Here is a 54,976-nt window from a genome sequence, read left to right on the forward strand (position 1 = left end):
TGATCGCCACGCTGCCCGCGCTGGAGATGCCTCGTCCGGACTGGCCGGACGAGGCCGTGGTGGTCGGCCCGTTGCACTTCGAGCCGACCGACCGGGTGCTCGAGGTCCCGCCGGGCCGCGGGCCGGTGGTGGTGGTCGCGCCGTCGACCGCTGCGACCGGGACCGCCGGATTGGACGACGTCGCGCTGCGGCACCTGACGCCGGGCGACACGCTGCCGGCGGGATCGCGGTTGGTGGTGTCGCGGCTGGACGGACCGGATCTGGCCGTGCCGCGGTGGGCGGTGGTGGGGCTGGGGCGCCAGGCCGAGCTGTTGACGCATGCCGACGTGGTGATCTGCGGCGGCGGTCACGGGATGGTGACCAAGACGCTGCTCGCCGGCGTGCCCCTGGTGGTGGTTCCCGGCGGGGGAGATCAGTGGGAGATGGCCAATCGAGTGGTGCGTCAGGGCAGTGCGCGGCTGGTCCGGCCGCTGACCGCCGACGCGCTGGTGGCCGCGACCAACGAGGTGCTGTCCACGCCCCGCTACCGCGAGGCCGCCCGCGAAGCGGCCGCCGGCATCGACGGGGTCGCCGACCCGGTGCGGGTGTGCCACGAAGCGCTGGCTCTCGCGGGGTGAGGCGCCGGCCGCCCAGTATCTTGGCTGGCGTGCGGCTGACGGAGTTCAACGAGCGGGTGGTGTTGCGCTTCGGCGCCGCTTATGGCGCATCGGTGCTGGTGGATCACGTGCTGACCGGGTTCGACGGCCGGACTGCGGCCCAGGCCATCGAGGATGGCGTCGAGCCGCGCGACGTCTGGCGGGCGTTGTGCCTCGACTTCGACGTGCCCCGCGATCAGTGGTGAAGCCGCGCGCTTAGGCGTGAGCGACTACGCACACTCATCTGTTGCTACGGCGTACCCGGCGAAAGACGCAATCGGCGCAGACGGACTTCCCGGGGATGCGATAGAAGAGGCAGCAGCTGCGACGCCTGAAACCCAGGTGTGCGCTGGTGATCACACCGCATCCGGCCAACATGCCGGTGTCCAGCAGTGAGTCGGTGATGTCGAGGATGGGGCCGCGCAGATCGGGCCGGGCCGAGAGCAGGGCTCGCGACGCTCCCATGAGTGCGGACGCGATGTTGCCCGCGAGCAGGGCGGGGGCCAGTTTGACCCGCAGGCCGGCGGCGAACGGCTTCATGTGTTGTTTCACGACGATGCGGTACAGCAAATTCGCGGAGGGCGAGTCGATGGCTTGTCCGACGGGCTCGGGCATTCGAAGTTGGGCCGCGTCATCGGCGCGCTGCAGGCCTTTAAGATCCGGAACGACCCCGTGCCCCAGCGCGCACGCGAGCACGGGTGACCACAGGCGGGTGGCGTGGCCGAGATGAACCAGCGAGGCGGCGATCCGCAGGTCCGACGTGCGATAGCGCCGGGCGGTGGCGTCGATCAGATCACTGAAACCGTCGGCGTAGGACTGCCCGACCGGATGCCATCCGACTGCGTCGCCCCCGACAGTGAAGGTGAAAAACCGTTTGTAAGAAGATATTTCGGCCAGCTCGGCAGAAATGTCCATGCGCGACCAAACCTCTCTGGGGAAATCCGCCCCAGTTGTCGTGAGGAAGCGCTGACGGTGAGTATCTGGCTCTCGGGTCAGGACGTGTCCGTCCCCGATCACAGTGGCGGGACCGCACCGGATTCACACCGGTTTCCTCGGCTTTAGCAGGCTGCTTTGGCCCCGTCAGCGCCTTTCGGTAGCAAATGTTGCCATACGCCGTTACCGTGCCCGGCGTGTCCTCTTGAATCGAACACGTGTTCGGCTACTGTGGTGAGCGTTCGGAGACTTGTCGGACCCCGCGCCTAGGGTCACGGCCAACCGACCGATACCGGTCACCGAACACACCGACGATAGGAAGAGGCACCATGACGCAAGCCCCCGACCGCGAGAAGGCTCTCGACCTGGCGATGGCCCAGATCGAAAAGAGCTACGGCAAAGGCTCGGTGATGCGTCTCGGCGACGAGACGCGTCAGCCGATCTCGATCATCCCGACCGGATCCATCGCACTGGACGTGGCCCTGGGCATCGGCGGCCTGCCGCGCGGCAGGGTCGTGGAGATCTACGGTCCGGAGTCCTCGGGTAAGACCACCGTCGCACTGCACGCGGTGGCCAACGCCCAGGCCGCCGGCGGCGTCGCGGCGTTCATCGACGCCGAGCACGCCCTGGACCCCGACTACGCAAAGAAGCTCGGCGTCGACACCGATTCGCTGCTGGTCAGCCAGCCCGACACCGGTGAGCAGGCGCTGGAGATCGCCGACATGCTGATCCGCTCCGGCGCGCTGGACATCCTGGTCATCGACTCGGTCGCGGCCCTGGTGCCGCGAGCGGAACTCGAGGGCGAGATGGGGGACAGCCACGTCGGGCTGCAGGCCCGGCTGATGAGCCAGGCGCTGCGGAAAATGACTGGCGCGCTGAACAATTCGGGAACCACGGCGATCTTCATCAACCAGCTCCGCGAGAAGATCGGGGTGATGTTCGGCAGTCCCGAAACCACCACGGGTGGAAAGGCTTTGAAGTTCTACGCGTCGGTGCGCATGGACGTGCGCCGGATTGAGACGCTCAAGGACGGCACCAACGCGGTCGGCAACCGCACCCGGGTCAAGGTCGTCAAGAACAAGGTGGCGCCGCCGTTCAAGCAGGCCGAGTTCGACATCCTCTACGGCCGGGGAATCAGCCGGGAGGGTTCGCTGATCGACATGGGTGTGGATCAGGGCTTCATCCGCAAGTCCGGTTCCTGGTTCACCTACGAGGGCGAGCAGCTCGGCCAGGGCAAGGAGAACGTCCGCACTTTCCTGATGGAGAACGCCGACATTGCCAACGAGATCGAGAAGAAGATCAAGGAAAAGCTTGGCATTGGCGCGGTCGTGACCGATGACCCCTCAGCCGATGGTGTCCTGCCCGCCCCCGTCGACTTCTGAGCCCTCTCGCGAGGAGCAGGCGCGGGCGTTGTGCCTGCGCCTGCTCACCGCGAGATCGCGCACGCGGGCCGAGCTGTCCGGTCAGCTGGCCAGACGCGGATATCCCGACGACGTCAGCGCCCGGGTGTTGGATCGACTGGCGTCCGTGGGCTTGGTCGACGACGCCGAGTTCGCCCAACAATGGGTGGCGTCCCGGCGGGCGAGGGCCGGAAAGAGCCGGCGCGCCCTGGCCGCCGAGTTGCATACCAAGGGCGTCGACAACGACGCGATCACCGCGGCATTGGCCGGGATCGACGCCGGCGCCGAGCGCGATCGGGCCGAGCAGCTGGTGCGTGCCAAGCTGCGGCGCGAGACGCTGGCTGGCGACGACGCAAAGGTGAGCCGCAGGCTGGTCGGGATGCTGGCGCGGCGTGGCTACGGCCAGAGCCTGGCCTGCGAGGTCGTCTTCGCCGAGCTGGCGGCCGAGCGGGAGCGCCGGCGGGTGTAGCTGCGGATTAATCCGGTGGGAGCCGGTCGCCGTACCATGGCCCCGTGACTTCGACGGTGGCCCGAGACGTTTCGGGGGCGCGTACCTACCAGGTGCGCACCTATGGCTGCCAGATGAACGTCCACGATTCCGAACGCCTGGCCGGGCTGCTCGAGGCGGCCGGCTACCAACGGGCCGCCGACGGGACCGATGCCGACGTGGTGGTGTTCAACACCTGCGCCGTGCGCGAGAACGCGGACAACAAGCTGTACGGCAACCTCAGCCATCTGGCTCCGCGCAAGCGGGGCAATCCCGATATGCAGATCGCGGTCGGTGGCTGCCTGGCCCAAAAAGATCGAGACGCAGTGCTGCGCAAGGCGCCGTGGGTCGACGTCGTCTTCGGCACGCACAACATCGGATCGCTGCCCACGCTGCTCGACCGCGCCCGGCACAACAAGGTCGCCCAGGTAGAGATCGCCGAGGCGTTGCAGCAGTTTCCGTCGTCGCTGCCCAGCGCACGCGAATCCGCGTACGCCGCTTGGGTTTCCATCTCCGTCGGGTGCAACAACAGCTGCACCTTCTGCATCGTCCCGTCGCTGCGCGGCAAGGAGGTCGACCGCAGTCCGGACGACATTCTGGCCGAGGTGAGGTCCCTGGTGGACGACGGCGTGCTCGAGGTGACGCTGCTCGGCCAGAACGTCAACGCCTATGGGGTTTCCTTCGCCGACCCCGAGCTGCCGCGGAATCGCGGCGCCTTCGCCGAGCTGCTGCGCGCCTGCGGAGAAATCGACAAGCTGGAACGCGTCCGGTTCACCTCCCCGCATCCGGCCGAGTTCACCGACGACGTCATCGAGGCGATGGCGCAGACGCCGAACGTGTGCCCGGCCCTGCACATGCCGCTGCAGTCCGGATCCGACCGGGTGCTGCGCGCGATGCGGCGGTCGTACCGCGCCGATCGTTATCTGGGCATCATCGACCGGGTTCGGGCGGCGATGCCGCACGCGGCCATCACCACGGACCTGATCGTCGGATTTCCCGGCGAGACCGAAGAGGATTTCGCGGCCACGCTCGACGTGGTGCGGCAGGCTCGGTTCGCGGCCGCGTTCACCTTCCAGTACTCCAAGCGGCCCGGCACCCCGGCTGCCGAACTCGACGGCCAGATCCCGAAAGCTGTTGTGCAGGAACGCTACGAGCGCCTGATCGAGCTGCAGGAGCAGATCTCGCTGGAGGGCAACCGCGCGCTGATCGGGCAGACCGTCGAGTTGCTCGTGGCCACTGGCGAAGGACGCAAGGACAGCCGGACATCGCGCATGACCGGACGCGCCCGCGACGGCCGGCTGGTGCACTTTTCCGCCGACACGGCGGTGCGGCCCGGCGACATCATCACCACGGCCGTCACCGGGGCCGCGCCGCACCACCTCGTCGCGGACGCCGGGGTGCTGACCCACCGCCGCACGCGGGCCGGTGACTCCGCAGGACAACGCCCGCGCGGCGTCGGCCTCGGCATGCCCGGTGTGGGGCCGTCCGCCGCCACCGCCCAACCGCTTGGATGCGCGCTATGAATGAACAGAAAAAGGAACACGCCGACATCGACGCCCTGCGTGCCGAAATCGAGGCCGCGGAGCGCCGCGTCGCGCGTGAGATCGACCCCGGCCCAAGGGCATTCGTGGTCGCCATTCTGGTGTTCGTGCTGCTGGGTTCGTTCATCCTGCCGCACACCGGCGCCGTGCGGGGATGGGATGTCCTGTTTTCCAGCCACGGTGCGGGTGCGGCCGCGCTGGGCCTGCCGTTGCGGGTGTTCGCCTGGCTGGCGCTGGTGTTCGGCGTCGGATTCTCGATGCTGGCATTGCTGACCCGGCGGTGGGCGCTGGCATGGATCGCGCTGGCGGGCACGGCGATCGCCAGCGGCGCCGGGCTGCTGGCGGTGTGGTCGCGCCAAACCGTGGCCGCCGGTCATCCCGGCCCGGGTGTGGGCCTGATCGTGGCATGGATCACGGTGATTCTGTTGACGTTTCACTGGGCCCGGGTGGTGTGGGCCCGCACCATCGTGCAACTCGCGGCCGAGGAGCAAAGGCGCCGGATCGTGGCGCAGCAGCAGTCGAAGACGCTGCTGGACAGCCTCGACAAAAACGAAACCCCCGAAAAACCCGACGGTCCGGAAAAACCCGAAGCCTAGGTCCGCCGCGTCAGCGCCTCGGCCGCCGCGTCGGCCCACTGCCGCCACTGCGCGGCGTTGGCTTTGGCCTCCTCGGCTTCTTTGGTGCGGCCGGCCGCCTCGGCCTTGCGCGCCTGCTGTTCGTATTGCTCGGCCCGGGTCGCGAACTGCTCGGCGCGGGCCTGCGCCTGGGGATCGGACCAATCCGACTCGCCGGCGTCGCGCACTTTTTTCTCGACCGCCCGCAGCCGCCGCTCCAACTCGGCGGAGCGCTCCCGGGGGACTCGGCCGATCGCGTCCCACTTCTCCGCGATCGATCGCAGCGCCGCGCGGGCCGCGTCGTGATTGCTCGTGTCGAGCTTCTCCGCTTCGGCCAGCAGCGCCTCCTTGGCGGTGGCATTGGCCCGCAACTCCGAATCCTTTTCCGCCGCAGCGGCATTGCGTGCGGTGAAAAACGTGTCCTGGGCGGCCTTGAAGCGGCGCCACAAGGCGTCGTCGACGTCCCTGCTGGCCCGGCCCGCCGCCTTCCATTCGGAGAGCAGCTTGCGGAATTCCGCGCTGGTCGCGGTCCAGTCCGTCGAATCGGACAGCTCTTCGGCCCGTTCGCAGAGCCGCCCCTTGGATTCCCGAACCCCCGATCGCTCGCGGTCCAGCTCGGCGAAGTGGGCGCCCCGGCGCCGGTTGAAGGCTTCGCGGGCGGCCGAGTAGCGCTTCCACAACGCGTCGTCGACCTTGCGGTCCAGGCCGCTGATCGTCTTCCACTCGTCGAGGATCGCTCGCAGCCGGTCGCCGGCGATTTTCCATTGGGTCGAGTTCGCGGCCAGCTGCTCGGCCTCGGCCGCCAGCGCCTCCTTGCGGGCGGTCTGAGCGGCGCGATGCTCCTCGCGGCGGGACTTGTCGGCGGCCGCCGCCGCCCCGGCGTGCTCGAGCAGCGTCGTCAGCCGGCCCGCGAGGGCATCGATGTCGCCCAGTACGCACGCGGTCGGCAGCGCCTCGGCCAGTTCGGATGCGTGGGCTTTGATCTTGCGGGCATCGCCGGTACCCGACGCCAGCCGTTCTTCCATCAGCGTGATCTCGGTGGCGAGGTCATCGAACCGGCGGCCGAAGTGTGCGAACGCGGCCTCGCGGTCGCCGGCCTGCCAGGATCCGACGATGCGTTCGCCCGCCGCGCTGATCAGCCAGACGGTGCCGTCGTCGTCGACGCGCCCGAACTGGTGCGGATCGCTCGACGGGGGCACGGCGACCGGGTGGATTGCGGGCCGCGAAGTCGGTCGCGGCCCGGGTCGCGGTCCCGGACGCGGCGGCGGCGTAGGTGAATCGTTGCCGCGGGGCTCGTCAGCGGTCATCGCTCGTCACCTGCCCTTTGCCACCTTCGCGCGGTTGGTGTTCCGCGCGCCTGCCGCGCGTAGCGGCACCGATACTTCCCTAAGCGCTTCCCACAGTATTCAAGCAGCTTGGCGGACTGTGCGCGGCCACCTTAGCAGCCCTCTATGGTGAGGGCCGGCGATAAGTATTGATGCGCTCGCCGCGCCGCGATTGTGGCCGGGATGGCACCCCGGTCGAACTACAGTCGAACTACAGTAGTCGAGAACCCGTATGAAACTGCACGTGTACGGAAAGCTTTGGGGGGAGCGCTGGTGAGGGGGTTCCCATGTCCAAAGTGGACGTCGCGGCACTGATTGCCTTGTGCGCGGCGCTGGCCTCCGCGATGGGCGACGTCATCCGGCAGCGATCCGCACACGAAATCACCGACAAACACGTCGGGCATCTCGAGTTGTTCCGTATGTCGTTGCGCGACAAGCGGTGGTGGTTGGGCGGCCTGGCGGCGATCGTCAACTACAGCCTGCAGGCCGGGGCCCTGGCGTGGGGGTCGGTGGTCTTGGTGACCTCGCTACAGGTGACCGCGCTTCTGTTTGCCCTGCCGATCTATGCGCGGCTGACCGGGCACCGGGTCACCCGCTGGGAGTGGATCTGGGCGATCGTGCTGGCCGGTTCTTTGGCGGTGGTCATCATCGTGGGCGACCCGACGGTCGGTCAGCAGCGGGGAGCGCTGTCCCAGTGGATCATCGTGGCCCTGGTCATGGGTCCCATCCTGGTGTTGTGTTTGCTGGGGGCGCGCATCTGGTCCGGTCGCCCGGTCGCGGCCGTGCTGCTGGCCCTGGTGGCGGGTTCGTCGTTGGCGTTGTTCGCGGTGCTGACTAAGGGCCTCGTCGAACTGCTCGAAGAAGGCTTGGGCGCCGCCCTGACTTCGCCGGAGTTCTTTCCGTGGCTAGTGCTGATGCTGGCCGGGATGATTTTCCAGCAGTCGGCCTTTCGTGCCGGGGCGCTGACCGCGTCGTTGCCGACGATGACCGTGGCCAAGCCGCTAGTCGGCGGGGTACTCGGGGTGTTTCTTCTCGGCGAGACGTTCGACGCCCACGGGCCTCAGGCGTTCGTGCTGGTCGCGGCGGTGGCCATGGTGATTGTCGCGACGGTAGCGCTGGCCCGTGGGGAGGCCGCGTCGATCGCGGCGGAGACGGGGCGCGACCTCAAGCGCACCGTGGCTCCCGCGGCGCAGGACGAACCGCCGCAGAGCGATGCGGCCCCGTCGGAGGAAAGCCGCACGATCACCTGACGCGGTCGATCCGTCCGTTAGTTTGGTGGCGTGCTGAGCGCCATCGCGATCATTCCCTCGGCGCCGGTGCTCGTCCCGCAGCTCGCCGGAACGGCCGCCGCCGAATTGGCCGACGCGTCCGCCGCGGTCCTGGCCGCGGCCGCCCTGCTGCCGCCGCGCTGGATCGTCGTCGGGACTGGCCGAGCGGACGACGTCCTCGGTCCCGACGGCGTGGGCACCTTCGCGGGCTTCGGCGCCGACGTGCGGGTCCGGCTGTCGCCCCAGACCTCGGCCGAGCCACCAGCCGAGCGACCGGCCGAGATGCCCCTGTGCGCGCTGCTTGCCGCCTGGGTTCGCGGCCAGGTCCGGCCCGAGGCCAGCGCGCGGGTCCACGTCTACCGCGATGACCACGACGCCGACACCGCGCTGACGCATGGCCGGCAACTACGCGCCGCGATCGACCGGGCGCCCGACCCTGTCGGAGTGTTGGTCATCGCCGACGGCGCCAACACCCTGACACCGAGCGCGCCCGGCGGCTACCACCCCGGCAACGCCGACGCCCAGCTGGCCCTCGACGACGCGTTGGCAACCGGCGATGCCGCCGCATTGACCCGGCTGGCGCCGGAGATCCGGGGCCGGGTCGCCTTCCACGTGCTGGCGGGGCTGGCCGAACCGGGGCCGCGATCGGCCAAGGAGCTCTACCGCGGAGCGCCCTACGGGGTGGGCTACTTCGTCGGCGCCTGGCAGCCGTGAGCCAAGCCGTGCGACCGCTCGCGATCATCGGCCCGACCGGTACCGGCAAGTCGCAGCTGGCGCTCGACGTCGCCGAGCGTCTCAGCGGCGAACTCGCGGTAGAGATCGTCAACGCCGACGCGATGCAGCTCTATCGCGGCATGGACATCGGAACCGCCAAGCTGCCCGTCGAGGCCCGCCGCGGCATCCCGCACCACCAGCTCGACGTGCTCGACGTCACCGAGACCGCGACCGTCGCCCGCTACCAGCGGGCCGCCGCCGCTGACATCGACGCGATCGCCGTCCGGGGCGCGCTGCCGGTGGTGGTCGGCGGCTCGATGCTCTACATCCAGTCGCTGCTCGACGACTGGTCGTTCCCCGCGACCGATCCCGCGGTGCGCGCGCGCTGGGAGCGACGGCTCGCCGAGGAGGGAGTGGGGCCGCTGCACGCGGAGCTGGCCCGGCGCGACCCCGCGGCGGCCGCCGCGATCCTGCCCACCGACGGCCGGCGCACGGTACGGGCGCTCGAAGTGGTGGAGCTCACCGGCCAGCCGTTCGCCGCGTCCGCGCCGCGCATCGGCACTCCGCGCTGGGGCACCGTCATCATCGGATTAGATTGTGACACAACGCTTCTCGACGAGAGATTGGCGCGCCGCACAGATACGATGTTCGAACAAGGCCTGGTCGACGAGGTACGCGCACTCCTCAAACAGGGCCTGCGCGACGGGGTCACCGCCTCGCGTGCGCTGGGCTACGCCCAGGTGCTCGCGGCGCTGGACGCCGGCGGCGCGTCCGACCTGCTGCGCGCGGCGCGCGAACAAACCTACGTCGGCACCCGCCGGTACGTGCGGCGGCAGCGCTCCTGGTTTCGCCGGGACCACCGGGTGCACTGGCTCGAGTCTGAAAAAGGCGAAGCCGACCGCACCCGCGTCGTCGACGAAGCGGTGCGGGCGTGGCGGCACGTATCCTGAGCTGGTGATCTTCGCTAAGGGGCACGGCACGCAAAACGATTTCGTGCTGCTGCCCGACGTCGGCGCCGAACTGGCGCTCACCCCGGAGTCGGTGGCCGCGTTGTGCGACCGGCGCCGCGGATTGGGCGCCGACGGCGTGCTGCGGATCACCACGGCCGAGGCGGCCGTGGCCACTGGGGTGCTCGAGCGCCTGCCCGACGGCGTCGGGACGAGCGACTGGTACATGGATTACCGCAACGCCGATGGATCGATCGCACAGATGTGCGGCAACGGTGTGCGGGTCTTCGCACACTACTTGCGGGTCAGCGGTCTGGAGTCGCGCGATGAGTTCGTCGTGGGATCGCTGGCCGGCCCGCGGCCGGTCACCCTGCACCACGCGGACGCGACCGACGCCGACGTCACCGTTGACATGGGCAAGGCCAACCGGCTGGGCAGCGGCGGCGACGCGTTTGCGGCCGTCGTCGGCGGCCGGCGATTCACCGGGCTGGCTGTCGACGTGGGCAACCCGCACCTGGCGTGCGTGGATCCGCGGCTGACCCCCGACGAGCTCGCCGCGCTGGACGTGGCCGCCCCGGTGCAGTTCGATCGCGCGCAATTCCCCGACGGCGTCAATGTCGAAGTCCTCACCCCGGCCGTCGGCGGGGTGACTCACATGCGGGTCCACGAGCGCGGTGTGGGCGAAACCCGATCCTGCGGCACGGGAACGGTCGCCGCCGCGGTCGCCGCGCTGGCCGATGCCGGCGCGGACACCGGGACGCTGACCGTACGGGTGCCGGGCGGCGACGTCACGGTCACCATCACCGACGCCACCAGCTACCTGCGCGGCCCGTCGGTGCTGGTGGCCCGTGGCGAGATCAGCGAGGAATGGTGGCGCGCACAGCAGCGTTAAATCGGGTGCGCGCAACCGATTTAGCGTGCACTATTGCTAATTGCCTATGACTCATCCAGAAACTCCCTTTCACGATCAGCCGGATCTAGAACCCAGCGCGGGCGAGCTCGCCCTCGAAGACCGATCGGCGCTGCGCCGCGTCGCCGGGCTGTCGACCGAACTCGCCGACATCTCCGAGGTCGAGTACCGCCAGCTCCGGCTGGAGCGCGTGGTGCTGGTCGGCGTCTGGACGCAGGGCAGCGCCGCCGACAACCAGGCGAGCCTGGCCGAGCTGGCCGCCCTGGCCGAGACCGCCGGCTCGCTGGTGCTCGAAGGCCTCATCCAGCGCCGCGACAAGCCCGATCCGTCCACCTACATCGGCTCGGGCAAGGCGCAGGAATTGCGCGAGGTCGTCCTGGCGACGGGCGCCGACACCGTCATCTGCGACGGTGAATTGTCACCGGCGCAGCTGACCGCGCTGGAGAAGGCCGTCAAGGTCAAGGTCATCGACCGCACCGCGCTGATCCTCGACATCTTCGCCCAGCACGCCACCAGCCGGGAAGGCAAGGCGCAGGTGTCGCTGGCCCAGATGGAGTACATGCTGCCGCGGCTGCGCGGCTGGGGTGAGTCGATGTCCCGGCAGGCCGGTGGACGCGCCGGCGGCAGCGGCGGCGGCGTGGGCCTGCGCGGTCCCGGTGAGACCAAAATCGAGACGGACCGGCGCCGCATCCGCGAGCGAATGTCCAAGCTGCGCCGCGAGATCAAGGACATGAAGCAGGCTCGCGACACCCAGCGCAGCCGTCGGCTCGGCAGCGACATCCCGTCGATCGCCATCGTCGGATACACCAATGCGGGCAAGTCCAGCCTGCTCAACGCGCTGACCGGGGCCGGGGTGCTGGTGGAGGACGCGTTGTTCGCGACGCTGGAGCCCACCACCCGGCGCGCGGAGTTCGACCCCGGAACCAAATGGGCTCGGCCGTTCGTGCTGACCGACACGGTCGGGTTCGTCAGGCACCTGCCCACCCAGCTGGTCGAGGCGTTTCGCTCCACGCTGGAGGAAGTCGTCGACGCCGACCTGCTGGTGCACGTCGTCGACGGCTCCGACGTCAACCCCTTTGCCCAGATCGATGCGGTACGGCAGGTGATTTCGGAAGTCTTCACCGACTACACGGCCGACCGCGACGGTGCCCCGCCGCCGGAGCTGTTGGTGGTGAACAAGGTCGATGCCGCAAGCGATCTGACGCTGGCCAAGCTTCGCCACGGGCTGCCCGGGGCGCTGTTCGTGTCCGCGCGCACCGGCGACGGCATCGACGCGCTGCGCCGCCGGATCGCCGAACTCGCGGCGCCCACCGACACCGCCGTCGACGTGGTGATCCCCTACGACCGCGGTGACCTGGTGGCCCGCGTGCACGCCGACGGCCGGGTACAGCAGGCCGAGCACAACTCGCAGGGCACTCGCCTGGTGGCCCGCGTTCCGGTCGCGCTGGCCGCGAGCCTGCGCGAGTTCTCCGCGAAGTAAGCCTCAGCCGGGCCCGGCCGCCCAGCCGCCGACCAACCGTCTGGTTGGTATATCTTGGGCGGCAGAGTCCCCGTCGCCCGGAGGTCAGTTATGAGCAGTGCCATCAAGTACCAGCGCACTCTTTTCGAGCCCGAGCACGATTTGTTCCGCGAGTCCTACCGCGCCTTCCTCGATCGTCACGTCGCGCCGTATCACGACGAATGGGAGAAGGCCAAGATCGTCGACCGCGAAGTGTGGCTCGAGGCCGGCAAACAGGGCTTCCTCGGCATGGCCGTGCCCGAGGAGTACGGCGGCGGCGGCAACCCCGATTTCCGGTACAACACGATCGTCACCGAGGAGACCACGGCCGGGCGCTACAGCGGCATCGGATTCGGCCTGCAAAACGACGTGGTGGCGCCCTACCTGTTGCGCCTGGCCACCGAAGAGCAGAAGCAGCGCTGGCTGCCCAAGTTCTGCAGCGGGGAGTTGATCACGGCGATCGCGATGACCGAGCCGGGCACCGGCAGTGACCTACAGGGCATCAAGACCCGTGCCGTCAAGCACGGCGATCACTACGTGCTCAACGGCTCAAAGACGTTCATCACCAACGGGATCAACTCGGACCTGGTGATCGTGGTGGCGCAGACGGATCCCGAGATGGGCGCGCAGGGCTTTTCGCTGCTCGTCGTCGAGCGCGGCATGAAGGGCTTCGAACGCGGCCGCCACCTGGACAAGATCGGACTGGACGCGCAGGACACCGCCGAGTTGTCGTTCACCGACGTCCATGTTCCTGCCGAAAACCTGCTCGGCGAGGAGGGCAAGGGGTTCATCTACCTCATGCAGAACCTGCCGCAGGAGCGAATCTCGATCGCGATCATGGCGGCCGCCGCGATGGAAGCCGTGCTGAACGACACGGTGCAATACACCAAGGAGCGCAAGGCTTTTGGCAAACCGATCGGCAGCTTCCAGAACAGTCGCTTCGTGCTCGCCGAGCTGGCGACCGAGGCCACCGTGGTGCGCGTCATGGTCGACGAGTTCATCCGGCTGCACCTCGAGGAGAAGCTGACGGCCGAACAGGCCGCGATGGCCAAGTGGTACTCCACCGAGAAGCAGGTGCAGCTGATCGACCGCTGCCTGCAGCTGCACGGCGGATACGGCTACATGCGCGAATACCCGGTCGCGCGTGCCTATCTCGATGCCCGGGTTCAGACGATCTACGGCGGCACGACCGAGATCATGAAGGAGATCATCGGCCGCGGCCTCGGTGTCTAGGCCGGAGGCGGCCGCCGTCGGCGCATCGCGCGGGACGCAATCGCGTTGGCGGCCAACGAAATGTGACCGTGCGGCAAATTGATCTATTTCGCGTATCGCCGTTTTGGCCGGGTAGATTCCGGGTCAATTGACGGCCTCGCGTACCGTCGGCACATGCGTTTGGATGCTGGCCGGTCGCGACATGGGTGCGGTCGCGCATCATTTCGACATCGGAGCGATATCCGTTTTCCCAAAATTCGTGATTTGGCTTCGCATTTTCTGCTCGCTGGAGCAAAGTTATGCGAGCCCGGCGATAATGCGTACCCACGCGGGTTAGTCACTCGCGGTGGGGGTATCACCCGCTCGCAGGGTCTGCAGGATGCGGGAATGGCCACAAACCGGGGCCTATCCGTCGGCTGGGAGGCTTGGTGAACGGGCAGGGAGGTCGATTGCGCAGGCTATTCGGGCGCGCGCTGATCAGCATGGCGGCCGCCGTGGCGGCCGCGGCATTCCTGGCACCCGGAGCCTCGGCATCCCCGATCGGCGACGCCGAGGCGGCCATGATGGCCGCGTGGGAGAAGGCCGGCGGCGACGGTTCACCGCTGGGCGCCCGGAAGGGCGACGTCTACCCGGCCGGTGACGGATTCGTCCTGGACTTCGACGGCGGCAAGATGTTCTACACCACCGACACGGGCGCCAAGTTCGTGTACGGGCCGATCCTGGACAAGTACGAGGCGCTCGGCGGCCCGGTCAACAGCGATCTCGGATTCCCGACCATCAACGAAGTTCCCGGCCTCGCCGGACCCGACAGCCGCGTGGCGACCTTCTCCGCCAGCGACAAGCCCGTGATTTTTTGGACGGCCGAGCACGGCGCGTTCGTCGTGCGCGGCGCGATGAACGCGGCGTGGGACAAACTCGGCAGCTCCGGCGGCGTGCTCGGCGCACCGGCCGGCGATGAAACCTACGACGGCGAGGTCATTTCGCAGAAGTTCAACGGCGGTCAAATCTCCTGGAACCGCAAGACCAAGGACTTCACCACCACCCCGCCGGCATTGGCCGACCAGCTCAAGGGTCTGCAGGTGGCGACCGATCCCACCGCGGCCATCAACATGGCCTGGCGTGCCGCGGGTGGCGCCTCGGGCCCGCTGGGCGCCAAGCAGGGCGGGCAATATCCCATCGGCGGTGACGGAATCGCCCAGAATTTTGCCGGCGGCAAGGTGTTTTTCAGCCCGGCCACCGGCGCAAGCGCTATCGAGAGCGACATTCTGGCCAAGTACGAGTCGGCGGGCGGGCCAGTAGGAAGCGACCTGGGGTTCCCGATCGCCAACGAGTCCGACGGCGGCATTCCCTCCAGCCGGAGTTGCACGTTCGCCGCTGCCGACAAGCCGGTGATCTTCTGGACACGCGAGCACGGCGCGTTCATCGTCCGTGGTGCCATGAAGGCCGCATGGGACAAGCTTCGCGGTGCCGGCGGCAAGCTGGGCGCGCCGGTCGGCGATCAAGCCGTGGACGGCGACGTGATCTCGCAGAAGTTCACCGGCGGCAAGATCTCGTGGAACCGCGCGAAGAACACGTTCACCACCGAGCCGTCCAACCTGGCGCCGTTGCTCTCCGGCCTGCAGGTGTCGGGGCAGAATCAGCCCAGCGGCGCGGCGATGCCGCCCCACGCCAAGAAGTTCGCCTGGCATTCGTGGTATCTGCTGGTCGTCATTCCGGTCGCGATAGTGCTTGCGCTGCTGGCGTTTCTGCCCTTGGGGTTGCGCCGGCGTCGCGCCCGGCGGGAGGCCGCGGCGGCCGCCGCCGCCTACCAGCACGACCGCGACGTCGACCTCGGCGGCTACGACGCCGTCGCCGACGGGCACTGGGGCCACGACTACGGCCACGAGGACGCTCACGAGGACGCCCGCGTCCACGCCGATGCCGCCACCGACCACTTCCTGTTCGGCGAGCCGCAACCATCCGAAGAGGCGGGCGACGAGTCCGGACCGCGGGTCAGCTGGTCGCGCGGCGACGAGGCCGCCGCGGAATACGGCGGCGAATGGCCGCCCGCACCCGATGAGGGCGCGGACCGGTCGGGGATCGAGTCGGGGATCGAGTCGGGGATCGAGGAGGAAGACCCCGACGCGGTGGACACCGATTCCATACCCGTCGTGCCAGAGGAGGTTCTCGCCGAATCCGACTACCCCGAGGCCGCCTACCCAGAACCCGCCTACCCCGAGGCCGCCTACCCGGAGGCCGGCTATCCGGAGGACGCCTATCCCGAGACCGCTGCGCCGGAGGCCGGCTATCCGGAAGAGGACGAACCGGCCTATCTCGACGTTGATGAAGCCCTTGAGGCCGAAGAAGCCGAATATCCGGACGTGGCCGTTCCGCATACCCCAGCGGATGCTGCCCATCCGGAGGACGCCTACCCCGCCGCGGCGCCGGAGCCGGTCGATTCGGACGTCGGGTATCCCGACGTCGCGGTCGCGCACACCGCCCCAGACGTCGCGGCACCGGGCGTCGTCCCCGCCGCCGGGCCGAGGCCTGGGCGGCACGCCGCCGTCGACGCCGAAGAGGTCTCGGGCCCGGCCGGACGCCCGACCATCCACCTGCCGTTGGATGATCCGTATCAGATGCCGGACGGATATCCCATCAAGGCCAGCGCGCGCTTCGGCCTGTACTACACCCCGGAGAGCGAGCTCTACCCGGACACGCTCGCCGAGATCTGGTTGTCCAGCGAAGAAGTCGCGCAGGCCAACGGCTTTACGAAGGCCGACTGACCCCGCTCGCTAAATCTTGCGGATCACCGTGACGACCTTGCCGAGCACGGTCGCCTCGTTGCCGGGGATGGGATCGAATGCGGGGTTGTGCGGCATCAGCCACACCTGACCGCCCGCGCGCTTGAACGTCTTGACGGTGGCCTCGCCGTCGAGCATGGCGGCGACGATGTCGCCGTTGTCGGCGACATTCTGCTGCCGCACCACCACCCAGTCGCCGTCACAGATCGCGGCTTCGACCATGGAGTCGCCGACCACCTTGAGCAGGAACAGCGCGCCCTCGCCGACCAATTCGCGGGGCAGCGGGAAGACGTCCTCGACCGCCTCTTCCGCAAGGATCGGGCCGCCGGCCGCGATGCGCCCGAGCACGGGGACGAAGGTCGGTTCCGGCAGGGCGTCCGAGCCGGCGACTTCGGTGATGGGCACCGCGGCCGCCGGGACGTCGTCGACACCGCGGACGTCGACGGCCCGGGGCCGGTTCGGGTCGCGGCGCAGGTACCCCTTGCGCTCCAGGGTGCGCAGCTGGTGAGCCACCGACGACGTCGACGTCAGCCCGACGGCGTCTCCGATTTCCCGGATGCTCGGCGGATAACCGCGGCTGGTCACCGACTCGCGGATGACCTTGAGGATGGTGCGCTGCCGCTCGGTAAGCGATGGATCCACGGAATGCAACCGGCCGGCCGCGCCGGCGGAAGTGTCGTTGCTGTCGCTCATGGCACTGAATGTAGCCCGCGGGCCGCCAAGAATCAAACATGTGTTCGACTGGCGTGTCGCGGCGTCACGGAACCGGGGTCGAACGACTCTAGGGCCGGTGAATTAAGACCCTAAAACGGGTGAATCACACGCGTGTAACTTTCGGGGGGACCGGGTACTTCTCCTGCATGTGAGGGGTGGTGGCCGAGGTTCGGCGACGAACTTGTCGGTACCGGGGTCTAACGTTTGGGTCGTCCGACACGCTTCGCTCAAATGTTCGGGTTTCGAACACACGAGCGACTATAGTCGAACACACGAGCGAGGATTTAGTTGACCGGAGGAATGGACATGACAGTCATCCACACAGTCTCGCCGCGTACCAGCGGCACCCGGCGCCCGGCCAGTGGGCTGGTCGACTGTCCCCGCTACGACGGGGAACGGCTGGTTCGCTCCCGCCGTCCGCGCTCGTCACGGCCGGCCGGCGCGCCCATGCGTTACCACGGCACCGGCGTCGCGATGTCGGTCGCGCCGCATCGCAAGCGTCCGGTCACGCTGCTGACGACGGTCGGGCTGGCCCTGCTCGCCGGGGTGATCACCCTGTGGCTGGGGCTGGTCGCGAACCTCGGGCAGCAGGCCAACGGCGACTCCGGCCCTAAGGCCGCCGCGGTGCCCGACAGGCTGGCCGTCGTGCGGGTCGAAGCCGGGGAGTCCCTGCAAGATGTCGCGCACCGGGTGGCGCCGGACGCGCCGGCTCGCCAGGTGGCCGACCGCATCCGCGAACTCAACGACCTGAACTCGCCCGCGCTGGACGCCGGCCAGACGCTGATCGCGCCGGTCGGCTGACGGCGTGGCGGCGCATTGCGAAAACCGCTCTACGCCAAGGCTGCTCGGCTCCCGCGGAGGTGGACGGATCCTTATCGCGGCGGTATTGGCCCCGGTGGGCGGCGCGCGGGTACGCTCGGAGTGTTCTGCGAGGTATCGGCACGGCGAAGGAGCGGTCATGCACTGTCCGTTCTGCCGGCATCCCGATTCCCGGGTGATCGACTCGCGGGAAACCGATGAAGGCCAGGCGATTCGGCGCCGCCGGTCCTGTCCCGAATGCGGGCGGCGGTTCACCACCGTGGAAACCGCGGTCCTTGCCGTCGTCAAACGCAGCGGTGTGACCGAGCCGTTCAGCCGCGAGAAGGTCATCAAAGGCGTCCGCCGCGCGTGTCAGGGCCGGCAGGTCGACGAGGACGCGCTGAACCTACTGGCCCAGCAGGTGGAAGACGCGGTGCGCGCCGCGGGGTCGCCGGAGGTCCCGAGCCATGAGGTCGGCCTGGCAATCCTGGGGCCGTTGCGCGACCTGGACGAGGTGGCCTACCTGCGATTCGCGTCGGTGTATCGGTCGTTCTCGTCGGCGGAGGATTTCGAGCGCGAGATCGAAGCGCTGCGCGCGCACCGCAACGTGCCGACGGATCCGGAACCGGCCACTCGCTAGGCTGTTTTCATGCCTGCCGACTTGCATCCCAACGTCGCGGCGCTGGCGCCTCTGCTCGGCACCTGGGCCGGTCGAGGCGCCGGAGAATACCCGACGATCCAGCCCTTCGAGTATCTCGAGGAAGTCGTGTTCTCCCATGTGGGCAAACCGTTTCTGGCGTATGCGCAGAAGACCAAAGCGGTGGCCGACGGCAAACCGTTGCACGCCGAGACCGGATACCTTCGGGTGCCGCAGCCGGGTCACGTCGAGCTGGTCCTGGCGCACCCGAGCGGCATCACCGAAATCGAGGTGGGCACGTATTCGGTGACCGGCCAGCGCATCGAGGTGGAGTTGTCCACCACCGACGTCGGGTTGGCCCCGACCGCCAAAGAGGTGTCCGCGCTTGGCCGTTCGTTGCGCATCGACGGCGACGAGCTGTCGTACTCGGTGCGGATGGGTGCCGTCGGGCAACCCATGCAGCATCACCTCGCCGCGGTGTTGCACCGGAAGTCCTGACCGGTCCCGGTGCCAGCCGTAACTCAATTCAGCTGTGTCACACCGTCATTGACGACGCGCCCGGCCACCCGAACCCAGCCCTCGGGGCTCCAGGTCGTCTCGATCATGGAGCCCTTGCCCTGCGTGATGCGCAGGTCCCGGCTGAGGTGGTCGGTGATCCGTATCGCCGCGGAGCCGGTCGCTTCGTCCTCCGGCACACCCAGATTCGCGGCGAACATGCGGGCTCGCAGCGATCCGGCGGTTTGATCGATCCACGCCCACAGGTAGTGGGCGGTGTCGTCGGGATAATCGGCGGGGTCGGCGGCGAGCAGGTCGTCAACCGTATCGAATTCGTGCACGAACAATTCGGGGGCCCACTCCGAGCGTGCGCTAATGACCGTCAGCTCATCCTGGTAGCCGACCTGCACGAGGCCGGCCGGCACCCGCAGCGTGTTGATCGGCATGCCGTTGTCGCGCAGCCACCACGACAGGCCGACGGTCGGATGTCCGGCGAACGGAATTTCGGTTCGCGGGGTGTAGATCGTGGCGTGCGCAGTGGGGGAGCCGGCGGTCGGGAGATCGACGAATATCGTTTCGCTGTAGCCCAATTGGGCGGCCAGCCGTTGCCGGTCGCCGGCGTCGACCTGACTCGCATCGACCACGCCGAGGGGATTGCCGAAGTTGCGGTCGGGATCGGTGAACACCCGCAGCACCGTGACGTCGATACCCATGGCCCGACTGTACGACGCTGGGCAATGCCGCGATTATCAGGTGGCGCTGCGTTCGTCGGAGCCCATGGCGTTGAGGACCGCGACGCGGGTGTCGGCCGGGCCGGAGACGGTTTGCGCGCCGCTGCCCGTGCGGAGCAACTGGCGAAGCGCTGCCTGGTCGTATTCGGCGGGCTCGGTGGTGTCGATGAAGCGCTGGACGACGTCGATGAAGCGGGCCGGGTCGTCGTGGAAGGGGAAATGGCCGGAGCGCTGAAAGATCTCCAGCCGGGAGCCGGGCATCGCGGCGTGTGCCATGCGGGCGTGGCGGACGGGGACCACTACGTCGCGGCTACCCCAGATGATCTGCACTGGGATGGCCTCGGTCAAATAACATCGGTCCAGCATGGTGACGATCTGCCCGCGCCAGTCCACGACGGCCCGCAGGGTGCGGCTGAACGCCGCCGACGCCGTCGGTTCGGGTAGGTCGTCCAGTATCCGCAGCACGTTGGGCAGGTCACGGCCGAGGTCGGTCGACCCGATCGCCAGGCCCGCCAGACGCCCCGCCAGCTGAACCGCCGGCAGCACCAGGGGCAGCCGCAGTAGGGCCAGGGCTTCGCTGCCCATCGGCAACGACGCGAGCCGGAAGACGACGTTGACATCCTTGGTGACGCCGCCGGCGGCGACCAAAATCAGCCGATCGACCAGATGCGGGAATTGGTAGGCGAATTGCATCGCCACCCCGCCGCCCAGCGAATGACCCACGATGGTGACGCGCTCGATGTCGAGGACGGACAGCAGGTCGCGCATCCCGTTGGCGTAGGCGGCGACCGAGTAGTCGGCGCGCGGCTTGTCCGACTGCCCGTGGCCCAGCAGGTCGGGGGCGATCACGGTAAAACGTTGGGCGAGCTTGGCCTGCACCGTATTCCACGTGGTGGAGTTGTCGCCGATGCCGTGAATCAGCAGCAGGGCCGGGCCCGAGCCGGCGATGCGGAACGCCCGCTTGTAGCCGTGGATGGTTCGGAACTGCAGGGTCGGCGCGGTCACTTCCCGCACCGGGCGAAGATTGCTCTTTCGCTTCCGCTCAGTCATCCGCCCACCTCGTTGTCGGGCCAGTTCTGAGCGTTAGCCCGAGTCGTCGTCGTCGGACTTCTTCTCGGCCTGCTGCGCCAGGAATCGCTCAAACTCTGCGCCAATCTCCTCGCCGCTAGGCAGGTCCTCGTCGCGAGTCAGTAACGACCTGTTTGCCTGAGCGTCGATGAAGGCATCGTACTGGCGCTCGAGCGCGGCCACCACTTGGGCGACTTCCGCGCTGGCCTGCACCTGCTCGTCGATTTTGGCCCGGATTTCCGCGGCCGCTTCGGTCAGCTCCGACAGCGGCAGGTCCAGCGACCCGGACTTGGCCACCTGCTCGAGCAGCGCCTGCGCGGCCGCGGGGTAGTCGGTCTGCGTCAGGTAATGCGGCACGTGCACGGTGAACCCGACGACCTCGTGGCCATGCTGGGCCATCCGGTACTCGAGCAGGTTGGACGCGCTGCCCGGGACCTGGATCTCGGAGATCCACGGCTGGAAGTCGGCGATCAGTTCCTTGTCGTTGGAGTGCGCGGTCAGCGTGATCGGCCGCGTGTGTGGCACTGCCATCGGGACGGTGCCCAGGCCGATCGTGCGGCGCACGCCCAGTCGCTCGGCCAGCAGGCGCACGGCGGTGACGAAGCGCTCCCACTTCAGATCCGGCTCCATGCCGGCCAGCAACAGGAATGGGGTGCCGACGCTGTCCCGCAACGCGTACAAGCTCAACTCTGGATCGTCGTAATTGGTGAAGTGGTCGGTCTTGAAGGTCATCAGCGGCCGCCGGGAGCGGTAGTCCAGCAATTCGTCGATCGCGAAGGACGCGACCAGCTCGGTGTCCAGGGCGTCCTTCAGGTGCGTGGCGGCCAGGCGTATCGCGTGACCCGCGTCGGAGAACCCTTCCAGCGCGTGCACTAGCACCGGGCCGCGGCCGTCTGACGTCGACAGCTGGGGTCCCGGGAATTCGAGCTCGTACATGCCGGGCTGCCCTCGCTGATAGAGCCCGTCGTCCCGGTTTTGATCGTGGGCCATCGGGGTTGCCTCCTTTCGGGGGTTTCTCCAGGGTGCCTTAAACCAGTGTCCCCCAAATCGATGGGCACCAATTACGCAACGCTCGGGTGCCGGACCTTAATCTGTGGGGTGCCGTGCGGCCCGCGCCGAGCAGGCAAAACTATCAACACACCGTGTCCGCGATGATTGTGCTTGCGAGCGCGTGGTCAGGCATGATTGCACTCAAATGCGCGTGCCGAGGGTGTTGCTGTGTGCGGTGATCGGGGTGGCGGCGTTGCTGACGTCGTGCGACCGGCCCGCCGATCATGCGCGCCCCACCATCACCGTCCCGGTGGCCACCGGCCCGTTGGTGCAGCGGATGAGCCAGCCCCAGCAGAAGGCGGTCGCGGGCCCGGTGGACCCGGACAGGCGCGTCGGCGCGATCTTCATCGACAACGGGCCGCTGCACGTCTGCACGGGTTCCGTCGTGCATTCGACGGGCGGGAACCTGATGATCACGGCGGCGCACTGTTTGGCCGGAGCCGCCAAGATCACCTTCGCGCCCGGCCTCGTCGGCGACGCCCAGCCCGCCGCGGTGTGGAAGGCCGACGCCGTCTACCTGGACCCGCGCTGGACGGCCGGCAAGGATCCACACGCCGATTACGCGATCGCGCGGGTCAGCAACGACGCCGGCACCTCGGTCGAATCACATGTCGGCCTGGCGCTCACGCTGGGTACCGCGCCGCCGCCGGGCAGCCACGTCACGGTGATGGGCTATCCGGCCGGGGTCGGCGGCTCGCCGATCGGCTGTCAGACCAGCACGTCGGTCAACGATGCCGGCTTCCCCTCGGTGGTGTGCGAAGGGCTGGTGGACGGCACCAGCGGCGCGCCGTGGGTCAGCGGCACCACCCTCACCGGGCTGATCGGTGGCTTCGAGCGCGGCGGGTGCGCCGCGAACGTGTCGTACTCCGCCCCGTTCGACGCCCAAACCGCGCAGCTGCTGGCCCGCGCCGAAGCCGGCGGGCCCGGCGATCCCGTGCCGAACGACCTCGACGACAGCTGCTGACCTAGCGGCGGAACTGAGACAGCGCGCGCATCTTGTTGGTCACGTCGAGCGCGGCGACCTTGTATGCCTCCGAGAACGTCGGGTAGTTGAACACCGCGTCGACCAGGTAGTCGACGGTGCCGCCGCATCCCATCACGGCCTGCCCGATGTGCACCATCTCGGTGGCGCTGGTGCCGAAGATGTGGACTCCCAACAGTTTTCGGTCATCGGTCGACACCAGCAGCTTGAGCATGCCGTAGGAGTCCCCGGCGATCTGGCCGCGGGCCAGCTCCTTGTACCGCGCGACGCCGACCTCATAGGGCACCGCGTCCTTGGTCAGTTCCACCTCGGTCGCCCCGACGTAGGAGATCTCGGGAATCGAGTAGATCCCGATCGGCTGCAGGTCGGTGATGCCGTCGCACGCTTCGCCGAACGCGTGGTAGGCGGCCAGCCGCCCCTGTTCCATCGAGGTCGCGGCGAGCGCGGGGAAGCCGATGACGTCGCCGACGGCATAGATGTGTTCGACCTTGGTCTTGAACTTGTCGTCGACCCAGATCCGGCCGCGGCCCTCCACCTCGAGGCCGGCATTGTGCAGATCGAGGTGGTCGGTCTGGCCCTGGCGTCCCGCGGAGTACATGACCGTCTCGGCGGGAATCTGTTTGCCGCTGGCCAGCGTCGTGACAGTGCCGGCCGAGCCGACGTCGACGGCGGTCACCTCCTCGCCGAAGCGGAACGTCACCGCGAGGTCGCGCAGGTGGAACTTCAGCGCCTCGACCACCTCGGGGTCGCAGAAATCCAGCATGTCGTCCCGCTTTTCCACGACGGTGACCTTGGTGCCCAGCGCGGCGAACATCGAGGCGTACTCGATGCCGATCACGCCGGCGCCGACGACGACCATCGAGGCGGGCAGGGATTTGAGGTCCAGGATCCCGTCGGAGTCGAGCACCCGTTCCTCGTCGAACTCGACGCCGGATGGCCGGGCCGGTCGGGTGCCGGTGGCGATGACGATGAATTCCCCACTGACGGTGGTCATTTCCCTGCGGCCGGGGTCTTCGACGACGATGGTGTGCGGGTCGATGAATCGGCCGTGCCCGAGCAGCAGGTCGATTCGGTTGCGCATCAACTGGTTGCGCACCACGTCGACTTCCTTGCCGATCACGTGCTGGGTCCGCGCCAGCAGGTCCGCCGGCGTGATCCGGTCCTTCACGCGGTAGCTCGCGCCGTAGAGCTCGCGCTGATTCATCCCGGTGAGGTAAAGCACGGCCTCGCGCAACGTCTTTGACGGGATCGTGCCGGTGTTGACGCAGACACCGCCGAGCATGCGGCCGCGTTCGATGATCGCCACGGATTTCCCGAGTTTGGCCGACGCGATGGCGGCCTTCTGGCCGCCCGGTCCCGAACCGATGACGACGATGTCGTACTCCTGCATCGAACCCATGGGATAGACGATAAGGCCCACAGTCGCGACTTTCTCCACAGACGGCCGGCCCGGTCCGCGCCCGCGAGCGCGGCCTGACGGTGGCGGCCGTCAGCGTGGGGCCCATGACGACGCATCGAGCAGATTTCGACCTGAACCATCCCGGCGCGCTGATCGCCGCGCTACCGGCCGTTCTCGGCTTCGTTCCGGAGAATTCACTGGTCCTGGTGTCGGTAGGCGACGGCGAACTGGGGTCGGTGCTGCGGGTCGACCTCGGTCCGGAACTCGTCGAGCGGGTGGGGCATCTCGCCGAGGTCGCCGGCGCGGCCGGGCCCGAGGCCGCGATCGCGGTGATCGTCGAGGCTGAGGGCGCGGACTGCCCGGGGTGCAACGAGGAGTACCGGCAGCTGAGCGCCGCGCTCACCGAGGCGCTGGCACGACACGACATCGAACTGTGGGCGGTGCACGTGGTGGATCGGGTCGAGGCGGGCGGGCGCTGGCACTGTGTGGACGAGTGCGGCGCGGGCGGCGCCGTCGACGACCCGTCGGCGTCGCCGTTGGCGGCCGCGGCGGTACTCGACGGCCGGCGGCTCTATCGCCGCCGCGCCGACCTGCAGGCCGTCGTCGCGCCCGACGAGCGGGCGCAGCGCCCCGAGTTGGCGGTCGCGGTGACCGAGCGGGCGGCCGCGCGCGAAGCCGCGCCGGGCGCGGACCCAGCGGGCCGCTGCCGTCGCGACGTGCGCAACGCGATGGCCGCCGCCGCCCGGGTCGCCGGTGGTCAACCCCTCTCCGACGCCGAGGTGGCGGAATTGGGTTGCGCGCTAAGCGACCCGCAGGTGCGCGACATCCTGTACGCCCTTGCGGTCGGCCAGAAGGCCGGGGACGCCGAGTCGCTGTGGGCCGCGCTGGCGCGCGCCCTGCCACCGCCGTGGCGCGTCGAGGCGCTGGTGTTGCTCGCGTTCAGCGCTTACGCCCGCGGCGACGGGCCGCTCGCCGGCGTGTCGCTGGATGCCGCGCTGCGCTGCGCGCCGGACCATCGGATGGCGGGCATGCTGGACACCGCGCTGCAGTCCGGTCTGCGGCCCGAGCAGATCCGCGAGCTGGCGGTCAGCGGGTATCGCCTGGCCAAGCGCCTCGGCGTGCGGTTGCCGGCGCGGCGCGCATTCGGCCGACGCGCGGGCTAGCCGCGTGGATAGGGGTGTGGCTCAGACCTTTTCGACCTTGACGGCGTGCGCCATCTCGTGCGGCAGGGTGACGTTTTCGTGGCCCGGTATCAGGATGGTCACCCCGCCGCCGGCGGGGCTGGTCTCGACGGTCACTCGCGCGTTGGGCACCACGCCGGCGTCCTTGAGCCGCGTGATCAGGTCGATGTCGCCCTGGACGTGCTCGGTGAGCTGGCGGACGACCACCGCCACCGGCGACCCGGCGGGCAACTCGGTCAACCGGACCAGGTCGGCGTCCTCGGCCCTGGAGTCCGGGCCCACGCCCAGGTCCAAGAGGCCGGGGATGGGGTTGCCGAACGGGGAGGTGGTCGGGTGGTTGAGCACCTTCACCAGTCGGCGTTCGACGTCCTCGCTCATCACGTGTTCCCACCGGCACGCCTCGGCGTGCACCTCTTCCCATGGCAAACCGATGACGTCGACGAGCAGCCGCTCGGCGAGGCGATGCTTGCGCATCACGGAAATGGCCAGCGCCCTGCCCTTGTCGGTGAGCTCCAGGTGGCGGTCGCCCGCCACGTGGAGCAGTCCGTCGCGCTCCATGCGGGACACGGTCTGGCTGACGGTCGGCCCACTCTGGTCGAGCCGTTCGGCGATCCGGGCGCGCAGCGGCGTCACGCCCTCTTCCTCGAGGTCGTAGATAGTGCGCAGATACATCTCGGTGGTATCGACCAGCTCGTTCATTCAGCACCCTCCGTCGACGCTGAGTCTACTTGGCCAGCTGCGCGAATGGGTCTAACGCGTCCTAGGCAAGCAGTATGCCCGCCGCTGATGCGGCGGGCATACTGTCTGCTACCAGGTTCTGGTTTAGCGGTGCTAGCTCGCGTACGACCGTAGCCGATCGGCGCGCTCGCCGTTGCGCAGTTTCGCCATCACGTCCCGCTCGATCTGACGCACCCGCTCCCGGGACAGACCGAACAGTTTGCCGATCTGGTCCAGGGTCCGCGGTTGGCCGTCGTCCAGGCCGAAACGCAACCGGATCACCTGGTGCTCGCGCTCGTCGAGCGTGGCCAGCACGCTGCGGATGTCGGTGTGCAGCAGCTCGGCGATCACCGCGTTCTCTGCGGACATCGCCTCGGCGTCCTCGATGAAATCACCGAGCGGGGCTTCTTCTTCCGAGCCCACTGGCATGTCCAGGCTCACCGGGTCGCGGCTGTGCTCGAGCAGATCGTTGATCTTTTCGATCGGAATTCCGGATTCCGCGGCCAGTTCCTCGTCGGTGGCTTCGCGGCCCAGGTTCTGATGCATCTCGCGCTTGATCCGCGCCAGCTTGTTGACCTGCTCGACCAGGTGAACCGGCAGCCGAATGGTGCGGCTCTGGTCGGCCATGCCGCGGGTGATGGCCTGGCGGATCCACCACGTGGCGTACGTCGAGAACTTGAATCCCTTTGTGTAGTCGAACTTCTCCATCGCGCGGATCAGACCCAGGTTCCCCTCCTGAATGAGATCCAGCAGCGGCATGCCCCGGCCCGTGTAACGCTTGGCGAGCGAAACCACCAGGCGCAGATTCGCTTCCAGCAGGTGACGGCGCGCAGCCTGGCCGGCGCGCGCGCCGGCCGCCAGCTCGCGTTTGCGGTTCTCGCCGAGGCGCTTCCGCGTTTGCAGCAGATGCTCGGCGTAAAGCCCGGCCTCGATGCGCTTGGCCAGTTCAACCTCGCCGGCGGCGTTGAGCAACGCGGTCTTACCAATACCGTTCAGATAAACGCGCACTAGGTCCGCAGCGGGGCTTTGAGCATCTAGATCGCCGTCAATCCTGGTAGTGGTGGCGTTCGCCATAGCGACCTCCCGATTGGCTTGTACTGTCACGTCGTTTAACGACAGACCCGCCTTTGGAGTTCCCGCCGATCCGAATCTCACACGCTTTGACGTGCAGGAATGTGTCCCAGACCTGAGAATGTCCTGAGAAGTCCGTTCCGATGGCCGGTTGGCCGGAACCTACGCCGAACCTGTGTCGCCGCCCGGCCCCGGGTGGTTCAGCGGGTGCCGGCGAGCCTCGAGCGCGGGCCGCTCGGCCGTCGGGAACAACGGGGTGCGGCGCCGCTCGTTGTCGAACCGCCGAGGCTCGTTGGCGCGCCGCGGCGGGCGGTCGTTCGCGATCAGCACGGCCATCCACGGCAGCGGCACCGACGCCGCGACGATCAGCAGCGAGATCAGGCCGTTGTGCCACGCGCCGTAGGCCAGCGCGGCGAAGATGAGCGCCGGAACCCGGAACGCCATCAGCGTCAGGTATTTACGTACTCGCGCGCGATGCTGCTCTTCGTACGAGGGTTCGGCGGCGGTAATGAGCACCGGCCGGCCCTTGTGGCCGTCGAAGTCATCGAACCTGTCGTCGTCGAACCCCGGATCGGAGCCGCGCTTCATTCCTCCACTGTCCCACATGCGATCGATTCCGGCTTGGCCGGTTTCGCAGGCGGCAGTGCACAATGAGGGGTATGCAGACCCAGACGATCGAACGCACCGAGACCGACGAACGCGTCGACGACGGGACCGGCAGCGATACCCCCAAATACTTCCATTACGTCAAGAAGGACAAGATCGCCGAGAGCGCGGTCATGGGCAACCACGTCGTGGCCTTGTGCGGTGAGGTGTTTCCCGTCACGCGGGCGGCCAAGCCGGGCTCGCCGGTCTGCCCGGACTGCAAGCAGATCTACGACAAGCTCAAGAAGGGCTGATCAGGCCGGCGGCTCGACCGCGGCGGAGCCGTGCTGCGGCGAGGAATCGGTGGAATCCCTGACGGATCGCGTCCGCGCCAGCAACCAGTTGCGCAGCCGGTGGGCGTGCGTCGCCGGCGCCGGAAACTCCTCCTGAATGGCGGCGTTGAGTTCGGCACCCAGCATGATGGCGAAGCCGCCGAAGAACGCGAACAGCAGGAACGCGATCGGGGTGGACAGCGCGCCGTACGTGTAGCCGGTGCTGGTGATCCACCTCAGGTAGAACCGCAGGCCCAGCGTGGCGGTCACGAAGAACGCCGTCGCCAGCACGGCGCCGAAGACCAGCCGGTGGGTCGGCAGCGGAACCGGCAGCGAGACCCGATACAGGAGCACGATCCCGACCACCAGGCCGAGGATCAGCGCGGGGTAGTACCCATAGCGCAGCACGTTGGCCAGCGTGAACGGGATGTGCTCACTCACCTTGCGCGGCCCTATCACCATGACCGGCGCGGCCACCACCGCGAACACCAGCATCACGACGTAGAGGAATAGCGCGAAGAATCGCTGCCGCACCGGGTGCCGCAGCGGGGTTTGGTCGTGCGCCTCCACCACGGCGTCGACGTAGGACGAGATCGCCGACGATCCCGCCCACAGCGAGATCACGAAACCCAGCGACACCACCTCGCCCCGCGCGTTGGCGGTGACGTCGCGGATGGTGGGCACGATGATCTCGTTGACGACACTCGACGAGAAAAAGCTGTGGGTCGTGGAGATGATGCTTTTTTCGATGGACGGCAAGGTATCCCGGCCGAAGAGCGGCGCGACGTAGGCCAAGCTGCCCAGCATTCCCAACAGTAGCGGCGGCAGCGAGAGCGCCGACCAGAAGCCGGCCTGTGCCGACTCGGAAAAGATCGAGTCGTCCCAGCTCTTGGATAGGGTCCGGAGACTGATTCGCCAGATGTGGTGGCGGGACGGCCTTGCGATCTGATCGCTCATAGGAGTCCAGCATTACCGATCACCGCGCCCGCCCTCCACATTGCGGGTGGGTGAGTTGGGCGGACCTAGTTGCCGCTGACCTCCAGCACGGCCGACAGCTCGGTGAGCTTGGCCTCGTGCTCGTTGGCGTGGTGCTGGCAGAAGAGAAGCTCAGCTCCGGAAGGCAGCTTGGCGCGTACCCGAGCGGCGGCACCGCAGCGGTCGCAGCGGTCTGCTCTAGTCAGCTCGGGACTGGTCAAAGTTGCGTTCATTGGCTTCTCCCGTTCCTTCGTACGTTCACTGTCTCAGACGTTCGGGGTTTTCGCGTTGTTCCCCGATCGTTATCGGGTGTGTCGTTTCTCACGGGCTTTTCCACCTGCGTTTAGGCATTCGCTCTAAGGTGACCGAACGTGACATTCGCTCCCGGCGTGTTGGTGCATTTGTGCGGCGCACAAGCGTGGGCAGATGCCCGCGTGCGAGGCGAAATTCGCCCGGCGGCGCCCGGCTCGGACGCCGGGGACCGGTTCATCCATCTCTCGACGCCCGACCAGGTGCATCTGCCGGCCAACCGGCTCTACCGCGGTCGCGACGACCTGGTGCTGCTGCATATCGATCCTGCCCGGCTGAACGCACCGGTGCGTTGGGAGCCGGGTGTGCCGACGGATCCCCGGTCGATGTTGTTTCCGCATCTGTACGGCCCGCTCCCGGTGGCCGCTGTGACGAGCGTCACGGCCTATGCGCCGGGGCCCGACGGCACGTTCCCGGCGGTCGGCGGAGGTCAGGGCACGGAGTCGGCCGGGGAGTCCACGTAGGCGTCGGCTTCGATCTCCACCAGCAGCTCGGGGGCGATGAGCGCGGCGACCTCGACCATCGTCGCCGCGGGACGCACCTCACCGAAGACTTCCGCGTGCACCGCCGCAACTTCGCGCCAGCGGGCGATGTCGGTGACATAGATGCGCGTCCGGATTACGTCGGTGAGCTCGGCGCCCGCTTGTTGGAGCGCAATCTCGATGCGGCGCAACACCTCTCGGGTTTGGCCCGCGATGTCGCCCGCTAGCCCGGGCGCGGTTGTCCCCGCCACCGCCACGTGTGGGCCGACGCGAACGGCGCGCGAGTAGCCGACCACCGACTCGAATTCGGAGCCGGAAGAGACGACTTTTCGGTCGGCTGACATACGGTCACCCTAGCCGACGAAAAAGCCGACGAAACATGTTGGACGGCAGGCGATTAAGCTCGGCGGCACGGGCCGTCGGGCGGAGGGAGCGGCGATGACCACACCCGGCATCTCCGAGGACGCGCTGCTTGCGCAAGAGGCGTGCTTCGCGCGGGCGTTCGCCGAGGGCGATCCGGCGATCGCGCGGGACCTCTATCAACCCGACGTGGCGTATGTGAGTCCGACGGTGCGTCTCTTCGATTGGCCCGCCGAGATCGAAGGCATCGAGCGCACGCTCGAATTCATCGCGCTCACCATTCGTGGCTGCTCGGCGATCCGCTACGAGGCGACCGAGTGGGCGGTCGCGCCCGGCGGGGACGCCGCGTTCGTGCGCGTGCGGTTCGACTGGGATTCGGGTGGGCAACGCCTGCGCTCGACCTATGTGGTCCTCTATCGCTACCGCGACGGCCTGATCGCCCGCCAGGAGCTCTATTACGACCCGGGCGGGCCGCTGCAGCGGCTCACTTAGCCGGATGCGCGCCGGCCGCGAGTCTGGGACACTCGACGGGTCATGAAACTTCGCTCCGCAGTGGCAAGCGCCGTCGTCCTGATCGGCCTCGCCGCCCCGGCCTACGCCGACGACGGGGACGGCGCGGACGCCGGCACCGACAAAGCCTTCCTGGCGGAACTCCAACAGGCCGGCCTGACCTACCAAGACCCGAATAGTGCGGTGGCCGCCGGGAAATCGGTGTGCCAGCTCGTCGACGAGGGAAAGTCGGCCGCGGAGATCATCACCGAACTGCGTAACCGCAACCCGTCGTTCCAGGGGACGAGCGCCGCGAAGTTTACCGCGCTCGCGGCCGCCGCTTACTGCCCCCAGTACATGACCGGCGGCGGCCTGACCGACGGCGCCGGCGCGCACTAGCGGCGCGACTTTCGCTGTGCTGCACGAAAAGTGACGTAGCCTGGGTCAGGGAAGGAGTCCACGCATGCCCAAACTGTCGTTGACCAGACTTGCCGTAGCGGTTGGTGGTGTGACATTGGCGCTAACCGCCGGGGTCGGCGTCGCGTCGGCGGATCCCGATCTGGGTCCGGCCGTCAACACCACCTGCACCTATGACCAGCTCGTGGCCGCGTTGAACGCGCAAGACCCGACGATCGCCGCCTTTTTCAACTCCTCGCCGCAGATGCAGTCCGGACTGCGTGACTTTCTCGCCGCGGGGCCCGATCGGCGGAGGCAAATCGCCCACGACATCGTGAACGGTCCGCACGCCGGGCCGTACATCCCGGTTCTCCAGCGGACCTTCGCTACCTGCAACAACTTCTGAGCGAGGCTCGCTCAGTCCAAGTAGTCGCGCACCAGGGATCGCTGTGCGCTGTAGTTCCTGCGTGTTTCCGTTGCTGGGCCGAGAGCGTAGATAGATCGAATATCTTTGACTGAGCCTCGCGATTCACTGAGCCGTTCGACGTAAGCACACGCGCTCGCACGTTCCGGCCCGGCAGCGTCGATCTGAGCGTCGGGAAATGACGCGGCGGGCGCGCGATGACGTGCGGCATATAGGCACATTCAGTAGCGCTCACGCGTGTCGTCGTCAGAGTCGATCTGCCGCACTGGAAGTATTTGAATCATGTCCGACGCACTTGTCACCGCATTGGTGACCACCGGCGGCGTGCTCCTGGTCGCAATCCTCAGCCTGATCAGTGCACGAATCGCCGCGAACGATAAGCGGAACCGCCTCGTGCGTGAAGTCGAGGTACTGAACAACCTTGAGAAATTTCCCGTTGAGCAAGAACTCATGCGCCTACAGGTGAGCCGGTCGATCGATCACCTGTGGCGGGCTACGGCGGATCGCGAAGTGACTATTCGCATAATCTGGCAACTGTTCTGGTCCTTCTTCTTCATCGCAACCACGATCGGTCTCCTTAATCTGCCGGGGCACGTCCATCTGGGTATGTGGAAGGTTGTGTATTTTGAGTGGCTAGGTTTCTCCTTTATCGGGTTGTTCGCTACATGGGTTTGGATGTGGCGCCCCACGGCACAGAGGGTGCGAAATTCGTCGCGTCTTCGTAAAGTGTTCGCCCGCCTCAGGCGGAAGAATAAGGATGGTGCTGGACCTGACGCGGTTGGCGGCAAGGCGGCAGCCGACGACGGGTCTGAGCAAGACAGTGATCCATCCGAATCAGTCGACCGCGGCACGGGCCGCACCTAGCGCGCGGGCCAGCGCGCGAGCCTCGGCCGGGTCAGGAAGTCGGTCGGGTCGAGGCCGGCCATGCGCACCAGGCGCTCCTCCTCGCCTTCGTAGTGCCCGATGAACGGGTCCACGATGATGTTGCTGCTGGGTCGGGCCTCTCAATAGCAGTGCGCATACCAGCAGTATTGGACGACTTCTGTTGCATTACAAGGGAATTCGGCAAATCGATACACGTATTCCTTATCCAGAATCCGATTCTGGGCCCGGGTGCCCAGCCCGCAGGGCCGCGCTGACGGCTGATCCAGACCGTGTTGTTACCGGGGTCGTCGAACGCAGCACGCCAAGATAGATGCTCGTGGGGCTCGTTAACAGACGCTTGCTCATCGGCGCGCTGTGCATCATTACCGCGGCCCTGGCACTTGCTCTGTGGTGCGCTCAGCCGCACGGCAGCCTTGCCGTCTGGTGGAATCCCCACTGGCCATACCTGCGGCACTTGCTGGCCCGGAAAGGCGCTACCGCGATCCAGGCAGTCGGGGCGCTGATCGCGTTTTATGGGCTCGCGAGGGCGTATCTGCGGGCGAAGTACGACCTGCGGGTCTGGCAATGGGCCAAACGGGGTGTTGCGCGGCTAGCCGGCCGCGTTGATCGACTGTGGCGGGCGCTGCTGCGCAAGCCGCTAGACGCGACCGTTCACGTCGGCCGCGCATCGGCATCGTATGCGTGGATGCCAAGTCCAGCAGTCGGAGTATCGAACGCTGTCGTCGACTTCACATTGCCGCTGCAAGAACAAATCAAGCGGTTGACCGAGTACGTGAACAAGAAAGCTGAGCAGGCTGCCGAGATGCAGGGAAACATCGCTCGGCTACAGCGAGATCTTGAGAAAGCGCGTGATAAAACTTCAGAGCTCAAACGAGAAACGTGGGCGCACATCGAAACTCAGATTCAACAGTTAAACGACCGGCTCAACAACATCCAAGCCCTAGACCTGACGTGGGCGATCTGGGGGCTTTTCATCACGTTTGTGGGTACCGTGTTGAGCCTGTGGGCGTAGACGCGCCGAACGAGCGCGACGTGCGGCACATGCCGCACCACAAACTTTACACCAGTCTGCATTCTCCATATTTTCCACAAAATTCGGACATCCTGTAGGAAAAACTGGACAAACTGTCTGGAAATCAGACCAAACATATTGTGCACGAACAGGTTTCAACGATCTACGCTGTCATTTATGACTGAACCACCGGACCAGCCTGGCCCCTCAAACCAACCGATCAAGGCGGAATTCAAAGTGGTGACCGGCCTAACTGCGTCGGTGTCCATACGCAACTACATGGCCAACCAGCACCTATGGAATGCTCGGCGCGAAGCGTGGCTGTGCCGAAAACGCGAAGAAACATTGCAGAACCTTGACCGGGCTCACCTCTCGCACGCCATGATGGCCGTGCTGTCGGCGGTCGCGTTCCTTGAGGCGTTTGTCAACGCGGTGTGGCAAGACGCTGCCGACAGCGACCCAGGTGAGCACACCCACTACACCGATGGCATTCCCGACGCCGCCGTCGCGATCATGCGTGAATTGTGGACAGGCAAACGCAAAAACAAAGAGGACGCCGAACGAATGATGTCGTTACAGAGCAAGTTCCAGATCGCCCTGGTCTGCGCCGGCCGCGATCGCCTGGATAAGGGCGCTGAGCCCTATCAGAGCGTCGACGTGCTGATCGACTTGCGAAATGAGTTGGTGCACTTCAAACCCCAGTGGTGGCACGACGACGGCAGAGACGAAGCGAAATTTGTCGCGCAGCTGCGAGAAAAAATTAAGCAGACACGCCAGAGCCCCTTCGCACAACTCCCGCTCGGAGCTGGCTGCGCTGACTGGGCGTGTAGCTCAGTGATCGCATTCGCTAGAGACTGGCACAGTCGGATGGGACTGGCGCACGACTTTGACAAGGTCTACCTGCTTCCAACGGAGCCGTTTCAAGTGCCCTAGGCAGCCCGACGCGGCGCCGCGCTGCGTGAACCCGCTCGTGGCACTGTGTCGCCTCGCGAAATTACGCACCAGCATTCACGGTTGGCGGTTTTCTTGACTGAGCTGTAAAAGGGCTGCTCAGAGGTGTAGAAGCGTTATCTGCTCAGTCGAGGTAGTCGCGCAACACCTGAGAACGGCTGGGGTGGCGCAACTTTGACATCGTCTTGGACTCGATCTGGCGGATGCGCTCCCGGGTCACGCCGTATACCTGCCCGATCTCGTCGAGGGTCCGCGGCTGGCCGTCGGTGAGGCCGAAGCGCAGCCGTACTACGCCGGCCTCGCGCTCCGACAGGGTTTCCAGTACCGACTGCAGCTGGTCTTGCAGCAGCGTGAACGACACCGCGTCGACTGCCACCACGGCTTCGCTGTCTTCGATGAAGTCACCAAGCTGGCTGTCGCCCTCGTCGCCGATGGTCTGGTCCAGCGAAATCGGCTCGCGCGCGTATTGCTGGATCTCCAGCACCTTTTCGGGCGTGATGTCCATTTCCTTGGCGAGCTCTTCGGGCGTGGGCTCGCGGCCCAGGTCCTGCAGCAGCTCGCGCTGGATGCGGCCCAGCTTGTTGATCACCTCGACCATGTGCACCGGGATGCGGATGGTGCGGGCCTGATCGGCCATCGCGCGGGTGATGGCCTGGCGGATCCACCATGTCGCGTAGGTGGAGAACTTGTAGCCCTTGGTGTAGTCGAACTTCTCGACCGCGCGGATCAGGCCCAGGTTCCCTTCCTGGATCAGGTCGAGGAACGCCATGCCGCGGCCCGTGTAGCGCTTGGCCAGTGAAACCACCAGCCGCAGATTGGCTTCCAGCAGATGGTTCTTCGCGCGGTCGCCGTCGCGGCAGATCCACATCATGTCGCGGCGCTGGGCGGCGGGCAGTTTATCGCCGCGCTCGGCCAGCTCGGTCATCAGCTGCGTGGCGTACAGGCCGGCCTCGATCCGCTTGGCCAGCTCCACCTCTTCCTCCGCATTGAGCAGCGCCACCTTGCCGATCTGCTTCAGGTACGCGCGAACCGAGTCCGCAGAGGCGGTGAGTTCGGCGTCCTTGCGGGCCTGCCGCAACGCCTCGGATTCGTCTTCGTCCCAGACGAAATCACCGGAGGCCTTGTCCTTTTCGCTGGGCTCGGCGATCTCCTCGTCCTCTTCGGCGGCGGGCTCGCCGGCGGCCGCGGCGGGCACGGCGTCGCCTTCCGCGGCCGGCTCCAGGTCGGCGTCCGGCGCGACGTCTTCCTCCAGGTCGTCGAGGTTGAGGTCGGCGGCGTCGATCTCGATGTCCTCGCCGGGCTCGATGTCGGGTTCGCCGTCGAAGTCTTCGGCGGCGTCGGAGTCGACGGCTTCCAGATCGGCTTCCGGATCCTCCGCGGCGGCTTTCTTGGAGGACGCCTTGGTCCCGCGGCCCGACGGCGCTTTGGCCGGCGCGCTCTTGGCGGCCGCGCGGGTCTTCTTCGCGGCGCCGGTCGCCGCCGCGGGCTCGGTGGCCGCGGCGGACTTGGTGCTCCGCGATGCCGTCTTAGCCGTCGCCTGAGTGGCGCGCTTTGCCGGCGCGGAGCCATTGGCGGCCTTTGCCGCCGAGCGCTTGGCGGGGGACTTGGTGGCGGTGCGTTTCGCCGGCGCTTCGGTCGCCGTGCTGGTCTTGGTCGCTGCCACGTACACCCCTTCGGTTGGGCTCACTTCCGGTGGGTCTGGGCATGGTGGACCGAAAGTGTCTGCTATGTCGAATGTCGGCGTTGATCTCGGCGTGAGTACTGGCACGCTATCGGTCGGGCGGTCGCCGGTGACCATTGTAACGACAGTGCGCGCTTGTACCGGCCCACCGGGCGAAATTCAGTGCGTCACGTCCGAGGTGGACGCCATCGCTGCGCCGACGATGCCGGCCGTGTTGAGCAGGGCAGCGGCCACCACCGGGGTGCGGTTTGTCAGCAGCGGCAGCCATTTATCCGCCTTGCGGCTGATGCCGCCGCCCGCGATGAACAGGTCGGGCCACATCGCGTTCTCGATGGCGACCAGCACCCTGGTCACCTGCTTGGCCCACTTCTCGTAGCTCCAGTCGTTGCGCTCCTTGACCGACGACGCCGCCCGTTGCTCGGCCTCCTTGCCGCCGACCTCGAGGTGGCCGAACTCGGTGTTGGGTATCAGCGTCCCGTTGTGGATGACCGCCGATCCGATTCCGGTTCCGAACGTCAGCAACACCACCAAGCCGGAGTTGTCTTTGCCCGCCCCATACCGCTCTTCGGCGAGGCCGGCCGCGTCGGCGTCGTTGAGAACCGTGACCTCCTGGCCGTTGAGCTCGGCGGCGATGATGTCGCGCGCGTTGGTCCCGATCCACGACTTGTCCACGTTGGCCGCCGTGTGGACGATGCCGTGGGTGACGACGCCGGGGTAGGTCACCCCGAGCGGGCCGGTCCAGCCGAACTCGTGGACGACCGCCGCGATGGTCTTGGCGACGGCCGGGGGCGTGGCCGGTTGGGGGGTCAACAGCTTGAACCGGTCGCCGATCAGCTGTCCGGTGTCCATGTCGACGATTCCGCCCTTGATTCCGCTGCCGCCGACGTCGATCCCGAATCCGCGACGTTGCGGGGTGCCGCCGGCCCCGTCGGTGGCGGGCGTGTCCGTGGTCGAGTCGGTGCTGGTCATCGAATCTCCTCGGCGAGACTTGCGCTGTGAGCTCACCTTAGCCCCGCCGCGGCCGGGGCGACTGTGATGCGATAGGTGGGTGACGCGGTATGACGGTGACCCCAAGCCGCTGCGTTCCGTCGCCGAGACGCTGGCCGCCGAGGCCGCCGAGTTCGTGCGCGCTCGTCGCGCCGAGGTCTTCGGTGCCGCGGCCGGCGCCCCCGACAGCGGTGCGGTGCGCTCGAAGAGCACCCCGACCGATCCGGTCACGGTGGTCGACACCGAGACAGAACGGCTGTTGCGCGACCGGTTGGCCCAATTACGGCCTGGGGAGCCGATTCTCGGGGAGGAAGGCGGCGGGCCGACCGGCTCGGCGCCCACAGCCGACACGGTCACCTGGGTGCTGGACCCCATCGACGGGACGGTGAATTTCGTCTACGGCATCCCGGCCTATGCGGTGTCGGTCGCGGTTCAGGTCGACGGTGTGTCGGTGGCGGGGGCCGTGGCGGACGTCGTCGCCGGCCGGGTGTACTCGGCGGCGAACGGCCTCGGCGCCCACGTCACCGACGGGCGCGGGACGCACGCGTTGCGATGCAGCACCGTCGACGACTTGTCGATGGCGTTGCTGGGCACCGGTTTCGGATATTCGAGGCGGCGCCGCGCCACCCAGGCGGCGCTGTTGGCGCGGATGTTGCCGGTGGTCCGCGACGTGCGCCGGATCGGTTCCGCCGCACTGGATTTGTGCATGGTCGCGGCCGGCCGGTTGGACGCGTTCTACGAGCACGGGCTGCAGGCGTGGGACTCCGCCGCGGGCGCCCTGATCGCCGCCGAAGCGGGGGCCCGGGTGCTGCTGCCGGCGCCCAACGGATCCGTCGGCGGCACCGGATTGGTGGTCGCGGCCGCCCCCGGCATCGCCGACGAGCTGCTGGCGGCGCTCGAGCGGTTCAACGGCCTCGAACCGATCCCGGACTGATCGCGCCGGCGAATTCAGCAGCTGCTGGCGTGAATCTTTTGCAGCAGCGCGGGATCCGACGCATCGGGGGCACCCGGGCGGAGGCCGGCGAGCACGGTGTCGATGTCGTCGTTGTGCGCGAGCCCGGAGAAGTCGGTGCCCACGGCGAGGTCGACGGTTTCGTCGGCGCGGTTGTCGTTGAACAGTTCGGTGCACGGCGCCACCAGCCACACCGCGGCCGCGGCGGCCTGCCCGGCCGTCCCGAACCGTATCTGGCCCGGGCAGGTCAGCCGGGTGCCCGCGTAGATCGGGTCGTTGGCGGCCGTCGGCGCGGCGAAGCCCAGGTCCTTCAGCGCGCCGGCCACGTCGGCGGCCTGCCCGCCCCGGCCGCTGGCGTTGAGGACGCGGACCTTGGTGTCGGTGAGCTTGGCGGGTGTGACGTCCGCCATGGCGGATCGCGACATCTGCTCACCGAGCTGCGGCGTCGCGGATCCCTGCTTCTGCGGAGGCGGATTGCACACCGCCACCTCGTGCACCTTGGCGGGCCGGGTCAGGGCGATGGTCCACGCCACGCCCGTCACCACAACCAGGAAAATCAGCACCACGATCGCGGGGCGGGGATTGCGTCGCCGAAAGGGCCGACCGTGCTTGTCAAAGGCGGTACCCTCGGTGATTTGTGCGACCACAGGTGCACTCTAGCGGCACCCCAAACGCACTGTTTAGAGGCGAACACAAGGGTCAATCCAGGGGTGTGACGTAAATCACAACTTAATGGGCCGTGATCCGGGCACGAATCATTTGGTGGATGCGTTCGACGCTGGTACAAAGCGTTCCTTGGGTAACGCGGGAACGCGGGCATAGAGGGGACAGGACGATGCCTACCGACTATGACGCTCCACGGCGCACCGAGACGGACGACGTCTCGGAGGATTCGCTGGAGGAGCTCAAAGCACGACGGAACGAAGCGGCCTCGGCCGTCGTCGACGTGGACGAATCCGAATCCGCCGAGTCTTTCGAACTGCCTGGCGCCGACCTCTCCGGTGAAGAGCTCTCGGTACGCGTTATTCCGAAGCAGGCCGACGAGTTCACCTGCTCTAGCTGCTTTCTGGTGCAACACCGCAGCCGGCTCGCCAGCGAGAAGAACGGCGTGATGATCTGTACCGACTGCGCGGCCTGAGCCAGGTCAGCTTCGCAATGCCGACAGCACCCGCTCCGGGTGACGGCAGCTCACCAGCCAGTACGGCGTCGGGTCGTCTGGGTCATCGAGGACCAGGAGGATCAGCGGACCAACCCACGCCCGGTGCACCACGTAGGCCGCCGGATCGAGCTGGCGCCCCAGCGCCGCCGATTTCGCCGAGCGCGCTATCTCCGCGGAGCGGGCGATCACGGTGACCGGCAGATGCGCGTCGCCCGCCCACATTTCGACCCCGTCGGCGCCGGCGGTGACTTTGATCTCGACGCGGCCCAGCCACAACAGCGCCGCGGCGGCCACCGCGAACAGGGCGACGAAAGGAAGCCACGCGGGTAGTGAGCGAACACCGAGGTTGACTTCGAAAGCGATGAGCCCCGCCAGGCCGAAACCCAGTGGCCACCACCACCATGGAACCCACAGCCGTTCGCGATATCGCACGCTGTGTGGCGCGACGCGCGTACCAGACACGCGGTCAAGGGTAATCTGTGGCCCCGTGTCGACCACTCTGGCTGTTGTCCGTCTCGATCCCGAGCTCCCGCTGCCCAGCCGCGCCCACGACGGCGATGCCGGCGTCGATCTCTACAGCGCCGAGGACGTCAGGCTGGAGCCCGGGCACCGGGCCCTGGTGCGAACCGGGGTCGCGGTCGCGATTCCGCACGGGATGGTCGGGCTGGTTCATCCGCGCTCGGGATTGGCTGCGCGCGTAGGGCTTTCGATCGTCAACAGCCCGGGCACCATCGACGCGGGCTATCGCGGCGAGATCAAGGTTGCGTTGATCAACCTCGACCCGGCCGAGCCCATCCTGGTGCATCGCGGCGACCGTATCGCCCAGTTGCTGGTGCAACGGGTCGAGTTAGTCGATTTGGTGGAGGTCTCGTCGTTCGACGAGGCCGGGCTGGCCGGAACATCCCGTGGCGACGGCGGCCACGGGTCCTCCGGCGGACATGCGAGTTTGTGATGGCACTGGGTAGACGCTCCGACAAGGACGACATCGAACCGGCGGCGGCCGAGGACGTCGAGGCGTCGGACGACACCGACGAAGAGATCGAGGGCCCGTTCGACATCGAGGACTTCGACGACCCCGCGGTCGCCGAGCTGGCCCGACTCGACCTGGGCTCGGTGCTCATCCCGATCCCCGACGGCGGCCAGCTCCAAGTCGAGTTGACCGAGACCGGTGTCCCGAGCGCGGTATGGGTCGTCACGTCCAACGGCCGCTTCACCATCGCCGCCTACGCGGCGCCCAAGACGGGCGGGCTGTGGCGTGAGGTGGCCGGCGAGCTCGCCGACTCGCTGCGCAAGGACTCGGCCCAAGTCAGCATCAAGGACGGCCCGTGGGGCCGGGAAGTGGTCGGCGTCGCCTCCGGTGTGGTGCGCTTCATCGGCGTCGACGGCTACCGCTGGATGATCCGCTGCGTCGTCAACGGGGCGCCCGAGACCATCGAAGCGCTGGAGCAGGAGGCGCGGGCGGCGTTGGCGGACACCGTGGTTCGCCGCGGCGACACGCCCCTGCCGGTGCGGACGCCGCTGCCGGTGCAGCTGCCCGAGCCGATGGTCGAGCAGCTGCGGGCGGCGGCGGCCCAGCAGTCCGCGGAACAAACCGACGCCCCGCAGCCGCCCGGCGAGCCCGCCGCGCGCCGCAGCGCCGAGGGCTCGGCCATGCAGCAGTTGCGCACCACCACCGGCGGCTAGAGGTCTCCCAAGGCGGCCAGGCAGGCCGCGCCCAGCGCCGCGGCGTCCTCGCCGATCTGATCGAGCGTCACCGTCCGCAGCGCCGCGCGCGGCGCGGCGCGGGCCCAGTCGACACCCACCTGCAGCGGGTGAATGGGATCGTCGACCGCCGCGGCGACCCCCAGCGGCGCGGCCAGCCCGGCCAGCTCCGCGCAGCTGGGCGCGACGTAAGCCGCGGCTTCCTCCATCGCGTCGGGCAGTTGCGGCCACTGGGCCCGCCACGAGCGGGCCAGCTCGTCGGCCAGCCAGGCCGGGCTGGAGGCCCGCATCTGCGTGGTCGTCGCCGCCAACCCGTCGGCACGCAGCTGCGCCGCCGAATGCCGCGCCGCGAGAGCCGCCGGGGCGGATCCCGGGGCGCCGGCCCAGGCCGGCAGCGCGGCCAGGACGGCGACCGTGCGATCGGGATGCGCGAGCGCCCACGCCGCCGTCACGGCGGCACCGATCGACACGCCGCCGACGGCGATCGGGCCGTCGCGGGCGGCGTCGTCAAGTGCGGACAGATAGCCGTCGATCAACCGGTCCGGGCGCGGCGCCGGGGTCACCAACAACGCGCCGACCTTCCGCAACGGCCCGGAAAACGCCCGGTAGACGTAGTCGTCGTCGGATCCGGTACCCGGCAACAACACCGTCGTGACACCGCGCAGATCGACAGCCACCCCTCGATAGTGCCCGGCGCCGACGAGCGCCCAAAATCCGGTTTGGGTTCGGTTGGCGCGGGGGAACCAAGAGGTCTACGGTGTCCGTTGGCATAGAGGAAGCGCCGAAGCTTTTACAGCATTGTCAGGAGTGGCCATGGGGGCCCAGGGATATCTACGCCGGCTCACCCGTCGATTGACGGAGGACCCGGAACAACTCGACTCCGAGGAGTTGTCCGACGAGGTGGCCAGCACCGGCGCGCAGCGCGTGATCGATTGCGAGCGCGGCCAGGAAGTCACGATGGTGGGCACGCTGCGCAGCGTGGAATGCAACGGTAAGGCCTGCGCGGGCGGAGTCCGCGCCGAACTGTTCGACGGCACCGACACGGTCACGCTGGTGTGGTTGGGACAACGCCGGATCCCCGGCATCGACTCGGGCCGCACGCTGCGGGTGCGGGGCCGGCTGGGCAAGCTGGAGAACGGCACCAAGGCGATCTACAACCCGCACTACGAAATTCAGCGGTGAGCATTCCCGGCGAGACCGGCAATCGCACCACACTGGAACGGCTGTTGGCACAGGCGGGCGGGGTGAGTGGTGTCATCTACTCGTCGCTGCCGGTTGTGACTTTCGTTACGGCTTCGTCGTTGTTCGGCCTGCTGCCCGCGATCGGGTCCGCGCTGGGCGTGGCCACGCTGGTCTTGCTGTGGCGGCTGATCCGGCGCGAGTCGCCGAATCCGGCGTTCTCCGGATTCTTCGGCGTCGCGTTCTGCGCCCTTGTCGCCTACCTGATGGGGGAGTCGAAAGGGTACTTCCTGCTGGGCATTTGGGGATCGCTGTTCTGGGCGGTGGTGTTCGCGGTGTCCATCCTGATCCGCCGCCCGGTGGTCGGGTACCTGTGGACCTGGGCCAGTGGCCGCGACCACGGCTGGCGCGGCGTTGCCCGGGCCGTGTATGCGTTCGACATCGCCACGCTCGGCTGGATGCTCGTATTCGCCGCGCGGTACGTGGTTCAGCAGCAGCTCTACGACGCCGGTCGGACCGGTTGGCTGGGCGTGGCGCGGATCGGGATGGGCTGGCCGCTGACCATCCTCGCCGGGCTGCTCACCTACGCGGCCGTCAAGGCCGCCCAGCGTGCGATCTCCGCGGCGGGTAAACCGGGCGACCCCGCCGCTTCGGTGGAGGCGGACACCGGCCTCGACTAGTCGGCGGGCGGGGCGGCGGGCAGCAGCAGCTTGCGCAGGTCTTCCTCGACCTCGGTGACCGCGACGAAGAGCAGCTCGTCGCCGCCCTCCAGCGGCTCGTCGGCCTCCGGCACGATGACCCGCGGCCCGCGCAGGATCGTCACCAGCGCGGCATCCCGTGGCAGCTGCAAGCGGCGCACCGGCTTGCCGCCCCACGGTGTGTCGTCGGGCAGGGTGATCTCGACCAGGTTGGCCTGACCCTTGCGGAACTCCATCAGCCGCACCAGATCGCCGACGGCGACGGCCTCCTCGATCAGCGACGCCAGCATCCGCGGGGTGGACACCGCCACGTCCACGCCCCAGGCGTCGGTGAACAGCCATTCGTTGCGGGGATCGTTGACCCGCGCGACCACCCGCGGCACCGCGAACTCGGTCTTGGCCAGCAGGCTGAGCACCACGTTGACCTTGTCGTCGCCGGTCGCGGCGACCACCACGTCGAAATCCTCCAGGTGCGCCGATTCCAGCAGGCTCAGCTCGCAGGCGTCGCCCAGCCGCCAGTGCGCGGCGGGGATGGCGTCGACGTCGACGTGTTCGGGGTTGCGCTCGATCAGCGTCACGTCGTGCCCGTTGCCGATCAGCTCGCGGGTGACCGAGCGGCCCACGGCGCCCGCGCCGGCGACGACTACCTTCATCGGCCCGCTCCCGCCTCGAGATCCTCAGCCGGCGGCAACGCGGCGATGGCCACCGCCTCGGCCGCGCGGCCGGATATCGCGGTGATGTAGACCTGATCGCCGGCCTGGATGATGGTCTTGGGCTCCGGCAACACACCGGTGCCGAACCGGATCAGGAAAGCGACCCGCGCGCCGGTGGCCTGCTCCAGATCGGTGGCCCGGTGCCCCACCCAGTCCTCGTGCAAGACCACCTCCGAGACGACGACCGTGCCGGTCGGATCGCGCCATTTGGCGGTCTCGCTCTCCCGGGTCAGCGCGTTGAGCAGCCGATCGGTGGTCCACGGCACGGTGGCGATCGTCGGGATGCCGAGGCGCTCGTAGACCTCGGCGCGCTTGGCGTCGTAGATCCGGGCGACGACCCGGTTGACACCGAAGGTCTCGCGGGCCAGCCGGGCCGAGATGATGTTGGAGTTGTCCCCGGATGACACCGCGGCGAAGGCGTCGGCCTTCTCGATGCCGGCCCTCAGCAGCACATCCCGGTCGAATCCCTGGCCCAGCACGCGCTCACCGGCGAACTCCGGGCTCAGCCGGTTGAAGGCGGCGCTGTCGCGGTCGATGACCGCGACGTCGTGCCCGATCCGGGACAGGCCGTCGGCCAGTGAAGAGCCCACCCGGCCGCAGCCCATCACAACCACCCGCACTTGAGGTCCTCTCGGCTGGGTTCTGCGTGCGTTACTTCTCGCCTAGGGAACGCTACCGGCAAACCGGGGTGGGCCTACCCTTGGCTCTCGTGTCCAAACTTTCAACAGCCGCGCGCCGGTTGCTGATCGGCCGGCCGTTTCGCAGCGACCGGCTGAGTCACACGCTACTGCCCAAGCGGATCGCCTTGCCGGTGTTCGCCTCCGACGCCCTGTCCTCGGTGGCGTACGCACCCGAGGAAGTCTTCCTGATGCTCTCGGTGGCTGGCGTGACCGCCTACGCGCTGACGCCGTGGATCGGCCTCGCGGTGGCCGCGGTCATGTTGGTCGTGGTGGCCAGCTACCGGCAGAACGTCCATGCCTATCCGTCGGGCGGCGGCGACTACGAGGTGGTCACCACCAACCTCGGCGACACCGCCGGCCTCGTGGTGGCCAGCGCCCTGATGGTGGATTACGTTCTCACCGTGGCCGTTTCGACCGCATCGGCGATGTCGAACATCGGCTCGGCGATCCCGATCGTGGCCCAACACAAGGTGCTCTTCTGCGTGGCCGCCATCCTGCTGGTGATGGCCCTGAACCTGCGCGGGGTCCGCGAGTCCGGGCTGGCGTTCGCAATTCCGACCTACGCGTTCATCATCGGCGTCCTCGTCATGATCGGCTGGGGTTTGTTCCGGATCTTCGTGCTGGGCAACCCGCTGCGGGCCGAGTCCGCCGGCTTCCAGATGCACGCCGAACACGGCCAGATCGTCGGCCTCGCTTTGGCGTTCCTGGTGGCGCGGTCGTTCTCCTCGGGCTGCGCGGCGCTGACCGGTGTCGAGGCGATCAGCAACGGGGTGCCGGCGTTTCAGAAACCCAAGTCGCGCAACGCGGCGACCACGCTGCTGATGCTCGGTGGGATCGCGGTGACCCTGCTAATGGGCATCATCGTGTTGGCCCAGCAGATCGGGGTCAAGCTCGTCGAGGATCCGGCAAGGCAGCTGACCGGCGCCCCGCCGAACTACTACCAGAAGACGTTGGTCACACAGCTGGCCGAAACTGTGTTTGGCAGCTTTCACATCGGGTTCCTGCTGATCGCCACGGTGACCGCGCTGATCCTGGTGCTGGCGGCCAACACCGCGTTCAACGGGTTCCCCGTGCTCGGATCGATCCTGGCGCAGCACAGCTACCTGCCGCGCCAATTGCACACCCGCGGAGACAGATTGGCGTTCTCCAACGGAATCCTGTTCCTGTCCGGGGCGGCCCTCTTGGCGATCATCGCGTTCCGGGGCGAGGTCACCGCGCTGATCCAGCTGTACATCGTCGGCGTGTTCATTTCGTTCACGCTGAGCCAGATCGGCATGGTCCGGCACTGGACCCGGTTGCTGCGCACCGAGACCGATCCGCGCGTGCGGCGCAAGATGGTGCGTTCGCGGATCGTCAACACGGTCGGATTGCTGTCCACCGGCGCCGTGTTGTTGGTTGTCCTTGTCACGAAGTTCGTCGCGGGGGCGTGGATCGCGCTGTTCGCGATGAGCCTGCTGTTCATCATCATGAAGATGATTCACCGCCACTACCACACCGTCGGCCGGGAATTGGAGGAGCAGGCGGCCGCCCAACACGACGTGGTGTTGCCCAGCCGCAACCATGCGCTGGTGCTGGTGTCGAAGTTGCACCTGCCCACCCTGCGCGCGCTGGCCTACGCGCGCGCAACCCGCCCGGATGTGCTCGAGGCCCTCACGGTCAGCGTCGATGACGCGGAGACCCGTGACCTGGTGCACAAGTGGGAGGACAGCGAAATCAGCGTGCCGCTGAAGGTCATCGCCTCTCCCTATCGCGAAATCACCCGTCCCGTACTCGATTACGTCAAACGGGTCAGCAAGGAGTCGCCGCGCACGGTGGTCACCGTGTTCATCCCCGAGTATGTGGTGGGCCACTGGTGGGAGCAGGTGCTGCACAACCAGAGCGCGCTGCGGCTCAAGGGCCGGCTGCTGTTCATGCCCAACGTGATGGTCACTTCCGTTCCCTGGCAACTGACTTCGTCCGAGCGGCTCAAGGCGTTTCAACCGCATGCGGCGCCCGGCGACGCCCGTCGCGGAATCTTCGATTGAGCACCGAAGGCCAGCGCCGCGAACTCACGCTGGACACCGGAGCGCCCGCCAACGGCGGCAGCTGCGTGGCGCACCACGAAGGCCGGGTCGTCTTCGTCCGCTACGCGCTGCCCGGCGAGCGGGTGCGGGTGCGCGTCACCGCGGATCGCGGATCGTATTGGCACGCAGAGGTTGTCGAGGTGATCGAGCCGTCGGCCGACCGGGTCGAGTCCCTGTGCCCGATCGCCGGGGTGGACGGCGCCGGTTGCTGCGATCTGGCGTTCGCCCGCCCGGAGGCGGCCCGCGCGCTCAAGGCGCACGTCGTGGCCAATCAACTCCAGCGCCTCGGCGGATACAGCTGGAGCGGTGCAGCCCAACCGCTCTCGGAGCGCGGCCCCACCGGTTGGCGCACCCGGGTCCGGCTCGAGGTGGGCGCCGACTTTCGCCCCGGCTTCCACCGCTACCACAGCGACGAGCTGGTGACCGACCTGCGCTGCGCGCAGCTGTCCGCCGGGATGCTGGACGGCCTGAGTGAGCCCGACTGGCCGCCCGGCGCCCAGCTGCACGTGGCCGTCGACGACGACGGCGAGCGACACGTGGTGTGCACGTTGCGGCAGGGCAAGCGGACCGCGACCAACGTGGTGCAGGGCAGTTACGAGGCGCTGCAGCGGGTGGGCGCGCGGAGCTGGCGGGTTCCGGTCACGGCGTTCTGGCAGGCGCACCGAGACGCGGCGGCGGTCTACAGCGGTCTGGTCGCCGACTGGGCGCAACCCGCCGCTGGCATGACGGTATGGGATCTCTACGGCGGCGCGGGCGTCTTCGCCGCGGCGCTGGCCGACGCGGTGGGGGAGTCCGGTCGGGTGCTGACGGTCGACACCTCGCGCGCCGGGACCCGGGCCGCCCGGGCCGCGCTGGGCGACCTGCCCCAGGTCGACGTCGTCACCGATTCGGTGCGGCGCGCGCTGACCGGGCAACGATCCGGCGCCTCAACAGCCGACGTCGCGGTGCTGGATCCGCCGCGGTCGGGCGCCGGGCGCGAGGTCATCGACCTGCTGGCCGCCGCCGGGGTGCCCCGGGTGGTGCACATCGGTTGTGAAGCAGCGTCTTTCGCGCGCGACATCGGGCTGTACCTGGGCCACGGTTACCGCGTCGAGAAGATCACCGTGTTCGACGCGTTCCCGCTGACCCATCACAGCGAATGCGTGGCGCTGCTGACGCGCGGCTAGCTCAACACGAAATACCGCAACCACAAGTACAGCGCGGACAGCGCCGCGGAGACCACGGTGACGATCGCGCCCTTGCGGGTGAATTCCCAAAACGAAATGGGGCTGTCCGCCCGTTTCGCAATCCCGAGGATGACGACGTTTGCGCTGGCGCCGACCGCGGTGAGGTTGCCGCCGAGGTCGGTGCCGAGCGTGAGGGCCCACCACAGCACCTGCGGGTGCACGTGGCCCACCATCGATGAAACGAGCTGTCCGACAACGGGTGCCATCGTCGCGGCATAGGGAACGTTGTTGATGATGCCGCTGAGTACCAGCGACAGCACGAGGATGAACATCGTCGTCAACAGGGCGTGCCCACCGGTCGCGTCGGTGGCCAGCCGGGCCAGGTCCTTGACCACGCCGGTCTTCACCAGGGCGCCGACCATCACGAACAGGCCGGCGAAGAACAGCAACGTGTCCCATTCCACGCCGGACAGGTAGTCCGAATGGTCCAGTCCGGAAATCACGATGAGGACGCCGGCGCCCAACAGCGCGACCAGCGACGGCTCCAGGTGTATCGCCGAATGCGCGACGAACCCGGCCAGCACCGCCGCCAGGACCACCCCGCATTTGATGAGCAGCCGCGGATCGCGGATGGCTTCGCGCTCCTCCAGGGACATGACGTCGGCGACCCGTTCGGGGTCGACGTCGAAAGCCCCCGGGAACAGCCGCGGTAACAGCGCGACGAAGACGCCGACGATGATGATCACGATCGGCGTCAGGTGGATCAGAAAGTCGTTGAAGGTCAAGCCCGCCCGGCTGGCGATGATGATGCTGGGCGGGTCGCCGATCAACGTGGCGGTGCCGCCGATGTTCGACGCAAACGCCTCGGCCATCAAAAACGGTGCCGGACCGATCTCCAGCCGGTCGCACACCAGCAGCGTGACGGGGGCGATCAGCAATACCGTGGTGACGTTGTCCAGCAGTGCCGACGCGAACGCGGTCACCAGCACCAGCAGGATCATGATGCGCAGCGGTGAGCCGCGGGCGCGCTTGGCGGCCACGATCGCGGTGTATTCGAAGACGCCGGTCTGCCGCAGCACGCTGACGATGATCATCATGCCCAGCAGCAGAAAGATGACGTCCCAGTCGATTCCGGTGTCGCGGGAGTAGAACACGTCGTCGGAGTGGATCACCGGCAGCAGCAGCATGACCGCCGCCCCGGCCAGCGCCACCAGCGTCTTGTTGAATCGGTCGCCGGCGATCAGTGCGTAGGCGACGACGAACACGACGACCGCGACGGCGCTCATCGATTGTCCTGTGTGCTCAAGGCTTTGGGGATATCAGTGTCCGAGCGCCGCCGCCAGCAAGCGCGATGCGGTGATCACGCCGAACAACGTTCCGTCTTTGACCACCGCGATCAGCGGGCTGCGCAGCCGCGCCATCATCGCGGCGACTTCGATGATCGTGTCGTCGGCATCCGCGAAAGGCACGTCGGTCAGGTGGTCCGGCAGGACGTCGCGCACCTTCTTGCCGCCCAACTTGTCCGCGGCGCGGTCGGCCATGGATTCGTTGAGCACGCCGGCCAGCGACGGGTCGTCCTGCACGTAGCGGGGCACGATGAACCGCACCACTTGGGACGCCGGCAGCACCGCGAAGGGTTTTCCGGCGGCGTCGGTCACGACGATTCCGGGCAGGCGGTGCTCGGCGAGCAGGCGGGCGGCGTCCAGCGCGCCGGAGTCGACGGTGACGACCGGGAAATCCTCGGCGAGTTCCGCGGCACGCATAGTGCAGACAATACGTCGGGGCGCCGCGGCGAGAACTAGTGATCCCGCGGCCGCTGCGTAGACTAACGGGATGCTGGAACAGATCCGCGGGCCCGCTGATCTGCAGCACCTTTCCCAACAGCAGCTCCGCGATCTGGCCGGCGAGATTCGCGAGTTCCTGATCCACAAGGTCGCTGCCACCGGGGGGCACTTGGGGCCGAACCTCGGCGTCGTCGAGCTGACCCTGGCCCTGCACCGGGTGTTCGACTCGCCACACGACCCGATCATCTTCGACACCGGCCACCAGGCCTACGTCCACAAGATGCTGACCGGCCGCTGCCATGACTTCGAAACCCTGCGCAAGAAGGGCGGGCTGTCGGGGTATCCGTCGCGCGCCGAGAGCGAACACGACTGGGTGGAGTCCAGCCACGCCAGCGCCGCGTTGTCCTATGCCGACGGCCTGGCCAAGGCGTTCGAGCTGACCGGGCACCGCAACCGGCACGTGGTCGCGGTGGTCGGGGACGGCGCACTCACCGGCGGCATGTGCTGGGAGGCGCTGAACAACATCGCCGCGACACGGCGTCCGGTGATCATCGTGGTCAACGACAATGGCCGCAGCTACGCGCCCACCATTGGCGGTGTCGCCGACCACCTGGCCTCGCTGCGGCTGCAGCCGGCGTATGAACAGATGCTGGAAAAGGGCCGCGACGTGGTGCGCTCGATGCCGCTTTTCGGCAAGATCGCCTACCGCTTCATGCACAGCGTCAAGGCCGGCATCAAGGACTCGCTGTCGCCGCAGCTGCTGTTCACCGACCTGGGCCTGAAGTACGTCGGCCCGGTCGACGGCCACGACGAGCGCGCGGTGGAGGCGGCGCTGCGCCATGCCCGCGGCTTCGGGGGCCCGGTGATTGTGCACGTCGTGACCCGCAAGGGCATGGGGTACGCCCCGGCCGAAGCCGACGAGGCCGAGCAGATGCATTCGACCGTGCCGATCGATCCGGCCACCGGGCAGGTCACCAAGGTCGCCGGCCCGGGCTGGACCAAGGTCTTCGCCGACACGCTGATCGAGTACGCCAAGCAGCGGCGCGACATCGTGGCGATCACCGCGGCGATGCCCGGCCCCACCGGGCTGACCGCATTCGGGCAACGCTTCCCGGATCGCTTGTTCGACGTCGGCATCGCCGAGCAACACGCGATGACGTCGGCGGCCGGGCTCGCGATGGGCGGCATGCACCCGGTGGTCGCGATTTATTCGACGTTCCTGAACCGGGCCTTCGACCAGATCATGATGGACGTGGCGCTGCACAAGCTGCCGGTCACCATGGTGCTGGACCGGGCCGGGATCACCGGTTCGGACGGCGCCAGCCACAACGGCATGTGGGACTTGTCGATGCTGGGCATCGTTCCCGGCATGCGGGTGGCGGCACCCCGCGATGCCACCCGGTTGCGTGAGGAACTCGGTGAGGCGCTCGACGTCGACGACGGGCCCACGGCGATCCGGTTCCCCAAAGGCGATGTGGGCGAAGACATTCCGGCGCTGGAGCGCCGATCGGGCATCGACGTGCTCGCCGTGCCGACCGCCGGGTCGAACCACGATGTGTTGTTGGTGGCCGTCGGCGCATTCGCGCCGATGGCGCTGGAGGTGGCCAAGCGGCTACACAACCAGGGGATCGGCGTCACGGTGATCGACCCGCGTTGGGTGCTGCCCGTGTCCGACGGTGTCCTCGACCTGGCTGCGCAGCACAAGCTGGTCGTCACGTGCGAGGACAACGGCGTCAACGGCGGTGTGGGTTCGGCGGTTTCGGCCGCGCTGCGCCGGGCTGACATCGACGTCCCGTGCCGCGACGTCGGATTGCCGCAGGAGTTCTACGAGCACGCCTCGCGGGGCGAGGTGCTGGCCGATCTGGGGCTGACCGACCAGGACGTGGCCCGCCGCATCACCGGTTGGGTTGCCGCGCTGGGCAGTTCGCTGACCGAAGCCGAGATCCGCGAGCACCTCGACTAATCGTCGCGGCGCCTTTCGCCGAACGTGAAGCCAATGCGATTTTGAGCTCGATTTTTCGCAGTGGTTTCACATTCGGCGTCGGTGCGCCTCTAGTCATCGGGATCCGCCGGCGGCCGCAGCGCCTCCGCCAGCACGGGGTCCACGAGCTCGCGCTGCCAGGTCCGGGCGTGGCCGGCGCACAGGAACCCGTCGACGGCGTCGAGCGGGTCGGCCGCGCCCTGCTGGATGTCCTGCCAGTCCCAGCACAGCCGTCGCACCAGGTCGGGTGAGATCAGGTTCTCGGTGGGAACGTGGACGCGCTCGGAGACCGCCGACAGTGCCGCCCGGGCCGCCTCCCGCCGGGCGGCGGCCTCCGGTTTGCGTCGGCTCCAGCGCGCCGGCGGCGGCGGCCCGTTCGGTGGCTCGATGTCGTCGGCGGGGTTCCGGTTTTCCCGGGCCGCCTCCAGCGCCGCCAGCCACGTCGCGGCGCTGCGCCGCTGGTTGCGCCCGCCGAACACGGGCAGGGCCACCAGGTCGTCGACCGTCTTCGGATCGGCGAGGGCGGCGTCGATGATGGCCGAGTCCGGCAGGATGCGCCGGGGCGCGATGTCGCGGCGCGCCGCGATGCGGTCGCGGGTGGTCCACAGTTCGCGAACCGCGGCCAGGCCGCGTGGGTCACGCACCCGATGGATCCCCGACGTGCGCCGCCAGCGGTCGCGCCGCGACGCCGGCGTCTCCCTGAGGCCTTCGCTGCGCAGGTAGTCGAATTCCTGTGCGGCCCAATCGGTTTTGCCTTCTTTGGCCAGGACGTCGGCAATCGATGCGCGCAGTTCGATGAGCAGTTCCACGTCGAGCGCGGCGTAGTTCAGCCATTCGGCGGGCAGTGGTCGCTTGGACCAGTCGGCCGCGCCGTGTCCCTTGGCCAGCCCCAGGCCCAGCAACCGCTGGACCATCGTCGCCAGGTTCACCCGCTCGAACCCGGCCAGCCGCCCGGCCAGCTCGGTGTCGTACAGCGCCGGCGGACGCATGCCGACCTCGGCCAGGCACGGCAGATCCTGATCGGCGGCGTGCAGGATCCACTCGTCGGTTGCGAGCACCTCGGCGACGGGGCGCAGCGCGGTCACCGGGTCCGCGCCGTGGCTGACCGGGTCGATGAGCACGGTGCCGGCCCCGGCGCGCCGGACCTGAATCAGGTAGGCCCGGTTGGAGTAGCGGAAACCCGACGCGCGCTCGGCGTCGACGGCGAACGGCCCGCGGCCCGCCTCCAGGCGCCGCGCGGCCGCCTTGATCTCGGCGACGGTGACGGACAGGTCGGGAATTCCGTCGGTGGGGTGCAGGAGCGGCGTGGGGCTGGGTTCGGTGCCGCCGGGCGCATCGGCCGCGGGTTCGCCCATGTCAGGCGCGTGACCGGGAGCCCAAGTCGGTGACTCCGGTCGGTGGTAGGCCCGCGGCGTGCTCCAGCACGTCGCAGAACGCCTCGACGTGGACTCCGACCCCCGGGTCGGTCGCCGTCCAGGATGCCCGCAGCTCCAGCTGGTGGGCGCGGGGCGGTCCGGAGATGTCGCCGTAGCGGACCGACGTGGTGGCGGTGACGGTGCCGCCGAGGGCGGTGACGTTGTCGGTGTGGGACTCCAGCGCATCGACCAGCCAGCTCCACGCCACCTCCGGCAGCAGCGGATCGACGGCCTCGCTGGGGTCCAGGTCGGCCTGGATGTAGGCGACCAGGCGGATGGTGCCGTCCCAGGCGTCGGCGCCGTCCGGGTCGTACAACAGGATCAGCCGGCCGAAGGCGTCGCCCTCCGAGCGCTCGGGCACAACCTCGACGTCGGGGTGCTTGACCTCGGCCCCCAGCGCGTAGCTGTAGGGCGCCAGGCGCTGCGGCGGCCGAATGGGGCCCAGCTCGATCTCCGCCCGCGCGGTCACGGCGTTCATCGCCGCCACCGCCTCGCGGAATGGGGCCGGTTCAGCAGAGGTCACAGCGTTTGACGGTAGACCTACCCCTCGACACGCCGAAACAGGCGCGCCGATTCCCGCGCGCGTCGCGACCAACCCGTTACCAGCCCGCATCGCGCCTGCTCAGCCCGCACTTCCGCCGGAAAATCGCGCCGGACGCTTCTCGCGATGCGCGGCGAGGCCTTCGCGCACGTCGGGGCCGCTGAAACTGAGAAATTCCAGGCCAAGCGACGTTTCGAAGGTGGGAGCGAACATCCGGTACCAGTGGTTGAGGCTGCGTTTGGTCCAGCGAATCGCGTGTTGGGCGCCCTGCGCCAGGTTCTCGGCGAGGCGGGTCGCCGTCGGCAGGACGTCGTCGTCGTCGACGCACGTGGAGACCAGGCCGATGCGCTCGGCCTCCTCGCCCAGCAACGTCTCGCAGGTGAGCAGGTAGTACTTGGCCTTGGCCATGCCGACCAGCAGCGGCCAGCAGATCGCGGCGTGGTCGCCGGCCGCCACCCCGAGTTTGGTGTGCCCGTCGATGATTTTCGCGGTCCGGCCCGCCACCGAGATGTCGGCGAGCAACGCCACCACCAGGCCGGCGCCGACGGCCGGGCCGCGGATCGCGGAGACCACCGGCTTGTCGAAGTTGACCATGTTGAGCACCAGATCGCGGGCCTCCCGCATGATGCGGATCCGGCCCTCGAATTCGCCCATGGTTTCTTCGATCAGGTCGAAGCTGCCGCCCGACGAGAACGCCTTGCCCTCACCGCGCACCAGCACGACGCGCACGTCGGGATCGCGGTCGATCACCGGCCAGATGTCGGCGAGGTCGCGGTGCATCTGCGGCCCGACCGAATTCAGCCCGGGGGCGTCGAGAACCAGCGTCAGCACGCCGTTCTCGCCGGTTTCGCACCGAAGGCTGGGGAACTCCCCGTAGTTGACTGGCATCGGGTTGATGTTACGCAAGCGAATGCCGGGCCTCGTGGCAGCATTGAGGCCAATGAAGGACCCCGACAACCCCGCTCGCACTCGTCGCGAGCTTCCCGAGTCGCCGTACCTGGCCGCCGTCACCGGACGCAAACCCAACCGGGTGCCGGTGTGGTTCATGCGGCAGGCCGGCCGCTCGCTGCCCGAATACCGGGCGCTGCGGGAGCGACACAGCATGCTGGCGGCCTGTTTCGAGCCCGAGGTGGCCTGCGAGATCACCCTGCAGCCGATACGCCGTTACGGCGTCGACGCGGCGATCCTGTTCTCCGACATCGTGGTGCCGCTGCGTGCCGCGGGTGTCGATCTGGACATCGTCACCGACGTCGGCCCGGTGATCGCACACCCGGTGCGCACCGACGCCGACATCGACGCCGTGAAACCCCTTGACCCACAAGCGATCCAGCCGGTCTATGATGCCGTTTCGCTTCTGGTTGACGCGCTGGGCGACGTTCCGCTGATCGGCTTCGCCGGCGCGCCGTTCACGTTGGCGTCCTATCTGGTCGAGGGTGGCCCGAGCCGCAACCACCCCCGCACCAAGGCGATGATGCTGGCCGAACCCGCGAGCTGGCACGCGTTGATGTCGAAGCTGACCGATCTCACCGTTGCGTTCCTGCGCGGCCAGATCGGCGCCGGCGTCGACGCCATCCAGGTGTTCGACTCGTGGGCGGGCACCCTGTCGCTGGCCGACTACCGCCAATACGTGCTGCCGCACAGCTCCCGGGTGTTCGCCACCCTGTCCGAGTGCGGCGTGCCGATGACGCACTTCGGGGTCGGCACGGCCGAGTTGCTGGGCGCGATGTCGGCGGCCGGTGCTTGCGCGGTAGGGGTGGATTGGCGAACGGCGCTCGCCGACGCCGCCACCCGCGTCGAACCCGGCACCGCGCTGCAGGGCAACCTCGATCCGGTGGTGCTGCTGGCCGGCTGGCCGGTGACCGAACGCGCCGCACGCGCCGTCGTCGATGACGGGCGCCGCGCCGTCGACGCCGGCGCCGCGGGCCATGTGTTCAACCTCGGCCACGGGGTACTGCCGGAGACCGACCCC

At 68.1% G+C, this 54,976-nt stretch carries 61 protein-coding genes and 1 riboswitch (2 of these 62 running past the window's edge); of the genes, 36 read left to right on the top strand and 25 right to left on the bottom strand.

The window, feature by feature from the left end; genetic code table 11:
• Together A5747_RS02255 and A5747_RS02260 are read left to right on the top strand one after the other, a co-directional pair.
• Nucleotides 1-617, top strand: partial view of a glycosyltransferase gene (locus A5747_RS02255; protein WP_076122170.1) — the 3' portion only. The gene continues 550 nt to the left of window position 1, outside the view; only the last 617 of its 1,167 coding nucleotides appear in the window; the start codon falls outside the window, past its left edge; its stop codon occupies nt 615-617.
• Nucleotides 618-634: 17 nt separating this feature from the next.
• Complete coding sequence (locus A5747_RS02260; protein ID WP_142245433.1) at nt 635-841, top strand: DUF3046 domain-containing protein; 207 nt, start codon at nt 635-637, stop codon at nt 839-841.
• Between the two features lie 34 nt (nt 842-875).
• Here the strand turns inward: A5747_RS02260 and A5747_RS02265 are convergent, their stop codons facing one another.
• Nucleotides 876-1,550, bottom strand: a complete 675-nt coding sequence (locus A5747_RS02265) for a (2Fe-2S)-binding protein (RefSeq protein ID WP_076122050.1) — start codon at nt 1,548-1,550, stop codon at nt 876-878.
• A 38-nt stretch (nt 1,551-1,588) separates the two neighbouring features.
• A riboswitch (cobalamin riboswitch) is annotated at nt 1,589-1,732 on the bottom strand.
• 165 nt (nt 1,733-1,897) lie between these two features.
• Here A5747_RS02265 and recA point away from each other — a divergent pair.
• The 4 genes from recA to A5747_RS02285 are packed head-to-tail and all read left to right on the top strand — an operon-like array spanning nt 1,898 to nt 5,592.
• Entirely contained in the window at nt 1,898-2,950 is a 1,053-nt protein-coding gene (gene recA, locus A5747_RS02270) for a recombinase RecA (protein WP_076063692.1), read from the top strand.
• Nucleotides 2,904-3,437 (top strand): recombination regulator RecX, encoded by a 534-nt coding sequence (gene recX, locus A5747_RS02275; RefSeq protein WP_083700037.1) that lies wholly within the window; start codon nt 2,904-2,906, stop codon nt 3,435-3,437. Before recA ends, recX begins: the two co-directional genes overlap by 47 nt.
• A gap of 44 nt (nt 3,438-3,481) precedes the next feature.
• Nucleotides 3,482-4,978 carry a tRNA (N6-isopentenyl adenosine(37)-C2)-methylthiotransferase MiaB gene (gene miaB / locus A5747_RS02280; RefSeq protein WP_076122052.1) on the top strand — a complete coding sequence of 499 codons (1,497 nt, stop codon included), beginning with the start codon at nt 3,482-3,484 and terminating at the stop codon, nt 4,976-4,978.
• Nucleotides 4,975-5,592: a hypothetical protein gene (locus A5747_RS02285; protein ID WP_076122053.1), complete on the top strand. Its 618-nt coding sequence runs from the start codon at nt 4,975-4,977 to the stop codon at nt 5,590-5,592. The genes miaB and A5747_RS02285 overlap by 4 nt, the downstream gene beginning before the upstream one ends.
• Here the strand turns inward: A5747_RS02285 and A5747_RS02290 are convergent.
• A complete protein-coding gene (locus A5747_RS02290) occupies nt 5,589-6,917 on the bottom strand; it encodes a DUF349 domain-containing protein (protein WP_076122054.1) in 1,329 nt (442 codons plus the stop codon). The two genes, A5747_RS02285 and A5747_RS02290, sit on opposite strands and share 4 nt — an antisense overlap.
• A 305-nt stretch (nt 6,918-7,222) precedes the next feature.
• On the opposite strand from A5747_RS02290, the gene A5747_RS02295 reads away from it, so the two are divergent.
• The 7 genes from A5747_RS02295 (at nt 7,223) to A5747_RS02325 (ending at nt 16,246) form a co-directional block, all read left to right on the top strand.
• The gene (locus A5747_RS02295; RefSeq protein ID WP_076122055.1) at nt 7,223-8,185 is read left to right on the top strand and encodes a DMT family transporter; all 963 of its coding nucleotides are present in this window, start codon (nt 7,223-7,225) and stop codon (nt 8,183-8,185) included.
• Nucleotides 8,186-8,215: 30 nt separating this feature from the next.
• A complete protein-coding gene (locus A5747_RS02300) occupies nt 8,216-8,917 on the top strand; it encodes a hypothetical protein (protein WP_076122056.1) in 702 nt (233 codons plus the stop codon).
• 8 nt (nt 8,918-8,925) lie between these two features.
• Entirely contained in the window at nt 8,926-9,867 is a 942-nt protein-coding gene (miaA, locus tag A5747_RS02305; RefSeq protein WP_076122172.1) for a tRNA (adenosine(37)-N6)-dimethylallyltransferase MiaA, read from the top strand.
• 4 nt (nt 9,868-9,871) lie between these two features.
• A complete protein-coding gene (dapF, locus tag A5747_RS02310) occupies nt 9,872-10,756 on the top strand; it encodes a diaminopimelate epimerase (protein WP_076122057.1) in 885 nt (294 codons plus the stop codon).
• A 46-nt stretch (nt 10,757-10,802) separates the two neighbouring features.
• The gene (gene hflX, locus A5747_RS02315) at nt 10,803-12,254 is read left to right on the top strand and encodes a GTPase HflX (RefSeq protein ID WP_076122058.1); all 1,452 of its coding nucleotides are present in this window, start codon (nt 10,803-10,805) and stop codon (nt 12,252-12,254) included.
• A gap of 90 nt (nt 12,255-12,344) precedes the next feature.
• Nucleotides 12,345-13,505: an acyl-CoA dehydrogenase family protein gene (locus A5747_RS02320; protein ID WP_076122059.1), complete on the top strand. Its 1,161-nt coding sequence runs from the start codon at nt 12,345-12,347 to the stop codon at nt 13,503-13,505.
• Nucleotides 13,506-13,933: 428 nt separating this feature from the next.
• Entirely contained in the window at nt 13,934-16,246 is a 2,313-nt protein-coding gene (locus tag A5747_RS02325; protein ID WP_076122060.1) for an LGFP repeat-containing protein, read from the top strand.
• A gap of 9 nt (nt 16,247-16,255) precedes the next feature.
• On the opposite strand, the gene lexA is transcribed toward A5747_RS02325, so the two are convergent.
• Complete coding sequence (lexA, locus tag A5747_RS02330; protein ID WP_076122061.1) at nt 16,256-16,957, bottom strand: transcriptional repressor LexA; 702 nt, start codon at nt 16,955-16,957, stop codon at nt 16,256-16,258.
• A gap of 327 nt (nt 16,958-17,284) precedes the next feature.
• Here lexA and A5747_RS02335 point away from each other — a divergent pair, with 327 nt between their 5' ends.
• The 3 genes from A5747_RS02335 (at nt 17,285) to A5747_RS02345 (ending at nt 18,911) form a co-directional block, all read left to right on the top strand.
• Nucleotides 17,285-17,779: a LysM peptidoglycan-binding domain-containing protein gene (locus tag A5747_RS02335; RefSeq protein WP_076122173.1), complete on the top strand. Its 495-nt coding sequence runs from the start codon at nt 17,285-17,287 to the stop codon at nt 17,777-17,779.
• Nucleotides 17,780-17,936: 157 nt separating this feature from the next.
• A complete protein-coding gene (gene nrdR / locus A5747_RS02340) occupies nt 17,937-18,416 on the top strand; it encodes a transcriptional regulator NrdR (protein ID WP_076122062.1) in 480 nt (159 codons plus the stop codon).
• A 9-nt stretch (nt 18,417-18,425) separates the two neighbouring features.
• A complete protein-coding gene (locus A5747_RS02345; protein WP_076122063.1) occupies nt 18,426-18,911 on the top strand; it encodes a peroxynitrite isomerase in 486 nt (161 codons plus the stop codon).
• A 23-nt stretch (nt 18,912-18,934) separates the two neighbouring features.
• On the opposite strand, the gene A5747_RS02350 is transcribed toward A5747_RS02345, so the two are convergent.
• From A5747_RS02350 to A5747_RS02360, 3 genes are read right to left on the bottom strand one after another with little or no spacing between them, the layout of a single operon-like run.
• Complete coding sequence (locus tag A5747_RS02350) at nt 18,935-19,621, bottom strand: PhzF family phenazine biosynthesis protein (RefSeq protein ID WP_076122064.1); 687 nt, start codon at nt 19,619-19,621, stop codon at nt 18,935-18,937.
• Nucleotides 19,622-19,657: 36 nt separating this feature from the next.
• The gene (locus A5747_RS02355; RefSeq protein WP_076122065.1) at nt 19,658-20,689 is read right to left on the bottom strand and encodes an alpha/beta fold hydrolase; all 1,032 of its coding nucleotides are present in this window, start codon (nt 20,687-20,689) and stop codon (nt 19,658-19,660) included.
• Between the two features lie 33 nt (nt 20,690-20,722).
• Complete coding sequence (locus A5747_RS02360) at nt 20,723-21,697, bottom strand: proteasome assembly chaperone family protein (RefSeq protein WP_076122066.1); 975 nt, start codon at nt 21,695-21,697, stop codon at nt 20,723-20,725.
• Between the two features lie 205 nt (nt 21,698-21,902).
• Here A5747_RS02360 and A5747_RS02365 point away from each other — a divergent pair, with 205 nt between their 5' ends.
• Complete coding sequence (locus tag A5747_RS02365; protein ID WP_076122067.1) at nt 21,903-22,721, top strand: serine protease; 819 nt, start codon at nt 21,903-21,905, stop codon at nt 22,719-22,721.
• 1 nt (nt 22,722) lies between these two features.
• Here the strand turns inward: A5747_RS02365 and sthA are convergent, their stop codons facing one another.
• On the bottom strand, nt 22,723-24,129 hold the full coding sequence (sthA, locus tag A5747_RS02370; RefSeq protein ID WP_139333311.1) for a Si-specific NAD(P)(+) transhydrogenase: 1,407 nt from the start codon (nt 24,127-24,129) through the stop codon (nt 22,723-22,725).
• Between the two features lie 113 nt (nt 24,130-24,242).
• Between sthA and A5747_RS02375 the strand changes: the two genes are divergently transcribed.
• The gene (locus A5747_RS02375) at nt 24,243-25,301 is read left to right on the top strand and encodes a DUF4192 domain-containing protein (protein ID WP_076122069.1); all 1,059 of its coding nucleotides are present in this window, start codon (nt 24,243-24,245) and stop codon (nt 25,299-25,301) included.
• Between the two features lie 21 nt (nt 25,302-25,322).
• On the opposite strand, the gene A5747_RS02380 is transcribed toward A5747_RS02375, so the two are convergent.
• From A5747_RS02380 to A5747_RS02390, 3 genes are all read right to left on the bottom strand, one after another.
• The gene (locus tag A5747_RS02380; protein ID WP_076063733.1) at nt 25,323-26,018 is read right to left on the bottom strand and encodes a metal-dependent transcriptional regulator; all 696 of its coding nucleotides are present in this window, start codon (nt 26,016-26,018) and stop codon (nt 25,323-25,325) included.
• Nucleotides 26,019-26,150: 132 nt separating this feature from the next.
• Entirely contained in the window at nt 26,151-27,140 is a 990-nt protein-coding gene (sigB, locus tag A5747_RS02385; RefSeq protein ID WP_255376686.1) for a sigma-70 family RNA polymerase sigma factor SigB, read from the bottom strand.
• A 129-nt stretch (nt 27,141-27,269) separates the two neighbouring features.
• Nucleotides 27,270-27,713 (bottom strand): DUF3099 domain-containing protein, encoded by a 444-nt coding sequence (locus tag A5747_RS02390; RefSeq protein WP_139333308.1) that lies wholly within the window; start codon nt 27,711-27,713, stop codon nt 27,270-27,272.
• Between the two features lie 53 nt (nt 27,714-27,766).
• On the opposite strand from A5747_RS02390, the gene A5747_RS02395 reads away from it, so the two are divergent.
• A complete protein-coding gene (locus A5747_RS02395; protein ID WP_076063738.1) occupies nt 27,767-28,006 on the top strand; it encodes a DUF3039 domain-containing protein in 240 nt (79 codons plus the stop codon).
• On the opposite strand, the gene A5747_RS02400 is transcribed toward A5747_RS02395, so the two are convergent.
• Together A5747_RS02400 and A5747_RS02405 are read right to left on the bottom strand one after the other, a co-directional pair.
• On the bottom strand, nt 28,007-28,981 hold the full coding sequence (locus A5747_RS02400) for a YihY/virulence factor BrkB family protein (protein ID WP_076122072.1): 975 nt from the start codon (nt 28,979-28,981) through the stop codon (nt 28,007-28,009).
• A 65-nt stretch (nt 28,982-29,046) separates the two neighbouring features.
• The gene (locus tag A5747_RS02405) at nt 29,047-29,232 is read right to left on the bottom strand and encodes a hypothetical protein (RefSeq protein WP_076063742.1); all 186 of its coding nucleotides are present in this window, start codon (nt 29,230-29,232) and stop codon (nt 29,047-29,049) included.
• A gap of 138 nt (nt 29,233-29,370) precedes the next feature.
• Here A5747_RS02405 and A5747_RS02410 point away from each other — a divergent pair, with 138 nt between their 5' ends.
• Nucleotides 29,371-29,772: a DUF952 domain-containing protein gene (locus A5747_RS02410; RefSeq protein ID WP_076122073.1), complete on the top strand. Its 402-nt coding sequence runs from the start codon at nt 29,371-29,373 to the stop codon at nt 29,770-29,772.
• Here A5747_RS02410 and A5747_RS02415 read toward each other — a convergent pair.
• A complete protein-coding gene (locus A5747_RS02415; RefSeq protein WP_076122074.1) occupies nt 29,739-30,134 on the bottom strand; it encodes a RidA family protein in 396 nt (131 codons plus the stop codon). The two genes, A5747_RS02410 and A5747_RS02415, sit on opposite strands and share 34 nt — an antisense overlap.
• A 94-nt stretch (nt 30,135-30,228) precedes the next feature.
• Here A5747_RS02415 and A5747_RS02420 point away from each other — a divergent pair, with 94 nt between their 5' ends.
• The 6 genes from A5747_RS02420 (at nt 30,229) to A5747_RS02445 (ending at nt 34,289) form a co-directional block, all read left to right on the top strand.
• Nucleotides 30,229-30,642: a nuclear transport factor 2 family protein gene (locus A5747_RS02420; protein ID WP_076122075.1), complete on the top strand. Its 414-nt coding sequence runs from the start codon at nt 30,229-30,231 to the stop codon at nt 30,640-30,642.
• A 42-nt stretch (nt 30,643-30,684) separates the two neighbouring features.
• The gene (locus tag A5747_RS02425; RefSeq protein ID WP_076122076.1) at nt 30,685-31,038 is read left to right on the top strand and encodes a DUF732 domain-containing protein; all 354 of its coding nucleotides are present in this window, start codon (nt 30,685-30,687) and stop codon (nt 31,036-31,038) included.
• 64 nt (nt 31,039-31,102) lie between these two features.
• A complete protein-coding gene (locus A5747_RS02430) occupies nt 31,103-31,441 on the top strand; it encodes a hemophore-related protein (protein ID WP_076122077.1) in 339 nt (112 codons plus the stop codon).
• Between the two features lie 300 nt (nt 31,442-31,741).
• Entirely contained in the window at nt 31,742-32,323 is a 582-nt protein-coding gene (locus A5747_RS02435; protein ID WP_076122078.1) for a hypothetical protein, read from the top strand.
• Nucleotides 32,324-32,654: 331 nt separating this feature from the next.
• Nucleotides 32,655-33,356 (top strand): hypothetical protein, encoded by a 702-nt coding sequence (locus tag A5747_RS02440; protein ID WP_076122079.1) that lies wholly within the window; start codon nt 32,655-32,657, stop codon nt 33,354-33,356.
• Nucleotides 33,357-33,533: 177 nt separating this feature from the next.
• The gene (locus A5747_RS02445; RefSeq protein ID WP_076122080.1) at nt 33,534-34,289 is read left to right on the top strand and encodes a hypothetical protein; all 756 of its coding nucleotides are present in this window, start codon (nt 33,534-33,536) and stop codon (nt 34,287-34,289) included.
• 142 nt (nt 34,290-34,431) lie between these two features.
• Here A5747_RS02445 and A5747_RS02450 read toward each other — a convergent pair whose 3' ends face one another.
• Together A5747_RS02450 and ppgK are read right to left on the bottom strand one after the other, a co-directional pair.
• Nucleotides 34,432-35,970: an RNA polymerase sigma factor gene (locus tag A5747_RS02450; RefSeq protein ID WP_076122174.1), complete on the bottom strand. Its 1,539-nt coding sequence runs from the start codon at nt 35,968-35,970 to the stop codon at nt 34,432-34,434.
• Nucleotides 35,971-36,147: 177 nt separating this feature from the next.
• A complete protein-coding gene (gene ppgK, locus A5747_RS02455) occupies nt 36,148-36,957 on the bottom strand; it encodes a polyphosphate--glucose phosphotransferase (RefSeq protein ID WP_076122081.1) in 810 nt (269 codons plus the stop codon).
• 79 nt (nt 36,958-37,036) lie between these two features.
• On the opposite strand from ppgK, the gene A5747_RS02460 reads away from it, so the two are divergent.
• Nucleotides 37,037-37,909 (top strand): inositol monophosphatase family protein, encoded by an 873-nt coding sequence (locus A5747_RS02460; RefSeq protein WP_076122082.1) that lies wholly within the window; start codon nt 37,037-37,039, stop codon nt 37,907-37,909.
• A gap of 14 nt (nt 37,910-37,923) precedes the next feature.
• On the opposite strand, the gene cei is transcribed toward A5747_RS02460, so the two are convergent.
• Nucleotides 37,924-38,574 carry an envelope integrity protein Cei gene (cei, locus tag A5747_RS02465; protein WP_076122083.1) on the bottom strand — a complete coding sequence of 217 codons (651 nt, stop codon included), beginning with the start codon at nt 38,572-38,574 and terminating at the stop codon, nt 37,924-37,926.
• Between the two features lie 188 nt (nt 38,575-38,762).
• On the opposite strand from cei, the gene A5747_RS02470 reads away from it, so the two are divergent.
• Nucleotides 38,763-39,065, top strand: a complete 303-nt coding sequence (locus A5747_RS02470; RefSeq protein ID WP_003919098.1) for a DUF4193 domain-containing protein — start codon at nt 38,763-38,765, stop codon at nt 39,063-39,065.
• Nucleotides 39,066-39,071: 6 nt separating this feature from the next.
• Here A5747_RS02470 and A5747_RS02475 read toward each other — a convergent pair whose 3' ends face one another.
• A complete protein-coding gene (locus tag A5747_RS02475) occupies nt 39,072-39,548 on the bottom strand; it encodes a DUF3093 domain-containing protein (protein WP_076115814.1) in 477 nt (158 codons plus the stop codon).
• A gap of 25 nt (nt 39,549-39,573) precedes the next feature.
• On the opposite strand from A5747_RS02475, the gene dut reads away from it, so the two are divergent.
• Together dut and A5747_RS02485 are read left to right on the top strand one after the other, a co-directional pair.
• Nucleotides 39,574-40,038 (top strand): dUTP diphosphatase, encoded by a 465-nt coding sequence (gene dut / locus A5747_RS02480; protein ID WP_076115815.1) that lies wholly within the window; start codon nt 39,574-39,576, stop codon nt 40,036-40,038.
• Entirely contained in the window at nt 40,035-40,769 is a 735-nt protein-coding gene (locus A5747_RS02485) for a DUF3710 domain-containing protein (RefSeq protein WP_076122084.1), read from the top strand. The genes dut and A5747_RS02485 overlap by 4 nt, the downstream gene beginning before the upstream one ends.
• On the opposite strand, the gene A5747_RS02490 is transcribed toward A5747_RS02485, so the two are convergent.
• Complete coding sequence (locus tag A5747_RS02490; RefSeq protein ID WP_076122085.1) at nt 40,766-41,464, bottom strand: hypothetical protein; 699 nt, start codon at nt 41,462-41,464, stop codon at nt 40,766-40,768. The genes A5747_RS02485 and A5747_RS02490 overlap by 4 nt on opposite strands.
• Nucleotides 41,465-41,600: 136 nt before the next feature.
• On the opposite strand from A5747_RS02490, the gene A5747_RS02495 reads away from it, so the two are divergent.
• Together A5747_RS02495 and A5747_RS02500 are read left to right on the top strand one after the other, a co-directional pair.
• Nucleotides 41,601-41,969, top strand: a complete 369-nt coding sequence (locus A5747_RS02495) for an OB-fold nucleic acid binding domain-containing protein (protein ID WP_076063766.1) — start codon at nt 41,601-41,603, stop codon at nt 41,967-41,969.
• The gene (locus A5747_RS02500; RefSeq protein ID WP_369804976.1) at nt 41,966-42,646 is read left to right on the top strand and encodes a DUF3159 domain-containing protein; all 681 of its coding nucleotides are present in this window, start codon (nt 41,966-41,968) and stop codon (nt 42,644-42,646) included. The genes A5747_RS02495 and A5747_RS02500 overlap by 4 nt, the downstream gene beginning before the upstream one ends.
• Here A5747_RS02500 and A5747_RS02505 read toward each other — a convergent pair.
• Together A5747_RS02505 and A5747_RS02510 are read right to left on the bottom strand one after the other, a co-directional pair.
• On the bottom strand, nt 42,643-43,317 hold the full coding sequence (locus A5747_RS02505; protein ID WP_076122086.1) for a TrkA family potassium uptake protein: 675 nt from the start codon (nt 43,315-43,317) through the stop codon (nt 42,643-42,645). The two genes, A5747_RS02500 and A5747_RS02505, sit on opposite strands and share 4 nt — an antisense overlap.
• On the bottom strand, nt 43,314-43,997 hold the full coding sequence (locus tag A5747_RS02510) for a TrkA family potassium uptake protein (protein WP_139333307.1): 684 nt from the start codon (nt 43,995-43,997) through the stop codon (nt 43,314-43,316). Before A5747_RS02510 ends, A5747_RS02505 begins: the two co-directional genes overlap by 4 nt.
• An 89-nt stretch (nt 43,998-44,086) precedes the next feature.
• On the opposite strand from A5747_RS02510, the gene A5747_RS02515 reads away from it, so the two are divergent.
• Together A5747_RS02515 and A5747_RS02520 are read left to right on the top strand one after the other, a co-directional pair.
• A complete protein-coding gene (locus A5747_RS02515; RefSeq protein ID WP_076122088.1) occupies nt 44,087-46,081 on the top strand; it encodes an APC family permease in 1,995 nt (664 codons plus the stop codon).
• The gene (locus A5747_RS02520; protein WP_369804979.1) at nt 45,997-47,286 is read left to right on the top strand and encodes a class I SAM-dependent RNA methyltransferase; all 1,290 of its coding nucleotides are present in this window, start codon (nt 45,997-45,999) and stop codon (nt 47,284-47,286) included. The genes A5747_RS02515 and A5747_RS02520 overlap by 85 nt, the downstream gene beginning before the upstream one ends.
• Here the strand turns inward: A5747_RS02520 and A5747_RS02525 are convergent.
• Nucleotides 47,283-48,572 (bottom strand): SLC13 family permease, encoded by a 1,290-nt coding sequence (locus A5747_RS02525; protein WP_076122090.1) that lies wholly within the window; start codon nt 48,570-48,572, stop codon nt 47,283-47,285. The two genes, A5747_RS02520 and A5747_RS02525, sit on opposite strands and share 4 nt — an antisense overlap.
• A 33-nt stretch (nt 48,573-48,605) precedes the next feature.
• Nucleotides 48,606-49,049 (bottom strand): CBS domain-containing protein, encoded by a 444-nt coding sequence (locus A5747_RS02530; RefSeq protein WP_076122091.1) that lies wholly within the window; start codon nt 49,047-49,049, stop codon nt 48,606-48,608.
• A 70-nt stretch (nt 49,050-49,119) separates the two neighbouring features.
• Here A5747_RS02530 and dxs point away from each other — a divergent pair, with 70 nt between their 5' ends.
• Nucleotides 49,120-51,033 carry a 1-deoxy-D-xylulose-5-phosphate synthase gene (gene dxs / locus A5747_RS02535; protein WP_076122092.1) on the top strand — a complete coding sequence of 638 codons (1,914 nt, stop codon included), beginning with the start codon at nt 49,120-49,122 and terminating at the stop codon, nt 51,031-51,033.
• Nucleotides 51,034-51,122: 89 nt separating this feature from the next.
• Here the strand turns inward: dxs and A5747_RS02540 are convergent, their stop codons facing one another.
• The 3 genes from A5747_RS02540 to A5747_RS02550 all read right to left on the bottom strand — a co-directional run bounded on the left by A5747_RS02540 (nt 51,123) and on the right by A5747_RS02550 (nt 53,895).
• Nucleotides 51,123-52,406 (bottom strand): ribonuclease D, encoded by a 1,284-nt coding sequence (locus A5747_RS02540; protein ID WP_076122093.1) that lies wholly within the window; start codon nt 52,404-52,406, stop codon nt 51,123-51,125.
• A gap of 1 nt (nt 52,407) precedes the next feature.
• Nucleotides 52,408-52,944, bottom strand: a complete 537-nt coding sequence (locus A5747_RS02545; protein WP_233147926.1) for a DUF3000 domain-containing protein — start codon at nt 52,942-52,944, stop codon at nt 52,408-52,410.
• Nucleotides 52,945-53,088: 144 nt separating this feature from the next.
• Nucleotides 53,089-53,895: an enoyl-CoA hydratase/isomerase family protein gene (locus A5747_RS02550; RefSeq protein ID WP_076122094.1), complete on the bottom strand. Its 807-nt coding sequence runs from the start codon at nt 53,893-53,895 to the stop codon at nt 53,089-53,091.
• Between the two features lie 52 nt (nt 53,896-53,947).
• Here A5747_RS02550 and hemE point away from each other — a divergent pair, with 52 nt between their 5' ends.
• Nucleotides 53,948-54,976, top strand: the 5' portion of a protein-coding gene (hemE, locus tag A5747_RS02555) for a uroporphyrinogen decarboxylase (RefSeq protein WP_076122095.1). Its footprint extends 42 nt past the window's final position; only the first 1,029 of its 1,071 coding nucleotides appear in the window; its start codon is at nt 53,948-53,950; its stop codon lies beyond the right edge, outside the window.

Source organism: Mycobacterium sp. IS-836, assembly GCF_001954275.1.
Classification (GTDB): Bacteria; Actinomycetota; Actinomycetes; order Mycobacteriales; family Mycobacteriaceae; genus Mycobacterium.

Bases quoted from the DNA above. Each gene is read 5' to 3' on its own strand.
- A5747_RS02265 (WP_076122050.1), bottom strand. From the start codon at position 1,550: ATGGACATTTCTGCCGAGCTGGCCGAAATATCTTCTTACAAACGGTTT.
- recA (WP_076063692.1), top strand. From the start codon at position 1,898: ATGACGCAAGCCCCCGACCGCGAGAAGGCTCTCGACCTGGCGATGGCC.
- recX (WP_083700037.1), top strand. From the start codon at position 2,904: ATGACCCCTCAGCCGATGGTGTCCTGCCCGCCCCCGTCGACTTCTGAG.
- A5747_RS02285 (WP_076122053.1), top strand. From the start codon at position 4,975: ATGAATGAACAGAAAAAGGAACACGCCGACATCGACGCCCTGCGTGCC.
- A5747_RS02290 (WP_076122054.1), bottom strand. From the start codon at position 6,917: ATGACCGCTGACGAGCCCCGCGGCAACGATTCACCTACGCCGCCGCCG.
- A5747_RS02295 (WP_076122055.1), top strand. From the start codon at position 7,223: ATGTCCAAAGTGGACGTCGCGGCACTGATTGCCTTGTGCGCGGCGCTG.
- hflX (WP_076122058.1), top strand. From the start codon at position 10,803: ATGACTCATCCAGAAACTCCCTTTCACGATCAGCCGGATCTAGAACCC.
- A5747_RS02320 (WP_076122059.1), top strand. From the start codon at position 12,345: ATGAGCAGTGCCATCAAGTACCAGCGCACTCTTTTCGAGCCCGAGCAC.
- lexA (WP_076122061.1), bottom strand. From the start codon at position 16,957: ATGAGCGACAGCAACGACACTTCCGCCGGCGCGGCCGGCCGGTTGCAT.
- A5747_RS02335 (WP_076122173.1), top strand. From the start codon at position 17,285: ATGACAGTCATCCACACAGTCTCGCCGCGTACCAGCGGCACCCGGCGC.
- nrdR (WP_076122062.1), top strand. From the start codon at position 17,937: ATGCACTGTCCGTTCTGCCGGCATCCCGATTCCCGGGTGATCGACTCG.
- A5747_RS02345 (WP_076122063.1), top strand. From the start codon at position 18,426: ATGCCTGCCGACTTGCATCCCAACGTCGCGGCGCTGGCGCCTCTGCTC.
- A5747_RS02350 (WP_076122064.1), bottom strand. From the start codon at position 19,621: ATGGGTATCGACGTCACGGTGCTGCGGGTGTTCACCGATCCCGACCGC.
- A5747_RS02355 (WP_076122065.1), bottom strand. From the start codon at position 20,689: ATGACTGAGCGGAAGCGAAAGAGCAATCTTCGCCCGGTGCGGGAAGTG.
- A5747_RS02360 (WP_076122066.1), bottom strand. From the start codon at position 21,697: ATGGCCCACGATCAAAACCGGGACGACGGGCTCTATCAGCGAGGGCAG.
- A5747_RS02365 (WP_076122067.1), top strand. From the start codon at position 21,903: ATGCGCGTGCCGAGGGTGTTGCTGTGTGCGGTGATCGGGGTGGCGGCG.
- sthA (WP_139333311.1), bottom strand. From the start codon at position 24,129: ATGCAGGAGTACGACATCGTCGTCATCGGTTCGGGACCGGGCGGCCAG.
- A5747_RS02375 (WP_076122069.1), top strand. From the start codon at position 24,243: ATGACGACGCATCGAGCAGATTTCGACCTGAACCATCCCGGCGCGCTG.
- A5747_RS02380 (WP_076063733.1), bottom strand. From the start codon at position 26,018: ATGAACGAGCTGGTCGATACCACCGAGATGTATCTGCGCACTATCTAC.
- A5747_RS02390 (WP_139333308.1), bottom strand. From the start codon at position 27,713: ATGTGGGACAGTGGAGGAATGAAGCGCGGCTCCGATCCGGGGTTCGAC.
- A5747_RS02395 (WP_076063738.1), top strand. From the start codon at position 27,767: ATGCAGACCCAGACGATCGAACGCACCGAGACCGACGAACGCGTCGAC.
- A5747_RS02400 (WP_076122072.1), bottom strand. From the start codon at position 28,981: ATGAGCGATCAGATCGCAAGGCCGTCCCGCCACCACATCTGGCGAATC.
- A5747_RS02405 (WP_076063742.1), bottom strand. From the start codon at position 29,232: ATGAACGCAACTTTGACCAGTCCCGAGCTGACTAGAGCAGACCGCTGC.
- A5747_RS02415 (WP_076122074.1), bottom strand. From the start codon at position 30,134: ATGTCAGCCGACCGAAAAGTCGTCTCTTCCGGCTCCGAATTCGAGTCG.
- A5747_RS02420 (WP_076122075.1), top strand. From the start codon at position 30,229: ATGACCACACCCGGCATCTCCGAGGACGCGCTGCTTGCGCAAGAGGCG.
- A5747_RS02425 (WP_076122076.1), top strand. From the start codon at position 30,685: ATGAAACTTCGCTCCGCAGTGGCAAGCGCCGTCGTCCTGATCGGCCTC.
- A5747_RS02430 (WP_076122077.1), top strand. From the start codon at position 31,103: ATGCCCAAACTGTCGTTGACCAGACTTGCCGTAGCGGTTGGTGGTGTG.
- A5747_RS02435 (WP_076122078.1), top strand. From the start codon at position 31,742: ATGTCCGACGCACTTGTCACCGCATTGGTGACCACCGGCGGCGTGCTC.
- A5747_RS02440 (WP_076122079.1), top strand. From the start codon at position 32,655: ATGCTCGTGGGGCTCGTTAACAGACGCTTGCTCATCGGCGCGCTGTGC.
- A5747_RS02445 (WP_076122080.1), top strand. From the start codon at position 33,534: ATGACTGAACCACCGGACCAGCCTGGCCCCTCAAACCAACCGATCAAG.
- ppgK (WP_076122081.1), bottom strand. From the start codon at position 36,957: ATGACCAGCACCGACTCGACCACGGACACGCCCGCCACCGACGGGGCC.
- A5747_RS02470 (WP_003919098.1), top strand. From the start codon at position 38,763: ATGCCTACCGACTATGACGCTCCACGGCGCACCGAGACGGACGACGTC.
- A5747_RS02495 (WP_076063766.1), top strand. From the start codon at position 41,601: ATGGGGGCCCAGGGATATCTACGCCGGCTCACCCGTCGATTGACGGAG.
- A5747_RS02505 (WP_076122086.1), bottom strand. From the start codon at position 43,317: ATGAAGGTAGTCGTCGCCGGCGCGGGCGCCGTGGGCCGCTCGGTCACC.
- A5747_RS02525 (WP_076122090.1), bottom strand. From the start codon at position 48,572: ATGAGCGCCGTCGCGGTCGTCGTGTTCGTCGTCGCCTACGCACTGATC.
- A5747_RS02530 (WP_076122091.1), bottom strand. From the start codon at position 49,049: ATGCGTGCCGCGGAACTCGCCGAGGATTTCCCGGTCGTCACCGTCGAC.
- dxs (WP_076122092.1), top strand. From the start codon at position 49,120: ATGCTGGAACAGATCCGCGGGCCCGCTGATCTGCAGCACCTTTCCCAA.
- A5747_RS02540 (WP_076122093.1), bottom strand. From the start codon at position 52,406: ATGGGCGAACCCGCGGCCGATGCGCCCGGCGGCACCGAACCCAGCCCC.
- A5747_RS02545 (WP_233147926.1), bottom strand. From the start codon at position 52,944: ATGAACGCCGTGACCGCGCGGGCGGAGATCGAGCTGGGCCCCATTCGG.
- A5747_RS02550 (WP_076122094.1), bottom strand. From the start codon at position 53,895: ATGCCAGTCAACTACGGGGAGTTCCCCAGCCTTCGGTGCGAAACCGGC.